The organism is Devosia aurantiaca (genome assembly GCF_011058215.1).
Lineage (GTDB): Bacteria > Pseudomonadota > Alphaproteobacteria > Rhizobiales > Devosiaceae > Devosia > Devosia aurantiaca.
The window spans coordinates 1-56,549 of the sequence record NZ_JAALFG010000003.1 but is presented as its reverse complement, the minus strand read 5'-3'; the positions used below and the strand labels follow the sequence as shown (position 1 = coordinate 56,549).

Below are 56,549 nucleotides of genomic sequence, written 5' to 3'. Positions count from 1 at the left end.
TCGTCTCGTTAGCGAACAACCAGTATCGTCAGGGCTTCAGGTCCATGCAATAGAAGACGAATGGACTTCAGGCCAGGCAGAGCTTTACCGACGTGGCATGTCGACGGACCCGACGGTCAATTTCAGCTTTCTTCAGCCGCCCGACGAGATGGCTGCACAATTCAAGCAAAAGCTCGTTGCAACACTCGATCGTTTCGAACCTGTCTTGCCCGAGATGATTGCGGAAATTCGCGGACTCTTGTCCGAGATCGTCTTGGCGGTTGGCGAGGCCGACGCGGAATATGTATTTGACGGAGGCTCGAGCTACCAGCTTTGGGGTGCGCTGTTCCTAAATCCTGCATTCCACGATACCGAAATCCAGGTCATGGAAGTGGTCGCGCATGAAGCAGCGCATACTCTCCTTTTCGGGCTGACGGTGGAAGAGGCATTAACAGAAAACGACGACGACGAGCTGTATGCGTCACCGCTTCGCGTCGACCCTCGGCCTATGGAAGGAATTTATCACGCGACCTTTGTTTCGGCGCGAATGCACTGGGCGTTGTCGAAATTGCTGGCCTCGGAAGTCCTGACAGAAAAGGAACGTGATTTTGCGTTAGCCGCACAATCCGAGGATGCTGCCAACTTCTTCGCGGGGCTAAGCGTCGTAGAAGAGCATGGACGGCTGACCCCCACCGGGAGCGGAATCATGCAGGCAGCCAAACAATATATGACCAGCGTGATCAACCGTTCTACAGGGGTTTCGACCTAATTAGCCTGCTCCTGGAAGAATACGCGAGGCCTGAACATTCATGCGGGATGCTTGCCCGAACGTCTTATGCGTGGTCGCGAAGTGACTGAAACAATGCCAACGAACTGATGTTATAACTTAAATCGGTTCTATCTTGCCCCATGGCCTAGTAGGACGGTTCTTATAGTCTTAAACAGCACCAACAAATCTAAATCGAGGGAGAGGTGTTTTATATAGTAGAGGTCATAAGATAACTTCTCGATCTCTTCCCTCGTATTTGCCGCATAGCCGGAACTGACTTGTGCCCATCCAGTGATCCCCGGAAGAACAAGCGTACGAAGTGCGTATTTTGGCTCAGCTGCTTCGCTACTTCTGGCGACATATTCGGCCACGGGACGAGGACCAATTAGACTCATGTCGCCGTTAATAATGTTCATTATTTGCGGAAGCTCATCGAAGCGCAGCTTCCGGATTAACTTGCATCCTGGAATAATCCGACTATCGCCAACAGCTGTCGAGCCACCGCCCGTACCCTTGTACATGGTTCGGAACTTATACATGCGGAAACGACGCCCGCCATATCCTCGCCTAATCTGCACGAAGATGACTGGGCCGCCGTCACGCAAAAATATGTACGCGGCAACGGCTAGAGCGATAGGCACAGTCAGCGGAAGCGTAACAAAAGCACCACCAAGGTCGAGGAAACGCTTCATCCGCGCATAGATTAGCTGACTTGGACTATAGGAAAGATGCGTGGTGTCGAAGCTCGTTACATCAAGTCTACCTCGCTTCTCTTCCAAATAGCGCGTCCAAGACATAACCTCGACGCCACCCAAGTAGCAGTCGGCAAGAAGCCTTGACCAAACGTGGCTGTGGTGCTCCAGAGGGTCTATCAGCAGGACCTCTGTGCCTTCTAGCTCAGCTTCCGGCCCCGGCAGAATTGGAACGCCGTGCAGTTCTTGTGATATTTCTTCGGCACGCGTGAACGGCGCCAGCGCGACATTATCATCAACCTGACGGTGACGTCGCACATTAGCGTAAGCTGTCAGAATTATGGCTATCGGTAAGCATAACGCCAGCCCTTGATAGCTCACCGGAACTCTTAGGGCAGATAACGCACTGACCGCCACGCTGAACAAAGCGGTGCAGACCAATGTGGAAATAACGACCGGCGCTTCGTGACGACGGAGAGCCGTCAAAACGGCCGCGGAAATTATTGGAACAAGAGCGATAACTCCCACCGCAAGAGCGAAGTTATTCCAGTCACTTCGACCAGGGCGTGAAAACACCGAGTAGTATACAAGCGCCTGCAGCAGGATTGCGAACAGGACCGGAATGCGAAAGGTCCTGAGTTGCCGGAAAAATTTATATTTTCGGGTTCGTCCGCCTAACTTTGTCACATAGGACAGATTGCGGGCTGGATAATCAGGGGGCGTTCTCCGGGAGCGCTTTGGCGGCATCCACTGCTCCTACGGGGAGATATTTTAAAGCCCCATCACTTCGATCATTCGCGCATTGATCTGGTGCACGTCAAATCGTGACTGCGCGATTAGTCGACTCTGTTGGCCCATGTCAACGATAAGGTCGGTGTTGTCGATAAAGCGCTGCATCGCCGCTGCCAGATCTTCGGGCGCGCGCGGTGGAATAAGAAAGCCATTGATTCCGTTCAAAACAGTTTCTCGACAGCCAGGAGTATCCGCCGTAATTACAGGCCGTCCGCTTGCCAGCGCCTCCTGGATCGATCGTGGAATGCCCTCACGGTAGTAGGATGGCAAGACGAAGACGCTGGACTGTGCAAGCCAAGGTCGAACATCAACGTGCCCCGGCCACTCCACCAATCCCTCCCCAACCCAGCGGTCAACCTCCGACCGGGATATCCCGTCCGGATTGGTGTCGAGGCTCCCTAAAAGCAAAAAATGGACTGTTGGAAATTTCGCCTTCACCAAACGAGCCGCATTGACGTAATCGCGCACACCCTTCTCCGAAAGCAACCGAGCGGCAAGGAGAAAAGTGACACGGTCGGTCCGAGGTGCAAGCATAGGCCAAGCTTCTAGATCAACGCCTGTACCGTCGACCAACACCATCTTGCCTCGAGGCAAAATTCTTAAGCGCACGAAGTCTTCCACATCGTCAGGGTTCTGCATAAATGTGGAACTGACCTGCGCCAGAGCCAATTTGTATAGCGCTTTAGCCGTCTGATGTACGATCCGACGCTTAAGGCCGAAACCTTTTTCGACGCCGAAAGCATAACCCAAGCCGGCAATCAGCGCGTAGCGGTGCGGCACTGCTACCATGCGGGCGGCGAAGGTTCCGTATATCACGGGTTTTATTGCAAAACTCAGGACGGCATCAAGTCTGAGATCAGACAAAATGCGCGCAAGCCTGAGCATATCTCGGATGTCTCGAATGGGGTTTAGGCCGGTTCGCGATATATTTGCTTCTACAGGCTCGGCGCCCAATGCCCGCAATTCAGATTTCATTGCGGGAGTGATATCCGGAGCGAGGGCGAAGACCTTGTGACCACGTGAAGCAATTTCAGCGAGCAGGGGGCCGCGAAAATTGAGCAGTGAGAACGCGTTATTGCTCAGGATCGCGAAGCGACGAGGAATCAAAAGTGTAGCATCCTGGCAGAGTTAGTTAGAAGACCGCTAGCATTATTGGGAACTTTCCCGAGCGACAAGCACAGGTTGCCCCATCGCCGAGTTGTAAGGGATCCATTTGTCGGCATCGCTGCCATAAGTAAGCCATACCCAGTACGAGGCGGCGAAGCAGGAAATGATCGCAATCTGCGCGAACAGAGCAAGCGGACGCCGGAAAAGGCTTGGCAGGGTGGCAAAAGCGTAGAGCTGCAGCGGGAGAAAGAACAGCGCGGTTCTGTCTGCTAAGGTGGACCGGTAAAAGGCAAGGACGAACAGGGCGAGGATGGCGAAGGAGACGATGGACCAGAGCCACAGCTCGGCGGGCTTAAGCCGCGTGCGCCAGGCAATGAGGATGAAAGCAGCCACTGCTACGACCGCCTGCGCAAGCCGCACAATCGCTCCTTCGGAGCGCAAGCCGGCTTCCGCCACGCCTGGCCCAGGGGCATCCCCTGTGGCCAAGATGTACTCTTGGCTTAAGAACGCAGCCTCATAGCCAAGCAAAACCATGGTGAGCACGAGGGCATAAAGGGCGATGCCCATGGCCCGGGCCAGATATGGCCGATCCAGGCGGCCGGCGAACAAGGCCGGCGAAAACACGAACAGGCAGACAGCAGCCTTGTGAAAAAGGGCCGCGACGGTCACCGCGCATAAGAACCAGACTATCCGCTGGCGCTCAACGGCTAGGATTGCCAGCATGCCGAAGCCTACGGCTACGCCCTGACGCGTATACCCCATATAGACCACAGTAATCAGGTACGGTACCGCGACCAACAGTGCGAGTGCGGGATTTTTCCTTGTGGCGCAAAAAATGACTAAAGGAATGACGGAGAGAGTTGCACATACGAGGTTGACGAAATAGATGCCGCCAAGGCCATTGGCGCCCAGCCAGTTGAGCATCGCATAGCCGGGATCGGTGTCTCTGAGGCTATAAGTAAGTCCGTTTGTTCCGGCACGCTCAATCATCGCGATATAGGCGCCCCAATCGGCACCAACCTCGTGGCGCAGGCCTACATAAACGATGAGGACGATGGCAGCAGCCGAAAACCAGGCCCGGTGGAACCGTTGCGGTGCGAACGAAAGTGCCGCAAAGGCAACAAACGGGACCCAGTAAATCCAAGCGCTCACTTATATCCTGCCTTCCGCCATGTTGGTCCTACCGCAGCCGTATGTCGCCAGAATGCACTAACATTCACACCGAGCAATGATGCGCGGCCGCAACCTGCAATCTCTTTGACCAGACGTGCCAACGCTTGTGCCACCGTAGCGAGCGGCATATGAAGGCGCCACCCTCCACAGAAGCCGAGACAGTGTCTTGCTGGATACGTTCCAAAAATTGCGCGCCTTGCTTAAACCGCGCGAACAACGTCAAGCACTGTTGCTGCTAGCCATGATGCTGGTGTTGGGCGTGGTGGAAATGGCCGGGGTTGCGTCAATTTTTCCACTGATTGCGGTGCTATCGGATTCAAGCCTCGTGTACAGTAATACCTGGCTCAATGCTGCCTATAAGACGTTAGGTTTTACCAACCTCAACACGTTCTTTATTTTCCTTTCGCTTGGCGTCTTCGCTGTCATCGTGCTGCGTACGGTATTTACTGCCTTCACCAGCTATGGGCTATTGCGCTATGCCTATTCTCGCAGCCACGGGCTAAGCGTTCGGCTGCTCGGATCGTATCTTAGACGTCCCTATACCTTCTTTCTAAACCGGCACACCGCCGATATGGGCAAGACCGTCTTATCCGAGGTGGAACAGGTCATTAACGGCAGTTTGATCCCGGCCCTGCAATTTGTTTCCAAGGTCATTGTCTCCAGTTTTCTTATCGCAGTTGTAGTGATCGTTGATCCGACCGTAGCGGCAATTGCGTTAGTGGGGATCGTCGGGGCTTATGGATTGGTCTATTTCGCCGTTCGTGGCTATCTCGGCGTCATCGGCACAGAGCGGATCGCCGCTAATCGGGAGCGGTATCGTATCGCTCAGGAAGTGCTCGCGGGAGTCAAAGAGGTCAAAGTCGGAGGATTGGAACGCGGTTATTTGAGGCGCTTCGAGAAAGCGTCATTGCAATCCTCAAAACTTCTCAGCAGGCTCAACCTCGTGCGCGAGGTTCCGCGCCATATGCTGGAGCTCATAGGCATCGGTGGCGTGCTGGCTGTAATCATTGTCTTACTTTTTCGTGCAGAAGGAGATTTCACCAGCCTTACCGACGATGGCCGTTTACGCCTTTGCCGGTCTGCGACTGCTTCCGGCGATCCAGGGGCTGTACCAAGCGATAGTCTCACTGCGCTTTGGGGGACCAGCGCTAGATGCACTCTGTAACGATCTGGTCGATACCCAAAACACCAACGATCTTAAGCCAGTGCCGACTCTCCCCCTCAAGCGAGAGATAACTCTTAAGGGAGTCAGCTTTGCCTATCCTAGCCTCGAACGGCAGGCGCTGACCGACATTTCGCTGAGCATTGCGGCACATTCTACCGTGGGGTTGGTCGGCGCGACAGGCGCGGGTAAATCCACTCTCGTCGACCTAATCTTGGGACTGCTGGAGGCAAAGAGTGGCACGGTAATGGTGGACGGCGTTCCGATAACCCCGGATAATGTCCGCTCGTGGCAGCGCTCGATCGGTTATGTGCCGCAGCAGATTTTCTTGTCAGACGAAACCATTGCTGCAAACATTGCTCTGGGCATAGCGCCCGACAAAATTGACATGGCTGCCGTTGAACATGCCGCCCGCTTGGCGAACCTGCATGAGTTCATCGTCGCGGATCTGCCGCGTAAATACGAGACGGAAGTAGGAGATCGCGGGGTCCGCCTTTCCGGCGGGCAACGTCAGCGGATAGGGATTGCTCGGGCGCTCTACCACGATCCAGACGTGCTCGTGCTTGATGAAGCCACAAGCGCGCTGGATCATTCAACAGAGCGATCTGTCATGGATGCGGTCGCAGGAATTCGGTCGCAAAAAACTGTAATTATGATCGCGCATCGCTTGACCACAGTCATGTCATGCGACCAAATTTTGTTCTCGACAAAGGCCGGATAGCTCGACGCGGGACTTGGGCCGAGCTTGAACAACACATTAACTGAGGCTGCTCCGCTAGTCGCCACAGCACCTCCCACTGCTTGGCTTACGTGGCGAAAGCTAAAGGTCGCTGATGGACCACGTTACATGGGCCAATCGCGCATTTAAGAGCCCGCGCCCTCTGATCATACGCCTTTGCAGCCTGGCCCAGCGCACTTGCTTCGCGACTACGCTAGATGTCTCAAGCTAAGTTGGATCTTTCTTCTGTAGCGCTAGGAGATCCCCCGATTCCCCCACCTAAGAACCCGCTTTTTAGAAAAATTAAAAAGCACAACATCTCCAAAACACTTCAATTTTAGACTATGAATTCATATCAATTCGTCTGAATATTCCATTCCTCTAGATCAATTGGAGCAGTTTTACTTTCTATAATTATTCTGCACTGCATATAGGAACAAAACTTCATCTTATAGAGACTACAAGGATCTCTGGTATACCAATAATAAAAACAATCTGATCACACAGAAATGGCCTATTAAATTATGAATTCTTACTCTTTCAATTGATGAACAATTAATCATGATTGTTACACTGGGAATAACTTCCTATAACTCAGAAAATACTATATTGAGGGCTATAAATAGTGCCCAACATCAAGAGTGGTCTGATCTTGAGATAGTTGTTGTAGACGACCAATCGACCGATGGAAGCTGGGATACCTTGCGTGCGTTGGCGGCTATGGATAGCCGCATTAAACTTGTTCGGCATAGCACCAACAAGGGAGTAGCAGCATCTAGAAACACCATTATCGCAAACGCATCGGGATGCTTTGTCGCTTTCCTCGATGACGACGATGTGGCGATGGTCGACAGAATTCGTGCGCAGGTTGAACGCACGTTACTTTACGAAGCAGCAAGCGGAGCGCGATTGGTGTTTTGCTATTCCGAACGTCTGGTCATAAAAGGCGAGAATTCGCCCGTCCACGTCAAATCAGCAATTGGGAACGCTTCACCAGAGCCTTTTGGGCCGGCCGTTGCTGATCATGTTCTCGGTCTGCCAGACTGCGGAGAACAATTCGTGTTTGGACTCATGGGCAGCGGAACCATGATGGCGCGTCGGACAACATTTGAGGCGGTCGGGCGCTTCGACGAAAAGTTTAGAAGGTTCGAGGAGCAAGATTATGCTATACGCGCCGCTCTAGTCGGGGCTCATTTTATTTCTGTTAACCGCCCATTGATCACTCAATACCTGACGCAGCGCGTCGACAAATCTGGCTCCAAGCCGTTGCATTATGCTTTGCTGCTGCGCGACAAGCACCATGCCTATCTCAAGCAGCGTGGCCTCTACCAAGCGTCGCGAATGTTTGCGAGGTCTGATTTTTGGGGCAGCAAAAGTGCAATTTTAGGCGCGGCTTTTACCGGGCACTGGCTTATGCGCTAGCGCCGCAACTGATGCCGGCCTATTTTAAGCGGCGAGCTGGACGGGCGCCATGACGCCGCTCATCACAATCGGCGCCACCGCCTACCAGGCTGAAAACAGCATTGAACGTGCGGTGAGCAGTGCACTGCGTCAGGATTGGCCTGGCATTGAGATCGTGATCGTGGACGATGGTTCCACGGACGGAACCTGGAACGCCTTACAGCGCCTGGCCGCGTCTCATAAGGAAATTCGTGCCTTTCGGCAGGAGACGAACCAAGGCGTTGGCTCGGCGCGGAGCCGGATTGTGCGAGAAGCGCGGGGCGCGTTCATCTGCTTTTTCGACGATGACGACGAAAGCGCCCCCGATCGCGTGCGCCGGCAGCTGGAGCGCATTCTCAACTACGAGGCGCAGTCTGCCGATGGGGCACCGGTGATCTGCCATACGGCGCGGCGACAGGTCCTGCTTCAGGGGGCACACGGATCGAACCGACCATGGGGCAGCGCGAGGGAGTTTTGGCGCCGCACGGGGTTGCGGTGGCACGGCGGATCTTGGCGGGGAGCCGCTCGAGGACGGGTATGGTGCGGTGGCGACATGCTCGCAGATGGCGCGGACCGAAACCTATCGGGCGCTGGGTGGGTTCGACCCAGACTTCCGGCGCAACGAGGACACGGATCTCGCCGTGCGGCTGGCGCTGATGGGTGGGCATTTCGTCGGGATCGCCGAGCCGCTGGTGACGCAGACGCTGACGCTGACCTCGGACAAATCGCTTGAGGGGGAACTGGTCTATAAGCTAATGCTGATCGACAAGCATCGGGCCGTGTTCGATACTGCGCGACACTATCGGTTTTGCCGAAACTGGGTGATCAGCAAGTACCACTGGCTGGCGCGGCACCGGCTCCGGTTCGCCTTGCGCATGGCGGGAGCGGCGCTGTGCCATCCGCGTCTGACTTGGCAAAGGCTGCGGCTTGCCTTACCGAACCTTGAGGGCAATCGCGCCTTTTCCAAATTTCATACCAGGCCGCCCGACGCCTCCAAGGGATCATGAGCCAGAACCAGAGCGTAACCATTGGCATCACCTGCTTCAATGCGCGGGACACGATCGGCCGCGCCATTGCCAGCGCGCTGGCGCAGGATTGGCCCGAGATCGAAGTGCTCATCGTCGACGATGCCTCGATCGATGATTCAGCGGCGGTGGTGGAGGCTGCGATTGTAGCAGAGCCACGGGCGCGGCTGATCCGTCTTGCCGCAAATGGCGGTCCTTCCGTAGCGCGCAATGCCTTGCTTGCCGGAGCGCGTGGCGACTTCATCGTGTTCTTTGACGATGACGACGAAAGCCTGCCGCAACGGGTGCGCAGACAGATTGAGGCGATCGAGGAGTTCGAGGCGCAGCATGGCGGTTTGCCAGTTGCCTGCTATGCCGGGGGGAGCGTCTTTATCCTAATGGTTATCGCAAGCTCCTGCCGGCGGTTGGCGCGCGAGACATTCGTCCACATGGGCCGGCCATGGCCGATCGGATGCTGTTTCATCATACCGTCGCGGGCTGGGACTATGGCACGGGGACGGGGGCAGGCATGCTGATGGCTCGCACGACACTGTTTGAGCAGGTCGGCGGCTTTGATCCGGCGCTGCGGAGGGTGGAAGACCTCGATTGGGCTATTCGGCTGGCACTAGCGGGAGGTTGGTTTATTGGTACCGAGGAGACGCTCTTCTTGCAGCATGCCACGACGGGAGCCGACAAAAGCTACGAGCGCAATCGCGATGCCGAGATTGCGCTTGCTGAGAAACATACCGACTATCTTCGTTCGATCCGGCGCTATCACCTCGCGCGCAACTGGCCGGTCTTGCGGTACTACCATTTCAAACGGGACTATTTGAGTTTTGCGCTGCAATTTTTGCGCATCTGGTTGGTCAATCCTTTGATGGCAACCAAGCATATTCTGGCCACAGGCCCAAAGCGCCTCGCCCATGAGCGACGCATGAGAGCGCAGAGCTAAGATGCGGATGATGTTTTCGGCTCGCGCCATGCACAATATGGCTGGTGGCGTGGAGCGGCAGATCATTACGATCATGAACGAGATGGTGCGTCGCGGGCACGAAGTTGCGTTGTTCAGCTGGGATCATGAAGACGCCCAGGCATTTTATCCGATGGACGAACGACTAAAGTGGTTCAAGCTGGACATGGGGAATCCTGCCCGGCGCGCTAGCTTGGGCTTGCGGGTGAAACGTGTGAAAAAGGTTCGGCGTCTGGTGGAGGATTTCCGTCCAGACGTGATTGTGGCATTTCAGGGCGGTGCTTTCCGCATGCTCGCGTTCGCAACGCTGGCCACAGGCATTCCTGTAATCGTGGCTGAGCGGACGTCTCCGACAATGTACGAGCACGTCGGCAGCCGGCGCAAGCAGCAGATCGAGCTGTTCTCCTACAGGCTTGCCAAACGTATCACGGTACAATTCGGTCGCTATCGCAACTTCTACCCACCGTATTTGCGGCGCAAGATTGTAGAAACTCCAAACCCGGTTCGCTCGGCCGCTAGGCTGGCATGCCCAGCACAGCCGAATGCAGCGGGGCGCTACACTTTACTTTCCGTTGGCCGCCTGAGCTTTCAGAAGAACTTTTCTGCGCTACTGGAGGCATTTGGCGAACTGGCGGAAGAGTTCAAGTGCTGGGACCTCCGCATTGTTGGCGAAGGCGAGGACCGAGTAGCCCTTGAAACAATGCTCGAGGAGCGGCCTTTGCTGCGAGGTCGTGCGTCGTTACCGGGAGCGCAAAAGACGTCGAGAGCGAATATGCAGCAGCGCACCTCTTCTGTCTCCCAGCGCGCTGGGAGGGCTTTCCGAACGCACTAGCAGAAGCACTAGCGCACGGCTTACCGGCAGTTGGCTTTGAAGGCTGCGCTGGGGTTCCCGACCTAATTGAGACCGGTCGAACTGGGCTGCTGGCACCCGGCAACGAAGATGCGCACAATCTCGCCGCGACACTCAGAGTACTGATGCAAGCGCATGAACGTCGTGCCGAGATGGGACGTGCTGCGGCAAGTTCAATGGAGCGTTATCGTGAGGATTTCTGCTTCGACCGTTGGGAGTTGGTCCTAATTGAAGCAACCGGAACGGTTCTTTGAGTTAAACGTCAATGCAGAAGGTTTGTTAGAAGGCCCCGTGCTAGCTTCGGCCAAAGGAAGGGCTCAAGATCGGGGCGGGAACGCGGCTCTTGAAGTGACTTCGAAAGAGCATCTTTGAGCTGGTCAGGCTTGTCAAAATCAACAAGGTTGCCGCCAACAAGCTCCTGTAGCTCGCGAAAAACTGGAAGATCTTGCGCTATCACCGGCACACCGCGAGCGCGGGCCTCAATGTAAGGAATGCCGAAGCCTTCCAACTCAGAAGGAAAAACAAAAATCCGGCTCGCGTCATACTCTGCTATGAGTTCCTCCTGGGTGAGACCCTCCCGTATGGTCAGATCTATGCCCAGTCGCTGTGCATATTGAACAATGTTGGCGCGTTCTCCGAAGTCCGCACCAACGAACAACACGCGCCAACGAGTGCCAGCGATGGCCTCGAGAAAACGCCGATGACCTTTATGACGAACAAAATTAGAAACGTAGATCAAGTCGTAGGCAAAAGTCTGGCTTTCCGGCAACGGAGTGAGCCAAGATGGAGCTATGCCGTTATATGACACGACTATTTTAGCCGTAGAAATTTTAAGGGCGACCGCAATCCGGTGCCGTTCTGCTCTCGAAACAGTCATCACACGATCAGCCATCCTCGCTGACAGCCAGTGCAGCCAAAAACCAAGTGCCGCCCCCTGCGCCCATGGACTGTAGCAAATTTCGCATCGTGAATGACGTGAATGCTCTTGAACCTACCCAAAGAGATCGGCCAGCGGCGCTTCGGAAATAACGAGATCGGGCCGCATCTTTTGCAGCTTGATATTGAGGACTGGCAACAGCAGCAATCGTCGCATCCAGCCACAATCGAGCGACACGTATCTATGCCTTACTCCCTCGGGTGGTTGCCAAGGCGAGAGGCAGATAACCTCCGTATCTGGCAGATCCGCAAGTGCTTTGCAGATATTTTCGGTGCGAACGCGTAGCCCGGAATGAGCACCATTGTGGTTGTATGGGCTTAAATATACGATGCGCATCCGCCACTCGTATTGTTCATGCTGTGCCCGTGAGGTAACGAGCCCGATACCATTCGATGAAACAGGCGACTCCAGTCTTCAGGCTGGTCTCGGGCACACTGCCAATCAGGTTCCTCAGCAGAGTGGTGTCAGACTCTGTCGCCACTACGTCGCCGGCCTGCATCTCCATAAGATTCAGTTCAGCTTTTTGATCGATAACGGTCTCGATGGCTTTGATGAAATCCATCAATTCGGTCGGCCGTCCACCAGCAATATTGACTGTTCGGAAGGGCGCTATAGCGGACAGGCTATCACCCGAAACCGGCGCACCTCGAACTGGCAATGCTTCACCTAGTCGAAGCATTGCATCGACGAGGTCATCGACATAAGTGAAATCTCGCCGCATCTGGCCGTGGCCGTAAACGTCGATCGGTTTTCCACTTAATATTGCATTGGTGAATTTGAATAGCGCCATGTCTGGCCTGCCCCACGGGCCGTAGACGGTGAAAAATCGGACGCATGTAGATGGAATACTGAAGAGGTGCGAATAGGAATGGATCATTGCCTCGCACGACTTTTTCGTAGCCGCATAAAGCGAGGCTGGCGAATCCGCTCGATCCAACTCTGCGAATGGCATTTTGGTATTGCCTCCGTAGACAGAGCTGGTGGAAGCGAAAATGAAGTGTTTGGGTGGCGTGCGCCGTAGCGCTTCAAGCAAGTTGGCGGTGCCGACGACGTTAGACTTAATGTAGCTTTGCGGATGGTCCAGACTATAACGAACCCCCGCCTGAGCGGCGAGGTGGTACACCGTTTCCGCTGTGGCGGCCCGGATTGCAGCATCCAACGCCGAAGCATCTTCTAGCATGGCTTCGATCTGCTGAAAGCGTGGATACTGCTTGAGGATCTCGACGCGTGAACGCTTCAACGCCGGATCATAGTAGTTCGTAAAGCCATCAAACCCAACGACCTCATGACCCTGCTCCAGCAGCCGACGGGCGAGATGAAAGCCGATAAAACCGGCCGTACCTGTTATAAAAGCCTTCATGCCTCAGCCCTTCACCATAATCGAGCGAATCACTCTTCAGCAGCCGCAGTACGCGCGGCCTCGGTTTCGCTGGAGCGCCCTATGCTGAAATAGGAAAAACCCCTACTTGCGACCTCATGAGGTTCATAGACGTTGCGAAGATCAACAAGGACAGGAACCCTCATTTCGTTTTTGAGTCTATCGAGATCCAGTGACCTGAACTCATTCCATTCGGTTACCAAGACCAGGGCGTCGGCTCCGACCGCAACGTCATAGGCACTGGATCCGAATTGAACATCACTCACCATCCCGGCGGCCGCCTTCATCCCCTGCGGATCGAATGCCGAGATTTTCGCACCGCGGTCCTGAAGCCCACGAATGATGTCAAGTGCCGGGGCCTCTCGCATATCATCTGTGTTTGGCTTGAAGGTGAGGCCGAGAATACCGATGGTCTTGCCGCGCACTTCACCGCCGCAGGCGGCAATAACTTTTCGTGCCATGGCGCGCTTTCGCTGATCGTTGATCGCGACCGTTGTTTCAACCAAACGCATCGGGCGGTCGAAGTCCTGCCCTGTCTTGACCAGCGCTAGCGTATCCTTAGGAAAACAAGATCCACCATAGCCCGGTCCGGCATGAAGAAATTTGCCACCGATACGATTGTCGAGACCCATTCCGCGCGCGACGGCCTGGACATCCGCTCCTGCGACCTCGCAGAGATCGGCCATCTCATTGATGAAGGTAATCTTCAATGCCAGAAAGGCGTTAGCCGCATATTTGGTAAGTTCCGCGGTACGACGAGTGGTGAAAAGCATCGGAGCTTGGTTCAGGTAGAGCGGCCGATAAACTTCCGTCATGACTTCGCGCGCCCGATCATCTTCAACGCCAACAACAATCCTATCTGGGCGTTTGAAGTCATCGATCGCTGCACCTTCCCGCAAGAATTCAGGATTTGAAGCCACGGCGACATCAGCCAGTGGGCTAGCCATTGCAATGATCCGGGCGACTTCATCGCCCGTACCTACCGGGACAGTGGACTTCGTTACAACAACGGTAAACCCTCGGAGAGACCCAGCAATCTCCCGCGCTACATCGTAGACGTACGAAAGGTCAGCGTGGCCGTCGCCACGACGGCTCGGCGTGCCTACGGCGATGAAAATAACTTCTGCCGTCGACACAATCTGTTCAAGTTCAGTTTCGAAAGAAAGCCGCCCAGCTGCAACATTGCTAGCCACGAGCTCGCCCAACCCAGGCTCGTAGATCGGCACTTCCCCCTTTTCAGCAATGATATCTTCGCAGCATCCTTATCGACACAACAAACAGTATGCCCAAAATCAGCTAGACAGGCTCCAGTCACAAGCCCAACATAGCCTGCGCCGATGATGGCAATTTTCATGAAGTTGTCCTTGAGTGGGTTTGATCAACGCAGATACGTCACTTGCCGCGGGCCGTGGATATCTTTCCAGAAAAGTCATAGCAAGCGTATGCTATATACCGTCCGGATTTGTCCCGCCTGATCTATGTTGCCGCCCCAAGCCGGTAGGATCACTGCTGGTGGTGTAGCTGACGTGAGCTTACCGACGCATTCCAGTAACGTCGCCTTGCTACCCTACCCTGCTCCTGAAAGACCATCTTTAGCAGAATCGAAGTTAAAACTGCGCAAGCTGTTGGAAGAGCAGCCGTAGGGGCCGCGATCGAGAACCGCCACTTTATTTTCTGCCGTTAAATTAAGTATGGCCAGTCGCACGATTTAAATTATAAATTCTAGTACACGGCGCCGCATGAATTGGGATGGCAAGGGCGGCGCACAAGCTTAATCAGCTTGCACTTAAGCTTGGTTAGCTTGGTCAAGGTTAATCCCAATAAAATAGGGGCTCACCGAAGTGAGCCCTTCAACAATTCACTGTAAGCTGACAAACCTTACTGTGCTGTAGGTGCAGCCGGCGCTGTGGTGTCACTGGAAGAAGGTGAGGTCGTGTTTGACGTAGACGCAGGGGTACTGTCTGCAGGGGCCTCGGTCGATGAGGTCGCTGGCTCAGAAGTGGTCGCTGGTGCCGGAGTTGTACTGGGCGCCGCAGTCGTGGATGTGCTTGGGGTCGTGGGTGTAGTAGTCGTCTCTGTTGTCGTGGCTTCCGGAGCAGGCGTCGCTTCCGGTGTTTCGGTCGTCGTTGCTGCCGGAGTGGTGGTGGTAACGCTAACGTCGCTATCGCCACGGTTGTTCATGAATAGGACGACGATCAGCACAAGTGCTACGATCGCGACAATGCCGATGATGGTGTTTCTGCTCATTGGAACTCCTTAGAACGGTGCTTCTCCAGCTTGTTGCTGAGCACTCGACTGTGTACCTCACGGCGATCGTATACACCAGTTGCGGCTCTATCCTAAACCAATGCGCTTTCTGAGGACCTAGAAGGCAATGAGGCAAAAGGAAAGAAAATGGCGCACCCGACAAGATTCGAACTTGTGGCCTCTGCCTTCGGAGGGCAGCGCTCTATCCAGCTGAGCTACGGGTGCATCCGTGAGGCGGGGGTTACCCCGGCTGAACAGGGCGCAACCTACTCAAAGCGGTAGCGTGACGCAATATGGAATGCGGACGAGAGGCCAGCACTCGGAGGGCGTCATCGAGCGCCATAGCGACATTTGTGCTAGCACTCAAATGACCAGCAGCGATTTGTGAGGGAAATGGTGCCCAGAGCCGGAATCGAACCAGCGACACGCGGATTTTCAATCCGCTGCTCTACCAACTGAGCTATCTGGGCATCGGGCTTTTGCAGCGCTTGCTGTGAGCCACGGGCCTTATAGGGGAAGGGTTTTTGCCGTGCAAGCAGGAAAAGGTGGTGTGGATAAAGGTGTTGCATGACAACGAGGTGCGCATCGACGAAGCCACGGCTGCCCGGCTGATCCGCGAGCAATTCCCAGACTATAGTGACGACCCGATTCGCGCACTGGAGGAGGGCACGGATAATGCCGTGTTCCAAATAGGGCAGCGCGCATCGGCACGCTTTCCTTTGCGAAACGTGGATGCAGAGGTCTGCCGCGATGCCTTGCGTCGGGAAGCGTCAGCCCTGGATGAACTCTCGCGTTGCTGCCCGTTTCCCACACCGCAGCCGATCGGTGTTGGGCGGCCGGGCCATGGCTATCCTATGCACTGGGCCATGCAATCGTGGGTCGCCGGCAACACAGCCACCCCGCAGGGACTGAGTTCGTCCGGAGGTTTTGCTTCGGACATTGCGCATCTGATTGCCGCCTTGCGTCGGGCCAATATAGACGGACGTGAATTCAGTGGCTCCGGTCGTGGCGGCAAGCTTCGCGACCATGACGGCTGGATGGCGACCTGCCTGCAACAGAGCGAGGCTATACTCGACGTGCTTCCCTTGAGGCGCCTCTGGCAGCAATTTCGGGCGCTGCCGGCGGCGAAAACGCTCGCCATGTGTCACAAGGATCTCATTCCAGCAAATCTGCTTGTCCAAGGAGATCGATTGGTGGGCGTGCTCGATGGCGGAAGTTTTGGTCCCGCCGATCCGGCGCTCGATTTGGTGGCGGCATGGCACCTGTTCGATGCTTCTCGGCGCGAGGTGCTGAGAGCCCAGCTTGGATGTGATGACGCCGAGTGGTGGCGGCGCGGGATGGGCCTTCGAGCAGGCGATGGGTCTCGTGTGGTATTATCGGGACACACATCCAGGCATGGCTGCGCTCGGTCGCAGTACGTTGGGGCGGCTGATTACGGCCGCCGAGTTCGGCGCTGAACGGTAGCCGGCGGCCCTCTCATGATGTTATGCCTCGGACCTCCCTGCCCTGCCCGGATTAACCATGACCGACACCGTTTTGAGCCGCTTCCTCCGCTATGTCGTCATCGATACCCAATCCGATGCCGCTTCACCCTCCCAGCCGTCGACGGAAAAGCAGAAGAATCTCGGTCGCGTCCTGGTCGAGGAATTGCAGTCCATCGGGCTTGCAGACGCCCATCTCGACGAACATGGCTATGTCTATGCCACCGTCCCTGCCAACACGGACAAGGATGTGCCGGTTATCTGCTTTTGTTCGCACATGGATACGGCCCCGGATTTTACCGGCAAGGATGTGCAGCCGAAGCTCCACCGTGATTATCAGGGCGGCGATATCACGCTTGGCAATTCTGGCCGAATCATCCGCACCTCCGACCACCCCGAGCTCGACAACCAGATCGGCAATGACGTCGTCACCACCGATGGCACGACGCTGCTGGGTGCTGACGACAAGGCGGGCATTGCCGAGATCGTCACCGCAGCCGAGATGCTTGTTCGCGACACGTCCATTCCGCATGGCACGATCAAACTGCTCTTTACGCCCGACGAAGAAATCGGCCGCGGGGTGGACAAGGTCGATCTTGCAAAGCTCGGCGCGCGTTTCGCCTATACCATGGACGGCGGCACTGCGGGTTCGGTCGAGGACGAGACCTTTTCCGCCGATCTTCTGACGCTCGAGATCACGGGCGTTGCCATGCATCCCGGCTTTGCCAAGGGCCGCATGGAAAACGCGATCAAGATCGCCGGCCAAATCCTCGCGCGCCTGCCGCATGAGGTATCGCCGGAGGGCACGGATGGCATTGACGGCTTTGTGCATCCCACCGAGGTCACCGGCTCGATGGAGGCTGCGACGGTCAAGCTCATCGTCCGCGATTTCAAGGACGCTGGGCTGACCGAGAAACGCGACATGGTCGATGACATCGCGCGAGCGGTTCTGGCCGATTTTCCGGGCTCCAGCTACCGAATTTCAACCGTCGAACAGTATCGCAACATGAAGCAGGTGCTCGACCGGCACCCCGAGATCATCGACAATGCCGAAGAAGCTATTCGCCGCGCGGGCATGACCCCCAGGCGCGCGCCCGTTCGCGGCGGCACGGACGGTTCTCGGCTTTCCTTCATGGGCCTGCCGACGGCGAACATTTTTGCGGGCGGTCACGCCTTCCACTCGCCGCTCGAATGGATCAGCCACCAGGACATGGACCGCGCGGTCCGGACCATCATCGAGATCGCCAAGATCTGGGAAGAGCGCGCCTAGTTTTTGCGATCGGTTTGAAGGCGAGAGGGGAGCCGTGGCTCCCCTCCTAGGTTCAGTGCGGCAGCTTGCTCCAGGGCGTGACTTCGTTGCCGCCGAAGAGGCCAGCGCGCGGCAGCTTGAAGATGAAGTAGGGGCTCGATAGCGGCAGGGCGGTCGCACTTTCGAGCCGCTGGAGTTGGTCATCCGAAAGGTGCACGTCAAGCGAAGCGATATTCTGCGTGAGCTGGTCCGGCCGGCTGGCCCCAATCAGCACAGACGATACGCCGGGCCGAGCCGCCACCCAGGCGAGGCTGACCTGCGCCATGGACTTTCCGGTCTCGGTCGCGATCTCGCGGACCGCATCGACGATATCGAAATTGCGCTCGGTGAACAGCATGCCGCCAAACGGGTTGTCGCCATTTAGTCGACCGTTGCTGCCAGCGTCGCCCGTATCGCTGGCATTGTCGGGCATGGCTGGAGCCTGATCGGCGCGCGACAGCATTTCGCGTCCATACTTGCCGCTGAGCAACCCGCCACCGAGTGGACTCCAAGGCACGAGACCCAATCCGAATTCGGCACCGGCCGGTCCGATATCGAGTTCGATGCCACGATCGATCAGTGAACAAGAATATTGAAGACCGATCGGCTTTGGCAGGCCATGGGCAGAAGCAAGCGTTGCGATCTTTGCCACGTACCAGGACGGCGTGTTGGAAAATCCGTAGTGAAGGATTTTGCCTGCCCGCACCGCGTCGCTGAGGGTGCCGAGCACTTCCTCGGCCGGCGTGGTGCGATCCCAAACATGCATCCAGTAGAGGTCGATATAGTCCGTCTGGAGGCGGCGCAGCGATCCTTCGATACCAGCGCGAATGTTCTTTTTGCCATTGCCGCCCGCCAGAGCGGTTCCCTGTTCGCGCGAAAAGCCCGATTTGGTAGCGACGACCAGCCGATCGCGCAGACCAGCTTCGGCGACGAAGCGTCCGAGCATGTCTTCGCTCTGACCGCCGGAATAAATATCGGCCGTGTCGACGAAATTGCCGCCCGCAGAGACATAGGTGTCGAAGATGGCGCGGGAAGTGTTTTCATCGGCACCCCAGCGGCCGGCCCCAAATGTCATGGCGCCGAGGGCGAGAGGGCTGACCACAAGGCCCGAAGCGCCAAGGGTGCGATATTGAGTAAGGCTCATCATTCTCTCCTGTTCTGAAGCAAGACGTAAGTCTGCCGAGACAACGTGATTAGCCGTTGCGGGTCGCATGAGCTTGTGAGCAGATTGCAACAATGGACCGCATGCCGCTCAACGATCTCGCCTTGTTCGACGCTATCGTGCGGGAGCGCAGTTTTACGCGGGCGGCATCTGTTCTTGGCATGTCGACCTCCGCACTAAGCCATGCGATGCGCGGCTTGGAAAAGCGTCTGGGCGTCCGACTGCTCTCAAGGACCACCCGCAGCGTGTCCCCGACTCCCGCGGGCGAACACCTGCTCGCCTCTCTCCAACCTGCCCTTTCTTCTATCAGCGAAGGATTGTCGGGCCTCAGCGAATGGCGCGACAGCCCGTCGGGCCTGGTGCGCATCACCACCATCGCCTGGGTATCGCAAACCATCCTCGAACCCAGGCTGCCGGCGTTCCTGCTGGCGCATCCGGATGTGAGGGTCGAAGTCAGTATCGATGACGCGCTGGTCGACATCGTCGCCGAAGGCTTCGATGCCGGGATCCGCTTTGGCGAGACGGTCGAAAAGGACATGGTCGCCGTCCGTGTCGGCCCGGATCTGCGTACCGTGGTGGTGGCGACCCCGACTATTTCAGCCGCAATGCGCCGCCAACTTCACCTCAAGACATCGACCGCCACGCCTGTCTCAACTATCGCCTTGCAACTTCGGGCGGCCTGCTGCCTTGGGAATTTCGCAAGGATGGCAAGGACATCAAGATTAGGCCCTCGGGTCCGTTGATCGTCAATGACGGGGCCCTTGCCCTGGCCGCTGTGAGAGCGGGAGCGGGTCTGGGCTATATCATGGAGCAGGATGTCGCCGAAGACATCGCAGCCGGCCGGCTGATCCAGGTGCTCGACGAATGGTGCCCGACCTTTCCCGGCAGCTTTCTTTATCACTCAAGCCGCCGGCAGAGCCCTCCTGCGCTGAGGGCGTTGATCGATGCGCTTAGATGGCGATGATGGCTGGAGAAAACCTTGGCTAAGGGCTAGTCGTATTTGCGAAGCGACATCGCGGCAAGGAACTCGGGTGAAGCGACACGCCGTGAAAGGGCACGAAGCTCCTGCGCGGCACCTGCGCCGAGCGCTGCATCCAGCCTTGTATTAACCCCTGCCCAGAGTTCGTACATCTGCCGGGTCTGCTTCATGCCCTGTGCGGTCAACACCGCTCGCTTGGTGCGCCTGTCATCAGGATCGACCTGGATTTCGACCACCCCATCCCGGACGAGGGGTTTCAGCGCATGCGTAACGGCGGATATCTGGATTGACAGGCGTCTGGCGAGGGCCTGCAGCGGCGGACCCTTGCCGCCCGGGGCGCCGCCGAGTTCATCGATGCGGGAAACCACCATGGCCTGAGCGGAGGTCAGCCCGCTCGGCGCAATCGTATCATCATATAGATCTGCGTCAGCTGCCTCGATGCCTGCCGCAGCGCCGTATGGGTGCAGTTGAGCTGGTCATAGGGCTCAACACTGTCTGTCTTGTTCGGCGGGTCGAAGGCCATATCGATCTTTACCTCTCGCGCAAGAAATAGTTGAGTACATCACCATTGACAAGGTCAGCCCGCCGATCCTATTAGTTTAGTACTCAACTAATGGGATTGACCATGTCTTACTCCAAAACCGCCCTTATTAGCGGCGCCTCTTCGGGCATTGGCGCCGTCTACGCCGAGCGCCTCGCAGCCCGCGGCTTCAACCTGGTTCTTGTCGCCCGCCGCGCCGACCGATTGTCGACGCTTGCCGAAAAACTTCAGCAGGCTGGATCGACCTCGGTGCGCACGATCGCTGCCGACCTGACGAACGAAGCCGATATCGGACGCATTGAAAATGTCTTGCGCAATGAGGCGATCGACCTCCTCGTCAACAATGCCGGCATGGGGCCCAATGCCTCGACGGCCGTTATGTCTGATGCCGATGCCGCTGCGACGCTGGCACTCAACGTCAATGCCTTGGTGCGCCTGACCCGCGCGGCGCTTCCAAGCATGCGGACACGCAAAACGGGCGCCATCGTCAATGTCGGCTCCGTCCTCGCCTTTCACGCCCTGCCCTCGACCTCGCTCTATAGCGCGACCAAAGCATTCGTGCTGACCTTCAGCCGTGGCGTGCAGCAAGAGGTCAAGGATGATGGCATCGTCGTCCAGGCACTTCTGCCAGCCGGCACGATTACGGAATTTTATGGAACGGCTGGCTTGTCTATCGACGACTTCGACCCGCGCGTCTTCATGACCGCCGAACAGTTGGTGGACGCAGCCCTTGCCGGCCTCGACCGTGGTGAAGAGGTGACGATGCCGTCGGTGCATGACCAGCACCTTTGGGACGATTTTGACGCCGCGCGCCAGAAGCTTTTCGGCGGTACGCAGAACGGCGCTCCAGCCGAACGCTACCTTGTCGCATAAATTATGTGCCGCCTACTGGGCGGCACAATTCTGCTCGGCAATGGAGCGCGATCAGGCTACGCGCTTCACCTTACTCTGATGCGCTCAGCATCTCGACGAGTGAAAACGATGGCTCGCCTTCCGACACGATATTGTCGATCTTCCAGCCATCCTCGTCGACCAAGAAATAGTCGAGTTCAGTGCGGGTGCCGAAGTTATCGAAACTGACATGCGCGGTGGCGGTATCGCCCTGCACGTCGACTTGGTCGATATCGAGATCGCTCAGGTCCCAGTCCTGAGCGACAATGACCGGATCGAAATCGAAGTAGCCGTCGCTCTCCAGTTTGGCTTCGTAGAGCGCGCTCAACTTATTCGACTGCAAGGCGGCAAAACCGTCGGTGATTTCATCGGCAATGTAGGGCGCATACAGGGCCTCGATCACCGCCTGAGGGGTGTCAAAGCTTTGCGCCGCGGCCGGCCCAAGAAGAGCAAGTGTTGCGGCGATGGCAGCGGACAGGACGCGCATGATTTTGAAATCCCCAGTCTTGTGACCGCTTCTATCTTTGCACGGCTCGAACATCTGCGCCATCGGCCCCGCTCCGCGCCTTCGCGCGACCGAACAGGCTTCTATCCACCCAGGACTGGATCAGCGCTCCGGCAATGGCGCCGGGGCGAGGAGTGGCAATGTCGGGATGGGCACCGGCCAGGATAGTTTTCGCTTCTTCCCGGCTGACCCAACGCGCATCTGCCAGTTCCTTGGGATCTGCCGTGATGTCAGTCGTCGTGGCTTCGCCGTGACATCCGATCATCAGGGACATCGGAAAAGGCCAGGGCTGGGAGGCGATATAGGTGACGTCGCCAACCCGTATCGCGCTTTCTTCGAAAACCTCACGGCGCACCGCAGTCTCGATGTCCTCGCCGGGCTCCACGAAACCCGCCAGCACAGAATACATCTTCTCCGGCCAACTGGCGCCGCGACCAAGGAGCAGGTTGTCGCCATGCGTTACGACCATGATGACCACGGGGTCGGTGCGTGGGAAGTGCTGCGTTCCGCAAGACGCACACTTCCTAACCCAGCCGCTTTCCTGGACGGCCGTCGCGCTGCCGCAGTTGGCGCAAAGCCATGGGCGCCGTGCCACGAGATCAAGGCCCGTGCCGTCGCGATGCACTCTCCATCGAGTGGAGTAAGAGCGCTCATGATGCCACGGACTTCTACGAATTTGGCCTCGGGCCAGGCCGGGTGAGGCTGCTCGCTGCGGTCGATGAATTCGCCGATCGTCGTGGCATCCTCGAGCGGCGACCACGAGGCTAGGTCGACGGCGTAGCGCGGCCCGTCATTGGTGAGGCCGATAAACAATGGCGCCTCGCGGACATCTCCAAGCGCAGGATGGTCCATCGGAACCAACATTGTGGCTCCGCTCCCGTCGACCAGTAACTTGCCGCGCCAAAACACCATTGCCCGCGCCATGCTATCCGGTGGCGTAGCGGAAGACCGAAGATGGGCAGCGCGGTCGAGCGCGCCTGAGGCAAAGGCAAAGTTGGACATAGCTATTTACCAGTGGCGGCGTTCTCCTCGAAAGGCAAGTGAAGCCAAAGCATCGAGCCGCTATCCGGGCAAAGGCGCCTCGTACGTCATGAACTCGGACTTTCGCAGACAGCTTATCCTGGGTTAAAGACAAGGTCTCTCTGATGGAACTTCTCATGTTGCCCGAATTTCGACGCCTCTCCCTAAGTCGGATGTCGCGATGCACGTTAAAGCGCTGCGCCAGTCCGGGCTGCTGAATGCGGCTGGCAACCAGCAGTTCGATGCGCAAATCAAGCTGCTGCGAAAAGTGCTCGGCGTTCCTGTCGCGGTTGTATCCCTCCTTGAAGAAGACAAGCAGGTTTTTGCTGCTCACCGGGGTTTGCCGGCGGCTTGGGCCGAGCGTGGAGAAACGCCCCTCACCCACTCCTTCTGCCAATATGTCGTCAAGGAGGAGGAGTATCTCAGGGTAGAAGACGCACGACAGCATCCTGTTCTCAAAGACAACCTCGCCATCGACGACCTTGGCGTCGTTGCTTATCTCGGCGTGCCGCTGCGGCTGCCCGATGGCACGACGGTGGGAGCCCTCGCTGCCATCGATAGCAAACCGCGCGACTGGACCGACGAAGAGCTCGACCTTTTGTCTTCGGTCGCCGAAGTGGTGGTCGACAAGATGGCGACCTTCATCTCGGAACTGAGCTGGCGCTCGATGTTCGAGCAGCTACGCGAGGGCATAAGCGTCGGTAGAGTTGTGCGCGACGATCAGGGCCGGATTATCGACTGGCTCTATGTCGAGGTGAACAACGCCTGGGGTGAGCTGGTCGGTATCGACCCCAAGGCTGTGGTGGGACGAACCGTTCGGGACGTGATCCCGGGTATCGAAGACGCTTGGGTAAACGAGTTCGCTGAGGTCGTGGAAACGGGCAACGACATTCGTTTCACCCGGCAGGTCGGTCCGCTCAATCGTTGGTATGATGGCTATTGTCAGCCCACGGGACCTGACACCTTTATCGTGCTGTTCATGGAGGTCACGGACCGAGTTGCCGCACAAGCTGCGCTCAATGCCGTTCAGTCTTTCACGACCCGGCGCCAAGCCGCCCTCATCGAAATCGGAGATCGTTTGCGGGCTACGACCGACCCCGCGACGATTGTCAGAATCGCGGCTGAAGTGCTGGCGCGGGCACTGGGTGCCAGCCGGGTTGGGTACGGTGTCGTGGACCCGATAGAGGACACGATAGACATCATGGCCGATTGGTGCGCGCCAGGCGTGAAGAGCCTGGCTGGTCTTCACCGATTCAGGGATTACGGTTCCTTCATCGATGACATGAAACGCGGCGAGAGCGTCATAATCACCGATGTTGAAGCGGATGCGAGAACGAGTGCGGCATCCCGCGCTCTGCTCGACATGAGCGTCCGCACTCTTGTCAACGTGCCCCTGATGGAAGACGGACAACTCGCCGGCATGATGGTCGTCCATTACGACCAGTTGAAGCCGTTTGGACGCACGGAAGAAGATTTCGTCAGGGCCGTGGCAGACCGGACCCATGCCGCGCTGGATGAGGCGGAATTCGTGGCGGCTCAGAAGCTTCGTGATGGCGAGATCAGCCATCGCCTCAAGAACTCGATGGCCATGGTTCAGGCGATTGCGCATCAAACACTTAAGGGCGATGACATCGCAGACCGCCGCTCGGCTTTTTCCTCGCGCCTGGCGGCTTTGGCCAATGCGCATGAAATGCTTATTCACCGCACCTGGGACGGCGCGCCTCTCCGGGACACCATTGTCTCGGCTCTGGAGCCTCACGGTGACGCCAACCGCTTTACACTTGATGGTCCGGACGTGGAGCTTACGGCAAAGCAAGCGCTTGCCGTGTCGCTCGCAGTGCACGAGCTTGCGACCAACGCTATCAAGTACGGGGCGCTAAAAGCGTCAGCGGCACCGTGTCGATCAGTTGGCACTTCCTCCAGGGTGACGAGGGCCAGCACCTCTTCGAATGGACCTGGCGAGAGCAAGGCGGTCCTCCGGTCACCCAGCCCACAAGCAAAGGCTTTGGATCCAAGCTCATCACGCGGGCGCTGCCGGCCGATTTCTCGGGACAGGTGAGCATCCTTTACGAACCCAACGGGGTTGTATGTCGTCTCAGCTGTCCCGCTTTGAGCGTCTTAACGGGTCCTGTAGTTGAACCTGCCAAGGAAACGTTGTGATGGGTTTTGCCAAGCAAAGGGTGCTGGTTGTCGAGGACGAGACCCTGGTTCGCATGGCGATCGTCGACCGTCTTGAGGACGAAGGTTTTACCGTCTTCGAGGCTGCCAATGCCGATGAGGCGATCGACATTCTCATCAACAATCTGGACATAAGGGTCATGTTCACCGACATCGACATGCCCGGCGGCATGGACGGGCTAAAGCTCGCTGCCGCGGTTAGGGATCGGTGGCCGCCGGTAAAGATTGTCGTGACGTCGGGCTATCGTTATGTGCGCGATGACGAAATACCGGCAGAAAGTCGGTTCTTCCCCAAGCCCTATGACCCTGATGCCATCGCTAGGGTGGTTCGTTCCATGGCTGCTGCCAAGTAAGGTGCGGGCATAACGATCAAACCTTCGGCTGCCATTCGCTGAGCTCGAGAGACGCCGAGCTCGTTAGCTTGGGGCTTGGACCGTCGTGAACTGCTCGGTAACCCAACCCTCTAGCGTGGGGCTCAGATCAATAAGAAGCCAGCCATCCTTGCGGTCCAGAACTTTCATCGGCGTGCCTCGCGGCAATGCCATGATCAAAGGTCCAGACGCGCTTGGCGTGTGGCGGACGTTGAGTGATGCCACATTTACATATCGCGGCTTGTTGAGCGGCGCCGAGGCGGAATCCGACTTGATCACCCGGGACGGGGCGGTCGATGCTTGCGCCGTGGCGGCTGTCTGGCCAAGCCGATCCAGTATCCCGGACTGATAGGCAACGACGCCTAGAAGTCCGGCAATGATCCAACCCGACACATTGGAGCTCTGCTTTTTTTTTGCCATCGGCGCCTGATTCCTCTACGCGCCATTCTGGGTCGAGCGCCTTAACAGATGGCGAATAAGAGGGCTTTGCTCACTTCCCATCGAGAAGGCGAGGCACGCGGCCTCGCCAGCGCTCTTTAGCGCGACGCCTTATAAAGCTTGGAGGCGATCTCGTAGAATTCCTCCGGCGCATAGTCCGGCGCGAAGGCCGACGGCACGCCCTGGAGCTGCTGCATCTTGCCACCGTCCGGCATGCCTTCGACGACTTCTAGCGGACCTGGCGGGTCAGTCGGCAAGGCGACTTCGTCGTTCGACCAGATGCCGGAGATTTCCTTGTAGTCGTCCTGGCTCCAGGTATAGAGGCGGCGATGGGAGCCTTCATCCAGATACTTCTGGCATTCCGGGATCTTGCTCAGCGGAATGTTGGGCGACGGCAGCATCTTTTCGATCTCCACCCCGGTCAGCTTCTTGAGAGCCAGCGCATAGGAGTGGGCGTGCACGGAGCCGCGCACCAGGAGATAGCCGCATACTTCGCGCCCTGTGGCATCGTCTTCCTTGAGCGTTTCATAGACGCGCAGCTTGTGCAGACGAGCCCCGCATTCGAGGTGGAAGTTGTGCAGCAGGTCGAAGATGACGTTGCCAGTGGTGGTGATGAAGTCGTTGTTCCAGCTCACCCCATTGGCATTGACCGGTGTCGCGCCGCCGCCATTTGACAGGAAGGCAGATGCAAGGCGGATGTCCTGCATGGCCTCGAACGGGGACTTGCTGATGTCGCCACCCGGCTTCTGGTCGCCCTTTGGTTTATCAGGACCATTGTTGAGCATGGCCACGCCATTGCTGACGAGCTCGACATGGGCGAGTTCCTCGGCAGTGATCGAGGCGACGAGGCTGTAGAAGGGGCGCAGCTTGTCCTTGCTGCGAAAGTTGAAGCTCTGGAACATGTAGTTCCCAAGGGTCGACATCTCGCCGTACTTGCCCCCAAGCAGCTCCTGGAGCGCTGCTGCGGCGTTCGGATCCTGTTTGGTGGGCGGCGGAAGCTCCGTAATGAGGCGGTCAACGCGCATGAACATGCTGGGCACTCCTTTGTTGGGCCGCGGGGCCAACGGGTGCCTGGTGTGACCGTTCCATCTTTTGTGGAACCAATAAAGCGCGCAAGAAACGGCGTGGTTCTTGGGCAAACCGTGCGTTCACAACACGCTCGGGCGGACTGGCTGGGCTCGCCGAAAAGCCGGTTCTGCTTGACTCTGAAAAGAGGACAGCTGTAGTCAGGTTATAGCCTGAGGACCTCAGTTGTTTCATCCAAACATGACATCGATGACCCAGGGCTTTTCGATCGTGGAAAGCCCTCGCTCCCGGTCATGGAACGGTGTCTTGGCCGATGTCTGGACAGTGCAGGCGCGGCAGGGCGCTGCTGGAGAATACCTTTCGAGCCATCCCCGCCTCTTCGTTGTTCTCGAAGAAAGTCAGCCTCGATCACTGAGCATTGGTGAGAAACCAATGACGTTCCAAGAAGCGGGGCGGTTAAGCTATATCCCTGCCGGCCATCGGATCTGGTCCCACGTCTCGCATCAGACCGGCCTGATGCATCTGGACCTGCATTTTGATCTGTCTACCCTTGTTGCGCGGCTGCCGGGTAACCTGGACGTTCAACGGCTCAGCACCCCGCGGCTGATGTTCGAGAATAATCGGGTTCTTATGTTGGCACGCATGCTGGCGGCCGAGTGCATCAAGCCATCGCTGCACGATCTTTATGGGGAAGGATTGATGTCGGCTCTGCTTGCAGAATTATTCCAGATCAAAGCAGAGTCCAGCCGGGGCAACGGCGCTCTCAATGCACACCGGCTTCGGCATGTAACGGAGTTTATCGAGGCGAACTGCCTCCGCAGTATCAAGCTGCAGGAGCTCGCAGACCTAGTGGGGCTGTCGCAATCCTATTTCAGTTCCGCTTTCAAGGCCTCCACTGGAATGGCCCCGCACCAATGGCAGATGAAGGCCAGGATCGAACAGGTAAAGCATCATCTGCTGCTGCCGGGGGCTAATCTGGCGCATATTGCAGGTGCCACCGGCTTTGCCGACCAGGCCCATATGACGCGCGTCTTTAAGCATGTGGTCGGCGTCACCCCAGCCGCCTGGCTTCGTGCTCAACCTATCCGGCAGTGACGAAAACGTGGATTTGTTCAATCCACCCAAAGGACCATCAATCCAGCCCTTAAAAGGTGATTTAGGAACTCAGCAATATGGCCGCGATCGATCAGGCGGCATCTGAGGGCTTATCAATGATTACGATGCCGCGACGCGCCATCACCACTCTCCTTTTGGCGACAACCGCGCTGGCTACCACGAGTACGGCTACTTTTGCGCAGTCAGCGCCTCTTGCGCTCGGCGAAATCGTGGTCGAAGCCGATGCCAACGGGAATACCGTCGTTACGACGACGGCAGGCTCGAAGCTTGCTGTGGCAATTTCCGAGGTTCCACAATCGGTCTCCGTAGTTGGCCGTGATCAGCTCGACAGGCTGCCGGGCGCCAAGGCCGATGAAGTGCTTCGCTACACCGCCGGTGTGCAGCCTTCGACCTACGGCACGGACGCCGACTACGACTGGGTTCGGGTTCGCGGCTTCCAGGCCGACCAGACCGGCATCTTCCAGGACAACCTGCCGCTTTATCAGTTTGGCTTCGGCTCATTTCTGATCGAGCCTTTCCTGCTCGAGCGCATCGAGGTGCTGAAGGGCCCCGCCTCGGCGCTTTATGGCGGTGCCAATGTCGGCGGCGTCATCAACTATGTCGGCAAGCGCCCCAATGGCGAACGTTTGCGCTACACCGAAGCTGGCATCAACAATTTCGGCAACGCCTATGTCGGCTTCGACGTGGGCGATGGCACCGAAACCGGCGAGCTGGCCTATCGCCTCACCGGCAAGGTTTCCGGCGGTGGTTGGGAAACTGAAGATGCGTCCGATCTCAAGGGTTCCGTCCTCGGTAGCGTCGCCTGGACGCCCGATGCCGCCACCTCGATCACGGTTTATGGTCAGTATCAGAACGGCATCCTCGACCACACCTCGACCGGCTTCCTGCCCTATGTCGGCACTGCTGTCGACGCAGCCGGCGGGGTGCGCATTCCACGCGACCTCAACTATGGCGATCCAAACTTCGATAGCTATAGCCGGCGTCAGGCAATGATCGGCTATGAAGCTGAGCACGATCTCAACGACAGCTGGACCATTCGCCAGAACGCGCGGCTTGCCGGCGTGGGGCTCGACGAGCAATACCTTTATACCTACGGCAATCTGAGCCCGGCCAATACGCTGGACCGTGCCGCTTTCCAGCACGACACGGACATTCTGACCTTCACGCTGGACAACCAGATTGCCGGCACGATCAATACCGGTGCGGTGGAGCACAAGGTCCTGGCGGGCATCGACTACAAGCATGTCGACTTCGGCTCCGTTCAGGGCTCGGACTCGACCTTCAGCAGCCCGGTCCGCGTTCCGCCAATCAATGTCCTCGATCCGACCTATGGCGTCGCAAACCCGCTGATCGCGACTTACCTCGATCAGGACATCGCGCTCAGCCAGCTGGGCATCTACGCCCAGGACCAGATGCGACTCAACGGCTTCATCGCTACCGTCAACGGACGCTATGATGCCATCGGCATCGACTACGACAACAACTTCGCCGGAACGAGCGTTTCGTCGAATGAAGGGGCGTTTACCGGCCGCATCGGCCTTGGCTACGAGTTCGACAACGGGCTGACCCCCTATGTCAGCTACGCCACTTCGTTCAACCCCACGATTGCCACCACGGTTGGCGGTGAGCTTCTGCCGTCCGAGCGCGGCCGGCAGGTGGAAGTCGGCGTCAAATACGAGCCGACCTTCATCGATGGTCTCATCACGGCATCGCTGTTCAACATTGACCGTCAAAACTTCGCCGTCGCCGATCCGGCTGCGCCTTTCGCCGGCTCACTCGCCATCGGCGAAGTCAACCTGCTCGGCTTCGAAGTCGAGGGCCAGGTCAACTTCGATCAGGTGTCGCTCCATGGCGCGGTGACCGTGCTCGATGCCGAAGTGGTCGAAAGCGGCAACGCAGCCCTGATCGGCAAGTCGCCGGTGCAGATCCCGACACTGACCGCCTCCTTCGGCGTCGAATACGCCTTCGAGGAAGCCTTTGAAGGCCTGGTGCTCGGCGCCGGCGTCCGTGTGCTTGGCGAGTCTTGGGCCGACGATATCAACACGACGGAAGTGCCTGCTGTGGCTTTGATCGATGCCAGCCTGCGTTACGAGCGTGACGACTGGGGCGTCGCCCTTTCGGCGTCCAACCTCTTCGACACCGACTACGTGTCGAGCTGCCAGACGACCACCAATTGTGGCTATGGCGCCGGCCGAACGGTGACGCTCAGCGTCCACAAGAGCTGGTAAGCCCAAATCTTCAACGCCCAAATTCACGGCCGCCCGACGGCCGTGAATGCTTTTCTCGAAGGTGATCCCGATGCCTGCCCGCTCTTCCGTCCTGCGCCGTCTTGGGCTTGCTCTCGCCGTCCTGATTATGCCCGCCCGGGCATTCGCTCAGGAGACGGACATGTCGACCCTCCCCGCCGCGCCGTTGGGAAACATGCCGCACAACCTTTCGCCCTGGGCGATGTTCATGGCGGCTGATTGGGTGGTGAAGTCGGTGATGATCGGGCTTGCCGTGGCATCGCTGGTCACCTGGCTCATCCTTGTCGCCAAGCTTCTCGAACTCACTGGGGCCAAGATCCGGGCTCGTCAGGCTCTTCGGGCGGTGACGAATGCACCAACGCTTGAGGCAGCCCTTAAGGCGCTCGGGAGGCGCCGCGGCGCCGGAGCCATCCTGCTGGCCGCAGCCGAAGAAGAAGTCCGCCTTTCTCTCGATGCCCTGGATCGGGCTGGAGGAGAAGGCCTTAAGGAACGTGTGTCCTCGCGCCTTTCCCGGATCCAGATCGCCGCCGGCCGCCGTCTCGCCCGTGGCACGGGCGTCCTCGCGAGCATCGGATCCACCGCGCCTTTCGTTGGCCTTTTCGGGACCGTGTGGGGCATTATGAACGCCTTTATCGGCATCTCCGAATCCCAGACCACCAATCTTGCAGTCGTTGCGCCGGGCATCGCCGAGGCGCTTCTCGCTACGGCGATCGGGCTGGTTGCCGCCATTCCTGCGGTCGTCATCTATAACGTCTTCGCACGCTCCATCGCCGGCTATCGCCAGGTTCTTGCCGACGCTGCAGCAGGCATTGAGCGCCTGGTGTCGCGCGACCTCGACTATCGCGGCCTAGCGGAGGACCGCAGCTGATGGCTGGGGGCATCCGGGAGGGTGGGGAAAACGACCTGGACGAGCAGCACGAGATCAACGTGACGCCGTTTATCGACGTCATGCTCGTGCTCCTGATCATCTTCATGGTGGCAGCGCCGCTCGCCACGGTCGACGTCAACGTTGATCTTCCCGGCTCGACCGCGGTTGCCCAACCGCGTCCAGATGAGCCGATCTATGTGACGCTTCGCGCCGACCTCAGGATCGACATCGGCAATGATGCCGTTAGCGCGGAAGCGCTGGCCGCGGCGCTCGACCAGGCCACGGAAGGCGACAAGGAGCAGCGCATCTTCTTGCGTGCCGATCAGGCCGTTGCCTATGGCGATCTCATGGATCTGCTCAACACTTTGCGGGCCGCCGGATATCTCAAGATCGCACTGGTGGGCCTTGAGCAACTGACGGGGGCGGCAGCGCCACCGTGATGCAATCGGGCGAAAGCATCGGAACCGAAGAATTTTTGCGCACGACGCCTGTCGACGCGCTCCGATGGCTCGCCTCGGCCTCTGTTGTTGCGGTTGCCGTCGGCGGCTTGGCCTGGGTTCCGGGCGCGCTTGAGCAGCCCGCAGGAGACCAGATTGCGGCAGCGCCACCAGCTATCCTGATCGAACTGGCGCCTGCCCCCGAGCCGGAACCTGAGCCTCAGCCGGTCGAGCCGCAGCCTGAGCCAGACGAAACTCCATCTGAACCCGTTCCCAATCGCCAGCTCGAACCCGAGACGGCGGCTGAACCGACATCAGTGGATGACCTCGAACAACAGGTGAAACCAGAATCAGAACCCGAGCCTGAACCAGAACCTCAGCCGGAGCCTGAGCCCCAGCCTGAGCCTGAGCCTGAGCCTGAACCTGAGCCGGAACCGGTCGTCGAGACGCCTGGCGAGGCCATAGCCATGCCCGTCAGCATGCCGGACGATCTTCGACGGCAGCGGCTCGAGCGACCGGCCACTGTTCGGCCACAGGTCCCCGAGAACGCAAAGCTACACCGGAACGCCCTGCTCCACAGCCGCGGACACCAGCTGCCCAGCCCGCTCCTTCACAACCTGCAGTAGCGGCAGGCCCATCAGCCGAAGAATGGCAGCAACAGGTGCTCCGCCAAATCGACCGCCGGAAGGTCTATCCTCCGGCGGCAAGGCAAGCCGGCCAGGAAGGCGTGGTGGGGATAGCGCTTTCGGTGGATAGCTCAGGAACCGTGCTGTCCGTCAGCGTCAGCCGCTCCTCCGGCATTCCGGCACTCGATCAAGCAGCTTTGGAAACGGCCCGCCGCGCGTCACCCCTGCCGAGGCCGCCTCAGTCGTTAGGCCAAGTCATATCCCTTACTGCCTCGATCCGCTTCACGATCCGCTAGACCGAGACCAAAGCCTTTACCGCTCTAATCGAAAAAGCCCTGATCGTCGGGGCTAAGATAGCGCCGGGCACGTTCCGGGACGATTTCGACGCCCATGCCGGGGCGGTCGGGCACGGTGATCATGCCGTTTTCGACCGGTGGCAGGCCATCAACGATCTCGTTCCACCAATCGGGATCGCCATGGGTATATTCGAAGGCGATGAAGTTTCCGGGTAGGGTCGCCGAAACCTGCACCAGCGCCCCGAGGCCCAGAACGCCATTGGCGGTGCCATGGGGCGCCATGGTGATGCCATGCAGGTCAGCATATTCGGCGATCCATTTGAGTTCGGCGATGCCGCCGACATCAGCCGGGTCTGGACCCACGACATGCACGGCCTGGGTTTCGATCAGTTCCTTGAAATTCTGCCGCAGATAGATCTGCTCGCCGGTATGGATCGGCGTCGTCGAGGTGCGTGTCAGTTCGCGATAAATGCCGGCATTGACCCAGGGCGTGTAGTCGCCGGTCAGCAGGTCCTCGATCCACATGAGGTTGAAGGGCTCCAGCATCTTGGCGAGCCGGATGGCGTCACCCAGCATCCAGCCCGGTCCGCAATCGAGCGCCAGGCCGACGCTGTCGCCTGTCACTTCCTTCATCGCTGCAACGCAATCGACGAAGTGGCGCAGGCCCTTTTCGGTGATCGGGCCGCGGTCGAGCGCGCCGTGGAATGGGCTGGCATTGGGCTCGCCGTAGTAAAAGTTCGGCACTTCGCGCTTCATGGCAGAATGAAAGCCGATCGGCTGCTTGAAGATGGTAAACCCTTGCGGCAGGGCCATCATCTTTTTCATGTCGTCGGCATAATCCTCGGGACGGTAGCCGCTCATCGGAAAACGGACGGAGCCGTTATAAACGCGCACCTTGTCGCGCACCTTGCCGCCGAGCAGCTTGTGCACCGGCAGGCCGGCCGCCTTGCCGGCCAGGTCCCACAGCGCCATTTCGATGACGCTGACCGCAGTGCCCCAAGGCTTGAAGCCACCGCGCTGCCGGATCTTGAGCATGACGCGCTCGACAAGCGTCGGATCCTCTCCGATCAGCGCGTCGCGAAAGGCCAGGATGTGCGGCTTGAGATAAGGCTTCCAGGTCTCTGCCTGCGCATATCCGGAAATGCCTTCATCGGTCACGATCCGCACGATCGGGCTCTTGCCGATAATGGCGCATTTCAAGTCGACGATCTTCAACTGATCCCCCGGGGTCTCTATGCCGGCATTGCCCGGCTTATCTTTTCAGCCGCCTCGATCGCGGCCATGCGAATAACTTCCATGCGACCCGCCTCGGTGCCGGTGAGGAAGGGAACGCTGACGGCGGCCACCATCTTGCCGGTTCGAGTAAAGATCGGCGCGGCAAAGGCCTGGATTGACGGGGCGTTCTCGCCCTTGTCCTGCGCCCAGCCCAGACGCCGGATGCGTGCTAGTTCGCTGCGCAGCCGCTTGGGGTCGGTTACCGTCTTGGCAGTAAAGGCGCTGAGCGGCCGGCTGATCCAGCGCGCCAGTTCTTCCGGCTCGAGATAGGCCAGCAGCAGCTTGCTGGCGGCCCCCGCATGAATGGGCATGCGCTGGCCCGGCGCCACGGTCAGCGCATATTCGCGCCGTCCCTGCGCGGCGGCCAGAACCAGAATGCCCTCATTGTCGATGACACTGAGCTTGACCCCCTCCCCAGCTCGCTCGCCAATTGGTCGAGCAAGGGCTGGGCGATCGCCACGAGGTCGATTTCGCTGGCCCGCGACGCGACATGCGAGGCCAGCGTCAGGAGCCGTGCGCCCAGATGGTAGGCGCCCGCATCGTCGCGCCGCACCACGTCGTGCAGCTGCAGCGTGTTGAGGATGCGATAGACCGAGGTTCGGGGCTGTTTCAGGACGGCGGTCAAATCGCTGATCGTCATCCCCGAGCCGCGCTGTTCGAGCGCCGCCAGCAAATCCATCATTCGGTCGATGACCGGAATGGTGTGCTTGTTGGTCGTGCTCGTGTCGATATCGCTGATCAAGGCATCGTCCGCGGTTGACATTTTATCGTCCTGCACTAGCATGAGAATGTGAACTGTCAAAGTTCATATTTGGATTGATCGAAAAGGGTCGACCACTTCGGCGCAACGTCGCCTTCGAGGAATTTGCAGATAGATCAGATTGCGCTCCGACCGGAATGGCACCGCTTTTCCGTCCAGCTGCCGAGGGCGCGGCGTCAAAGGTTCGTTTCATGCTCACAGTCTCCGCCATTACCCATGTCGCCATCCGCGTGAAGGATATTGGTCGCACGCTCGATTTCTACGTCAACAAGTTGGGCTTTGCCGAAATGATGCGGCTCGATCGCGACGGCAGGCTTTGGCTGGTTTATCTGCGCATTACCGACGACCAGTATCTCGAAGTTTTTCCGGAAGGCGAAGGCGAACGTGCCAGCGAGCGCGAGGCCGTGGGCTATAACCACATGTGCCTCCAGGTGCCCGACATCAGGCAGACCGTCGCCGAGCTCAATGACGCCGGCGTCGAGATGATCCGCCCCATGGTCGAGGGTGCCGACGGCAATTGGCAGACCTGGATCGAAGATCCCGATGGCCACCGCATCGAGCTCATGCAGATGGCCGAAAATTCCATGCAGGCGCAGGCTGTCGCCCGGATCAAGGCACGCTGAGCCATGGCACGCATCACCTATCTCACAGCGATCGATTTCGGCGCGGGCGAGCTGGCAAGCTTGCCTCCAGCGCTGGCGGAGCTCAAGATTTCCCGGCCATTGCTGGTTTCGGACCGGGGCATTGCCGCCTCCGGTCTTCTGGCCAAGGTCGAGGCGCTGCTGCCGAAAGAAAGCGCCACTTTTCTCGAAACACCGCCCAACCCCACCGAGGGCGCGGTCGACGCGGCTTTAGTCGCCTATCGCGACAATGATTGCGACGGCATCGTTGCCTTGGGCGGCGGCTCGCCGATCGATCTCGCCAAGGGCGTGGCGCTGCTCGCCACCCATGAAGGCCGGCTTGAGCAGTATGCCGCCATTTATGGTGGCCTTGAAAAGATCACTGCTGCCGTCGCACCAATGATCGCCATCCCTACCACTGCCGGCACCGGCGCTGAAGTCGGGCGCGCGGCGCTTTTGACGCTCGCCGACGGACGCAAGCTCGGCATCATCAGCCCATATCTTATTCCGCGCCGCGCCATCTGCGACCCAGAGCTGACGCTGGGCCTTCCGCCCTATCTCACCGCAGCTACCGGGCTCGACGCGCTTTCGCATTGCATCGAGACGTTCCTCTCGCCGCGCTTCAACCCTGTCGTCGATGCCATTGCGCTTGATGGCGCGGGCCGGCTGTGGCGCAACCTGCCACGCGCCTTTGCCGACGGCAGCAATGTCGATGCCCGCAGCGAAGTCATGCTTGGAGCGCTGCAAGGTGGGCTTTCCTTCCAGAAGGGTCTCGGCGCCGTCCATTCGCTGAGCCATGCCCTGGGTGGTCTGCAGGATCTAAAACTCCATCACGGCACGCTCAACGCCATCCTGATGCCGCTTGTGCTTCGCTTCAACGCTCCCGCTGTCGGCGAAAAACTAAGCCGCCTCAAGGCAGCGATGGGACTGGCCGAAGGCGGCGATCTTGCCGATGCGCTCGAAGCGTTGAACCGAACCTTCGCGCTGCCAGTGGGACTTGCGCAGATGGGCGTTCGCCGCGACCAGTTCGACTGGATCATCGAACGCGCCCTTGCCGATCACAGCCACCCCACCAATCCGCGCGCGCCCTCGGCCGAGGACTATCGCGCCATTCTGGAAGCGGCCATGGCCGCCACGACCTCACCGGAACAAGCCCAATGAAGATTACCGCCCTCAAGACCTTCGTGGCCAATGTGTCGCGAACCAATTTCGTGTTCGTCAAACTCTATACCGACGAGGGCATAGAGGGCGTGGGGGAAGCGACGTTGGAATGGAAAACCAACACCATCGTCGCCGCCATCGAGGAGCTCGAGCGGGTGCTGATCGGCAAGGACCCCTTTGCCGTCGACGCCCTGGTCGAACAGCTGCACCGCGACAGCTATTGGCGCACCGGCGCCGTCTTTCGTACCGCTCTGGGCGGCATCGAAGCCGCATTGCTCGATATCAAGGGCAAGGCACTGGGCGTGCCGGTTTACGAGCTTTTGGGCGGCAAGTTCCGTGACCGCATCGCCTGCTACGCCAATCACTGGTTCTTCGGCGCGACGACGCCCGAGCAATATGCCGAGAACGCCCGCAAGGCCGTGGCCATGGGCTATAATGCCCTCAAGTGGGACCCGTTCGACGTTGCCGATCTCGAAATGGATCGCAAGCAACGCCGCCAGACCATCGAGATCGTTGAGGCGGTGCGCGACGCGGTGGGCCCCGACGTCAACCTAATGCTGGACGTCCATGGCCGCCTCAATGTCCCCACGGCAATCGCCATGTGCAAGGCGCTGGCGCCCTACGACCTGACCTGGATCGAAGAACCGACGCCGCCCGAAAGCATCGATGCTTTGGCCGATGTGCGCGCAAATAGCCCTGTGCCGATTGCGGCAGGCGAGCGCTTCTACGAGCCCGCGCGGTTTGCCGAAGCGCTTGCCAAAAAAGCGGTCGATATCCTTCAGCCTGACGTTTCCCACGCCGGCGGCATGGGCGAAACCAAACGCATTGCCCACAACGCCCATACCCACCTCATCCCCATCGCGCCGCACAATCCCGTCGGGCCGGTGATGAACGCGATGACGCTTCACATGTCGGTCGCCATTCCCAACTTCTCGGTCTTCGAAACAGTGTCGGTGGACGTGCCGTGGCGCAAGGAACTGGTGCGCGAAACCCTGCAGTTCGAGAACGGCTTCATGCTGGCGCCGACCGCGCCGGGCTTGGGCGTCGAGCTCATCGAAGAAGCCTGCGCGCGCTTCCCCTATGAAGCCACAAATGTTCCGCTGTTCGACGGCTCGATGAACACGACCGGCGTCGCCACCGGCAAGCAGACCTTTGGACACTGAGCCCCAATGGCTGCTGATCCGGGGCGGGCGCATCATCGACCCCGCCTCGGGTATCGACCGATCAGCCGACCTGCTGCTAGCCGGTGAAAAAGTGGCCGCTATCGGTGAAAACCTCGATGTGCCGCCGGGGGCTCGCATCATCGATGCGAGCGATACCCTAGTCGTGCCGGGGCTCGTCGACATGCACACCCACGCCTATTGGGGCGGCACGCTTTTAGGCGTGAATGCAGACAAGCTCGGCCCCAAGAGTGGCGTCACCACCTGGGTCGATTGCGGCAGCAGCGGCGCGGCGACGATCGAGGGGTTTATCCATCACGTCATCCGTCCCAGCCGATTGCGCATCATCCCCCTCGTCAACCTTTCCTATATCGGGCTCACTCACGCTGCGGGTAATCTCAGCATGGATGTGGGCGAGCTGCACGATTGGCGCTTTGCCGACCTGCGCGAGCTGATGCGGGTGCGTGAGCAGTTCGGTGGCGAGGTTGCAGGACTGAAATTGCGCGCCAGCAATAATGCTTGCGGCCAGAATGGCCCCATGCTGCTGCCCTTGGCCCGCGAGGCCGCCGACCTAATGGGCGTACCACTGATGATCCATGTCGGCGCTGCGCCCCCGACGATCGACGAGGTCATGCCCTTTCTCAGGCAAGGCGATATCCTCACCCATATCTATAATCCCGCGCAGGGCGGCTGCGTGCTCGACAGCGTTGGCAGGCTGCGCGCGTCGGTACGCGACGGCATGGAACGCGGGGTACGGATGGATGTCGGGCATGGCGGCAGCAGCTTTTCCTTCCGAATTGCCGAACGCGCCATGGACCAAGGGCTCTTGCCCGATGCGATCAGCACCGACCTTCACGCGCATAACATCGATGGCCCGGTCCTCGACCTGCCGTCGGTGATGGCGAAGTTCCTGGCGCTCGGAATGGATCTGCGCGACGTCCTCGAACGCGTCACCTGCCGCCCCGCATCCATTGTGGGGCGGCCAGAACTCGGCCGGCTGGAGCCCGGCGGCGTTTCCGATGTCGCCTTGTTCAGGCTCATGGACGGCAGCGGACCGCTCGTCGATTCCGAAGCGCACACCCGGGTTGGGCCATTCAGCCTCCAAAATATCCTCACCATCTGCCGCGGACAGATCGTCGAAACCTTCGACGACGGGCGCAGCGAGGGCCGCCACTACCAAGCGTGACCGCGCAGTTTCAGTCTGGTGATTGACAAGCCAAGCCAATCTGCGCCAAAGTGCATAATAGAACTGACAGAATTCAAATATGAACTGGACTGAAAACAAGGTCCGCTGTCGGATGGAGGAGTTCCAGGTTGCTGGCGGCTTTGCCCAATCGGGCGCGCTCGGCGACACGCATCCAGCCCGACGAGTCTTTTTCAGCCGATGGGTCATCGGCACAGCAACCGCGACCGCTTCGGTCGCCATGGGAGGAAGTATGAAGACGCTTTTGATCAAGACCGGGCTCGTGGGTGCCGTTTCGGCCCTCGCCTTGTCCAGCGGCATGGCCTTTGCCGGCGAAGTCGTGTGGTGGACGCCCAATTTCAACGAAGCCCGCGCCCGCGAGCTGGTGACCAAGTTCCAGGAAACCAATCCCGACATCACCGTCAACCTGCAGATCACCACCACCGATGGCCTGCCGCAGCGCGTGTTGACGGCGCTGCAGTCCGGTGCTGCCCCCGACATCATCGACGTCCAGCATGGCTGGGTGAACGGATATGCCCAGAACAATCTCGTCTTGCCGCTCGACGACGTGCTGCAGGATCGCGAGGACTACGTTCCGGCCTCGCTCGACTATGTCACCGTCAACGACCAGCTCTTCGGCATTCCCTACCGCATCGACTCCTGGCCGTGATCTATAACAAGGCCCATTTCACCGAAGCCGGTCTCGACCCCGAAAACCCGCCCCAGACCTGGGATGAGCTGATCGCGGCGGCCGAAGCCCTCACCAAGGACGGCCGCTCCGGCTTTGCCATCACCGGTGGTGGTGAAGTCGGCAACACCATTTTCCGCTCCATGCCCTTCATGTGGATGAATGGCGGCGGCATCCTCTCCGACGATGGCACCGAAGTTCTGGTCAATAGCCCCGAAACCGTCGCTGCGGTCGAGTTCTATACAAATTTCTACAAGAACGGCCTCTCGCCATCCTCGACGCTCGAGAACGACGGCACCGCCAATCGCCGCCTGTTCATTGCCGAAACCGTCTCGATGTATCAGGCCGGCCAGTTCGACGTGAATTCGATCAAGACCGAAAACCCCAACATCGACATCGGCGTGATGACCATTCCGCATCCGGAAGGCAAGGAAACCGCTGCCGTTCTGGGTGGCTGGAGCTTCGTCATCCCGAGCGACGCCAAGAACCCCGATGAAGCCAAGGTTTTGGTCAGCTTCCTCGCCGAGGCCGAAAACCAGGGCTATCTGACCGACACCTTCCCGGCACGCGTCAGCGGCATGGAACTCGAGCGCTTCGACGATCCGATCCTCCAGGTCTACAAGCAGATGCTGCCCTTCGGCCGCCCGGTTCCGGCGAACCCGAACTGGGTGCAGATCACCCAGGCCTATTTCGACGGCGTCCAGCGTATCCTGCTCGGCGACGAAGACGCGCAGACGGCCATGGACGGCGCTGCCGCCGAAATCGAAGCCCTGCTCTAAAGCCTTGCTCCTGGTCTCCGGCTGCCTCGGCAGCCGGAGTGCTTTTCTTCCTGCCCGGTGAATGTGATGCACAGAAAATCGACTGGCTATCTCTTCGTCTTGCCCGCCCTCTTGGTGCTGGGCCTGCTGATCGCCTACCCCATAGCCTATACCGGTCTGCTCAGCGTCACCGATAACCAAGGCAATTATGTCGGCCTCGAAAATTTCCGCACTATCCTCGCCGCCCGCGCCACGCCGACCGCCTTTTTAATACGCTCTGGTGGGTTGCCGGCTCGATCTTTTTCCAGGTGATCCTGGGCGTTTTGACCGCCATCCTGCTCAACCAGAACTTTCGTGGCCGCGCCCTGGTTCGCTCGGTAACGCTGATCCCCTGGGTCGTGCCAGGCATCGTGGCCGCCACCACTTGGGCTTGGATGCTGCATACCGAGTTCGGCATCATCAACTACATGCTGACCGCCCCCGGCCTCATCGCCGAACCGGTCGGCTGGCTCACCAATGGCACCACCGTCATGCCGGTGATGATCGCCATCAACGTCTGGAAGATGTTTCCTTTCGTCGCCATCATGGTGCTCGCTGGACTGCAGTCGATCCCCAACGACCTCTACGAAGCCGCGCGCATCGACGGCGCTAGCTTCTGGGAAGAGGTCTGGTACGTCATGCTGCCCCAGGTGCGGCCGGTGATCATCGCGGTGACGCTGTTGCTGGTTATCTGGGCGCTCAACCATATCACCATTATCTACGCCATAACCCGCGGCGGGCCGGCCAACCGCACTCTGATCACCCCGATCCAGATCTTCCGCACGGCCTTTGAAAGCGTGCAGTTCAACCAGGCCGCGGCGCTGTCCGTGATGTTCTTTGCGGTCGCGATCACCGTGGTCTTTATCTACATCCGCACCACAGCGGCCAATCCCGGAGCTGCCAAATGAGCGACGCCACGGTTAAGCTCAAGCGTACCGGCCTGCCGGTCCCGCTGATCATCATCGGCTCCGCCGTGCTCGTGCTGGTATGCCTCTTTCCGTTCTGGTGGATGGGTCTTTCATCTATCAAGACGCTGCGCGAGCTCTATACCATCCCACCGATCTGGTGGCCCAGCATGCCGACGCTGGACAATTATTATACGGTGCTCTTCGAGAGCAACATTCCACGCTACTTCCTCAATAGCGTCGTGATCTCGCTGGGCTCGACCTTCCTTGCAATGATCCTTGCCATCTTCGCCTCCTACGGCTTTGCCCGCTTCGACTTCAAAGGCAAGCCGCTGCTGCAGTCTTTTGTTCTGGTCGGGCAGTTGCTGCCCACCGCCGCGATCATCGTGCCGCTCTTTGTAACGCTGCGCGTGCTCGGCCTCGTCAACACCTATTGGGGCCTGATCCTGGTCTACATGATCATCACCCTGCCCCTCTCGGTCTGGATGCTGACCAGCTATTTCCGCGCCATTCCGGTCGAGCTCGAAGAGGCCGCCATCATCGATGGCGCGAGCCGCCTCGGCGTTCTCTTCCGCATCACCCTGCCGCTCTCGATCCCCGGGCTGATTTCGGTTCTGGTTTATGCCTTCGTCACCACCTGGAACGAGTTCATCTTCGCGCTGGTCTTTGCCACCGACAGTTCGGTCAAGACCCTGCCGATCGGGCTCGCCGAATTCTCCACCGAGTTCAACACCGACTGGGGCGCCGTCATGGCCGCCTCCGTGGTGATGACGCTCCCGATCGCCATCCTCTTCTTGTCCATGCAGCGTCTGTTTGTCGGCGGCATGACGGCTGGCGCCACCAAGGGCTGAGCCCGCATTCGAAGGACCAGTCATATGGCTTCTCATTCTCCCATCCCCCAGCTTGGCCTCGGCACTTTCGGCCGCACCGGCGATGACGGCATTGCTGCCATCGAAACCGCCCTCGACGTGGGCTATCGCCACCTCGACACGGCGCAGAGCTATGACACCGAGCGCACCCTGGGCGCGGCGTTCCGCAATTCGGGGCTCAACCGCGACGACGTCTTCATCACCACCAAGGTGGCCGATACCAATCTGTCCGCGACCGACTTCATGCCCAGCGTTCGCAAGAGCCTCGAGACGATCGGCGTCGATCAGGTGGACCTCCTGCTGATCCACTGGCCGGTGCCGGAAGAGGTCGTCGCTTTCGAAACCTATATGGAAGCGCTCAAGCGGGCGCAGGACGATGGCCATGCCCGGCTGATCGGCGTCTCCAACTTCACTATTGCCCACCTTGAGCGCGCCGCAAAGCTGCTCGGCCCCGGATCGCTTGCCACCAACCAGGTCGAAATTCACCCCTGGCTGCAGGTGCCGACCCTGCGGGACTATGCACGCTCGGCCGGGCTTCAGCTCACGGCCTACCAACCCCTGGTCAAGGGCCAGGTGGCCGAGGACGAGACACTCAAGGCAATTGCCAGGGAGTTGGATACGACGCCCGGCGCGGTGGCGCTCGCCTTCCTCATGGCAGAGGGACACATCGTCATTCCCGCCTCGAGCAGCCGCAAAATCTCGAGAACAATTTCAGAGCGACCGGTGTGACGCTTTCCGAAGCGCACATGCACGCCATCCGCGGCATCGATCGCGGTTATCGCCACATCAATCCGGCCAAGTCCCCGCGCTGGGACGACTGACGGCATTCGAAAGGAAATTCAGATGGGTTCGGTTTCAATTCGCGATGTCCGCAAGTCTTATGGCGCGGTCGAGATCCTCCATGGCGTCTCGATCGACATAGCCGATGGCGAGTTCGTGGTGCTGGTCGGCCCGTCGGGCTGCGGCAAGTCCACCCTGCTGCGCATGTTGGCAGGCCTCGAGGAGATCAGCGGCGGTGAAGTCGCGATCGACGGCCGCGTCGTCAACGCGCTCCATCCCAAGGAACGCGACATCGCCATGGTGTTCCAAAGCTATGCGCTCTATCCGCACATGACGGTCGCCCAGAACATGGGCTTCTCGCTCAAGCTTGGCCGCGCCCCCAAGGACGAGATCCAGCGCCGCGTGTCCGTCGCTGCCGACATGCTCAGCCTCAAGCCCTATCTCGATCGCTATCCGCGCCAATTGTCGGGCGGCCAGCGCCAGCGCGTCGCCATGGGCCGAGCCATGGTGCGTGACCCAAAGGTCTTCCTTTTCGACGAACCGCTGTCCAATCTCGACGCCAAGCTCCGCGTGCAGATGCGTTCCGAAATCAAGCAGAACCACCAGCGCCTCAAGACCACCACCGTCTATGTGACCCACGACCAGATCGAGGCCATGACCATGGCGGACCGGATCGTGGTCATGCATGACGGCATCGTCGAGCAGATCGGAACGCCGCTAGAACTCTACGACTTCCCGAACAACCTCTTTGTCGCCGCGTTTATCGGCTCACCCTCCATGAATCTCTTGGGCGGCAAGCTTTCGGGCGGAGCTTTCCATGCCGCCGACGGCACTACGATCCCCCTGCCCTTTGCGCCATCCAACATCGAGGGCGAGCTCGTAACGCTGGGCATTCGCCCGGAGCATTTCGTCATCGATCCCAATGGCATCGGCGCTGAAATCATCACTGTCGAACCAACAGGCTCGGAAACCCAGGTGGCGATGCGGCTTGGCGGCCATGACGTCGTCGGCGTCTTCCGCGAGCGCGTCACCGCCCAGCCAGGTGAAATGCTGCATGTGACGCTCGATCCGCAGCGCATTCACCTCTTCGATGGCAAGACCGGCTTGCGCATAAGCCGGACCCAGTAGGAGCGGGGCGCGTGGCCATCTATCCAGATCTGGCAGGCAAAGTGGTGCTGGTCACGGGCGGCGCCAGCGGCATCGGCGAAGCCATCGTGCGCGGCTTCGCCAACCAGGACGCGCGTGTCGGCTTTGTCGATATCGACGACGCGGCCGGTTCGGCCCTCGCCGAGGAGCTGACCGCAGCGGGCAAGACCGTCTATTTCGAGCATCTCGACTTGCGCGACGTCCAGGCGCTGCAGTCCGGCATCGAAACCATCCGCCAAGCGCTTGGGACGATCGGTGTCCTCGTCAACAATGCCGCCCACGACGAGCGCCACCCGGCGCCTGAAGTAACGCCCGACTATTTCGACGACCGCATCGCCGTCAATCTGCGCCACCAGTTCTTTGCCAGCCAGGCCGTGCTGCCCGACATGAAAGCGGCCGGTGGCGGCGCCATCATCTGCATGAGTTCGATCTCGTGGATGGCCGGCTTTGGCGGCATGCCCATCTACACCGCCTCCAAAGCCGCCGTAATCGGCATGGTGCGCTCGCTGGCCCGCGATTTTGGCCCCGACAATATCCGGGTCAATGCCGTCACGCCGGGCTGGATCATCACCAAGCGCCAGCTCGAACTCTGGCTGACACCCGAGGCCGATGCCGAACGCAATGCGCGCCAATCGCTCAAGCGCCGCATCTATCCCGACGACATCGCCAAGCTGACCCTGTTTCTCGCTTCCGAGGATGCGAGCGCCATAACCGCACAGAACTACATCGCCGATGGCGGCTGGGTCTGAGCCCTTTTTCCTCTCTTTTGAAAGGCCCCTCCTCGTGCAATCTCCCTCCGACATCCGCGACATCAGCCGTCCCCCACGCGCCCATTGCGATGCCCTGGCCATCATCGGCACCGCCACCGCCAGCAGCGAACTCAGCCTCATGGGCATTCGCGACGCGCAGATCCATGGGCCGCGTCCGCTCAAGACCGGCCGCTCCGTGGCCGGCCCTGCGCTGACCCTGCAGATGATGCCCAAGCGCGAGGACCTTTACGGCTCCAACGAATATGAAAACCCCGAACGCCAGCTGCATCGCCATGTGCTCTACCCGGCCCAGGCCGGCGACATGGTCGTGGTCGATGCCCGCGGCGACATGGGCAGCGGCATTTTTGGCGAGATGATGCTGACCTATCTGGCCGGGCGTGGTGGCGCCGGCGTCGTCGTCGATGGCTGCATCCGCGACTCCGCCAAGGCGGCCGAGCTTGATCTCGGCATCTGGGTCAAGGGCGTGACGCCCAACTACCATGCCCAGACCAACCTCATCCCCTTTGCCGTCAATGTGCCGGTCGCCTGCGGCGGCGCATTGGTCATGCCGGGCGACATCATCGTCGCCGATGATGATGGCGTCGTCGTCGTTCCCGTCGCCATGGCCGAAGAGCTGATCCGGGAAGCCAGCAAGCATGCCGAATGGGAAGAGTTCGCCCGCTATCGGCTGTCGCAGGGCGCGGACCTTCGCAAATACTATCCGCTGACAGCCGAGGTCGAGGACGAGTACCAGGCCTGGCGCGCGGCCCAGCCGGCACAGGGCTGAGATCGCCATGTACAAGACCATGAACGGGTCGGCCCACCCCCTCGCCCCGCCGGAAATCGCCGTCAAGGCGATCCCCGACGACGAACGGGTGTGGGTGCCGCAGGCGGAAGGCGTGTGGTTTCGGCCACTGATGCTCAACACCCTGGTCGGGCAATGGTGCAATCTCTTGCGCGTGCGCCGCTCCGGCGTCTTGTCGCGGCACCTCCATCCCAATCCCGTTCATGGCTATGTCATCAAGGGCCGCTGGCACTATCGCGAGCACGACTGGGTCGCCGAGACCGGCTCCTACGTGTTCGAGCCGCCTGGCGAAATCCACACCCTGCTCGTGCCCGAAGATGTCGAGGAAATGATTACCTTCTTCAATATCACCGGCTCGATGGTCTATCTCGACGAGAAAAACGCCCATATCGGCTACGAGGACGTCTTTACCAAGATCGACATGTGCCGCGCCCATTACGAGAGCGTGGGGCTGGGAGCCGATTATGTCGACCAGTTCATCCGCTGACGTTATGGACTATGGCTGGTCGCAAAACTGGTTCTTCGGTAAGCGCGTGCTGGTGACCGGCGGCACATCCGGCATCGGCGCAGCAGTGAGCCGCGCCTTTCTCCGAAGTGGCGCGCAAGTGACGGCGACTGGCGTCAGCCAGCGCGAACTCGACGCCCTGGCCGACGACGCAGACTTTGCCACAGCCACGCTGTCTGTGCTCGATGTGCGGGATGGCGCTGCCATTGCGAGCCTCATCTCCGGCTTCGACCGCCTCGACATCCTCGTCAACTGCGCCGGCATGATCCGGCGTGGCGAAGAACTTGACCCTGCCGTTTTCGAGCAGGTGCTTGACGTCAATCTCAACGGCACGATGCGCATGTGCAGCGCCGCGCGTCCCCTGCTCGCCGCAAGCTCGGGCAGCATCGTCAATCTTGCCTCGATGCTGTCCTTCTTCGGCGGCGGTCTCGTCCCGGCCTATTCGGCCAGCAAGGGCGGGGTCGCCCAGTTGACCAAGTCTCTGGCCATCGCCTTTGCTTCCGACGCGATCCGCGTCAATGCCGTGGCTCCCGGCTGGATCGCCACACCCTTGACCCAGCCCTTGCGCGATGACGAGAGCCGCGCCGGGCCGATCCTCGCGCGCACGCCGCTCAAGCGCTGGGGGCAGCCTGAGGAAGTGGCCAATGCCGTGCTTTTCCTTTGCTCTCCCGCCGCGTCCTTCGTGACCGGATCGACCCTTGTGGTCGATGGCGGCTATTCCATCACCTGACCCACCTTGGACCTTGCCCGTGACCACGCCCACACTTGAAGAGCTTCTGGCCCAAGAAGCCACCATCGCGCTCAAAAGCTTCGATTATGCGACAGCATGGCAGATCGGCGCCGCGATCCAGAAGCGCGCGGCTGAAGAGAAGCTGCCGATCGGCATCGAGGTTACCCATGGCGCGACCCCGGTTTTCCTGGCCCTCATGCCAGGCTCGACACCCGACAATCTCGACTGGGTCCGTCGCAAGCGCGAAGTGGCGCTGCGCTTCCACCATAGCTCGCTCTACATGCGCCTCCTGTGCGAGACTCAGGGCGTCGATTTTCACGCCCGCTATCGCCTTCCGCATGAAGATTTCGCCGCCAGCGGCGGCGGCGTGCCGATCTTTATCGAAAATGTCGGCGTCGTCGGCGCCGCCTCAGTCAGCGGCCTGCCCAATGTCGAAGATCATCGCCTGGTCATCGAGGCTCTAAAACCTCTCGTAGCTAAGTAGGCCGACTGTCAGCCGCGCGCACTGACGCGCTGGCAGGTGTCGATGAAGGCGCGCAGCGGCGCCCCGGCGAAGCGGCTTGGATAATAAAGGCGCGGACCATCGAGCGACATCCAGCACGCTTCAAGGATAGGCACCAGCGTACCAGCCTCGAAGTCACGCTCGCACCAGTTCCGAAAGGCGCTGATGATACCCATCCCGGCGCGGGCGTAAGCAAGCCCGGCGATGCCGGCGTCGACATCGAGCACCAGAGATGATCGCGGCTCAACGGTAACGACGTCATCACCCTGCCGCAGCCGCCAGGCGAGCATCGTGCCGGAAGGCAGCCGGTAGCGAATGCCGGCATGGCCTGTGAGATCGTCCGGAGCCTCAGGCATGCCATTCGCTGCAAGATAAGCGGGAGACGCCGCCAGGGCGATCTGCTGGGTGCGCGGCCCGATCAGGATGGAAACCATGTCCTTGTCGAGATGCGCGCCATACCGGATTCCGGCATCGCACCCTGCCGCGATGATGTCGACGCGATCGTTCTCGACGACGATCTCGACATCGACCTCGGGGTGCAACCGACGGTATTCGGCCATCAGCGGCGGCAAAATATCGGGAACCACGGCACCCGGAACATTGATCGAAAGTTTTCCGCGCACGGTCGCCATGGAATTGGCCGCTTCAGAAACGGCCGCCTCGATGCCCTGAAACAAGGGGCGGATCTGGTCGGCCAGGCGTTGGCCCTGCTCCGTGGGCCGCACGCTTCGGGTCGAGCGAAGAAGCAGCGGCACACCCAGGTCTGCCTCGAGCCGCGATATGGTGGTACTGACTCGCGACGGCACCGTGCCGAGCCGATGCGCCGCCGCTCGAAAGCCGCCGCAGTCCAGCACGGCCAAAAAATCTTGAGCTGGTCCGTAGACTGGCTGTTCTTCATGGAGAACAGCCTATTCTCGGGCAGTGGAATTATCAACGCATCCAAGAACAGTAAGGTTATCTCCAACAAGGAGACAGACATGTTCATCATCAGTGGTGCGACGGGCCAACTCGGGCGCAAGATCGTGCAAAACCTCCTGCGGCTCGTCCCGGCCGAGCAGATTGGCGTCAGCGTTCGTGACCCTGCCAAGGCAACCGATCTCGACGGCGCCGGCATACGCGTGCGCCGGGGCGACTATGAGGATGCTGCGAGCCTGCGTCGTGCCTGGGACGGGGCGAAACGGCTTCTGCTCGTGTCGTCCAATGCAGCTGCCAGCGGCGGCGACCCATTGGCGCAACATGCCAGGGCAATCGCCGTGGCGAAGGAACTGGGCGTCGAGCGCATTTTCTACACAAGCCAGATCGCCAGTTCCGCAAGTTCGCATTTCCCGCCGGCCCATACCCACGCCGCCACCGAAGAGATGCTGGCCCAATCCGGTCTCCCATGGACGGCGCTCCGCCATGGCTTTTACGCCGACAGCGCACTCGCCATGAATGCCCGCGGCTTCGCCACTGGGGTCCTCGCTGCCCCTGTGGATGGCAAAGTGTCCTGGACCACACATGACGATCTCGCCGCCGCAGACGCAAGGCTTCTGGCCGGCACAGAACTCTTCGACGGCCCGACCCCGCCCCTTACCGGCGCAGAGGCGCTCGATGTCGCAGATCTTGCGCAGATCGCTCAAACCATCCTCGGCAAGCCCCTAGAGCGCCAAGAACTCGATGATGACGAGATGCTAAAGTCCGCAGAGGCATCGGGTGCCTCGGCCGAACGCACAGCGATCATGATGGGCTATTATCGTGCAGCCAGAGCGGGCGAATTCGCCCCAGTCGATCCAACGCTCGCCAGGCTGATCGGCCGCCGTCCGCAGTCAATGCGCGACTTCATGGCCGAACGGCTGGGGTGAACACACAGACCAGCCGAAAGCCGATAAACTCAAATCTGGGGGAAATCTGGCTGGGGTGCTAGGATTCGAACCTAGGAATGCCGGTACCAAAAACCGGTGCCTTACCACTTGGCGACACCCCAACTGGCGCGGTTCCTACACGGTTTGGTTTGCGTTCGCAACACGACCAAGGCACTCGGCGAAAAGGTTGTCAGAGCCGCTTGAACAGGGGCCGTACCGCGGCTATAAAGCCGCCCATCGCGACAGGCCGCAAGGCCGATCCGTTGTTCGCGGTCCTGACGGAGTATAGCGCAGCCTGGTAGCGCACCTGCTTCGGGAGCAGGGGGTCGAGTGTTCGAATCACTCTACTCCGACCAATCAAGCCGGGCCTCTTTTAGGAGGTCCGGCTTTTTCGTCCCGACACAGACGGTAAAATGCGGGAGGTCACCACCCACAGTCGACCTTGCAATTAACTCCCGCGACGTTTGCGGCTGGCGCAGAGGATCGACATAAAGGACCTCGCGCCACGGTTGGACACGCACCACCTCGGTCGCTTGACCTTGAGCTTGCGTTCGTCATCAGGGTTGGGCAGGTGCATGCCAACGAATTGAAACTCCGAGCGCCGACACTTCGACACGCCGTAAACACCGCATGCATCTTGGTGGTATTGCCGTACACCTGCGCCAGATCGCTCGCGAGAAAGTAGCTAGTGCGGCGCCAGAGATTGCGCCGTACCAAAAACAACCGATTGTCGCCGTCCAGGTCGCCAAGCGTGAGGCTCTCGATCTTATCTCGGCTGTGCGTCATAGCCACGGGCGTCTTCCTCGCAGGTCACAAGGTGCCAACTCCTACACCGTGAACAAAGTGGAACAACACGCTGTTGCTCACGCTTCTGCGCGGCTTTTCAATTGCCGTTTTTTAGCGTTAAGCCATTCCGGCAAAATGACGTGCGGGGCTACAACAAAGGCTTGGAGCACAGCAAGGCGAGACCGCCATTTTGGCCCGACAATGCTGAAGTAATTCATTTTCTCCCTCGCCAGCGCCAGCTGATACATGCCGCGCGACTGGAGGAATGCTCGGTGTTTCTTGCGCAACGCAAGCCCTAAATCATGCACCAGTTTGTCGTTCTTGTCCGGAGTGGGCGTGACATATTGGTCCAGTACGATCTCTGGAGTGCCGATGAAGCCGCCGCCCATAAGCGCAAGACGAATGTTCCAGTCGGTATCCTCGTGGCGGCGCAACAGCGGATCAAAGTCGCCTACCGCTACGAAAGTTGATCGCCGCGCAAAGAGGGTGCAGAAGCCGTATCGACCCATCCGGCCTGCAGGTGGCCGAAGCCCGGTAAGAATAGCAAGGGCGACGGCTTCCCCATGCATCACCTCTCCATCACTCGCGATCGCAGCGCCACGTGGGTTGCGGGTCTTCCCAATGATATGGCGAGACCCATAGCAAGCGATCAATGGAAGGCCCGACTGCTGCTCGGCACGACGCAGGGCGGCAACTTGGTCCCGAAGCCGGGAGTGCCGGCACACGTCGTCGTCGTCAAGAATTGCTATAAACTCTCCACGTGCTTCCCGGATCTGACGTGTGCGCGTTGCGCCGGTACCAAGATTTACATCGTGCGACACGACACGGATGCGGTTGTCCGACGCCGCCATCTGCTGTATGAGCGCCAATGAGCCGTCTGTCGATCCATCATCGACCACCACAAGCTCCAGTTTCGGCCAGTCGAGCGCTTGAGCCGAGCGGATGCTGCGCTCAATGGTGTCCTGTGCATTGAAGCAGGTAATGGCGATCGTGATCAGAGCCGCCTCGTCGTCGTTATTCATATTGCCTGATAATCCTGCATAAGACACGCTTTCATGCGCCTACTTAGAAATGAAAGCAATCGCGCAACGGCTGAACTCGATACTTTAGATAGAGGCCGAATTTTCTAACTTTAGTCGTTAGCGGCCAATGACCGCCATCTCGGCTCAATCATCAGCAATAAGTGCCTGGTCGGTCGCGTCGCTGACGCCGATCTTTAGTAGGCCGCCCGGAAACTTTGCGCTCACGAACTTTAAGACCACGCGGTCCATCTGAAATTAATACTTTGGCTGCAGTGCGGTCGCTCGCATCACTGCTGTTGCTCTCGCAACGATATCGATGCTCGCCAAGATTCCAAGCACAAATGAGAAGCCGATCAGCAGCATGGCATGGTCCATCGCGCGACCGCTCGGTGAGCCGAGATACCGCTCTACCATCCGGGCCGTCTCTGCCGCCTCTGAATTTCAAGCGATTCAAAGTGGCAGACCTAGGTGCGCATTATCGAGTGCGAAACCCAGCGACGCGACAAGATTATCGACTGCGACAAGATTATCGACTGCGACAAGAACAGAGACTCTTCCCGACAATCATTGCAAAACGAGAGTGCTTTACCCGGCTACTTTCATACAGAAGCGTGTTTTGGCCCGAACCTGAACAGCGTCGCCTCAAAGGTCGAAGATCACGAGCAGCGCTGGCAGCACAAACCAGAGGCCGCGGCCCTACCTGGGCAAAACGTGGACACTAAGAACGCATCCGATATTGCCGCACTAAACCGCGGACCGTGTTGCCCAAAGGTGTCGGCAGGGCATCAAGCACCACGCGGCTCAATCTTTTCTTTTTTGGTCTTGGGGTAAATTGACGAGCAAATCTCGCTTCGAGTCCAGGCACCCTGTCCAGAACACCCGCAGCGCGCGCCCGCTGATATGCCTCAACAAAAAGAGCGCCACTTTGGAGTCATCCAGCTTAAGTGTATCAAGGGTGTGTGCATTGAAGCTGGTGTCGACAAAAATCGGTGGTATCGCCCCGGTTTCCACCATGAACATCATCTTAGTACGCACACACTTTTCGCATTGCCCACAATTGTAAGGTGCGACGCTGCGGTCGGGACAAAAGGAGATCGCGTTCAGTGCGATTGGCTCTGTCGCGACCAATGCCACCTTCTCGCTCCGGGTAACGTCTTCTTCTAACGGCCGGAGAACGATATCGTCTGTCTCAAAATACTTGTTCGTGATATGATTTAGGCCAAAAGGAAACGTCAACATATCCTGCGCATGCGTGCAATCTGCCGCGAAGTGCCCCTCTTCAAAAACGCCCGAGAGAATAGACGCTGCGCCCATGAGACGAAGCGCATAGGAGTGTCTGCCGCTGGCAGTTATGGCGGTAGCATTCGTTCTCACTACGACTTGGTCATAGTTAAGGTGCTCGAGGAACGGCTCAATCTTCTTTTTAAGCGAGTTGAACGATTTGCCCGCATCCACCCCGTAGTCCAAACCCTGAACCGTTAGCGCGCACGCTCTTTGTGGACGGCGTCCCAGGCGAAGCAGCATGTGAGAAGAATCGAGACCTCCCGAATACATTGCCAAGTCCCTGCGCCGGCCTGGCGACGCAGGGGGTGCGTTGCGCTGAGCTTCTACCTGCACGCGCTTAAACTGCCCGGGTCTCCATAGCTCCCAAGTCTCGGAAAACTTTTGAGCTGCGCGTCGTGTTCCTGGGTCAACTGGCCCATCAACCTCAATGACCGCGCCACTCGTCATAGCCGCTGGCAGAACGTGCCAAACAGCAAAAGCGTGGTTTGTGAGCTCCGGAAGAACTAGACCCTCTACTTCGTAGTCGATCACCTTGTTCGCCACCGTCACAGTAGCGTTGTTCCCGTTCTGCTGAACCTTGATTGTTAAGGTGGCTGCCACTCTTTTCCCCGTTCTAGCTTACATCGAGGTTGTAAATTGACGCACTACTCCATGTTTTTTAAGTTTATGCACTCCGTACGCCATCGATTTCCGCTGCAGCCGTTTTCTTCCAACGTACTCCTGCCGCTAGGCCAGCGAAAGGGTCAGTGTTGGCCACGACCTGCGCTAAGCTGAAATTCCGGAACACTCGTCCATAAAACGACGATAAGGTTAGCACTAGTAGTTCAAGCCGTCGCCCATCATGAGCGCAAGGTCCATCGTGCTCATTAGGTGCTCCTAGTTGCTGAACCTCGACGGTGCAGTCTAGTACGCTGCGAGTTAACGGCGCTTAGGCTTGAGTCGGGCTACTCGACCACTAATATGCGGCCAACCAACCGATGTGGAGCTTAACATTTGCGCAGAATAAAGATTGCGGCCCTCTGTGCGCTGCCAAAATCGAATCCTGGAATGCTGAGCGTTGATGCAGCACTACCGCAGATGTTGGCCCGCAATGGCATCGACGCGGATGTGACTTACTTCAGCATGATCGGAGGCGAAACCTTAGAGGCGCCCGAGCAAAGCACTTTTTCGACAAGAACGTATCGCGAACTCAATGTCCGCGTATCATATCACGAATACGACGTGGTTCTTATTTGGGGCGACTTCTTGCACTCTAGACACTTCCACACTGACGTGACGCTCAGCGTTAAGCAAAAATACCCTGGGCGCCAAACTGATGAGATAGAGAACACAATCTATAAGTGTCTAATGATGGAAGGTCAGCCTAGTACTGTTTTAGACAGAACAATTTGTTTCGGTGGTTCTCTTTACATCAATGGCCCCTGTGACGATTGGGACCATCGGTATAGATCCGCAGTCGAAAGACTCTACAGCCAAGCTCGGTTGGTCCTAACGCGCGATCCAGTATCTGCCGCCTTTGCGCGGATGTATGGTGCGCGCGGCGCTACGCTCGGTGTAGATGCTTCCTTTCTTCTTGAGCCCTCTGGAAGGCTTCAAGCGAATGCGTCACAGATCGGCTACTCTTTTGGAAGAGGGATAGCTAACTCTCACCTAGCTCGCATTCGAACGGACCGCTTAGTAAGCGCTATCCGAAAAGACGGCAACTTCAGCAAAATCGTAAATCTTCGATGGCTCGAGAAGACTGACATGCCGCCCATGGTCAATTTGCAGCAAAAGCTAGAGCAGATAACCAATTGTGCTTTAGTCGTTACCGATACTTATCATTGCGCCATAAATGCATGGAGGGAAGGTGTTCCCGCGTTTTGCGTGGGCTTGGGCACCGAGTACGCCGAAAACACTTTGAGCGAGAAGAAGAAAGAACTGCTTTATTCAATGTTTAACGCAAGGGACTTCTACGTCTATGCCGAGCGTATTAGCCTCGTGTCACCCCATAAGATGGCTCGAAAGCTACTTTCAGTTTATCGCGATCAAAATATCTCAAAACTCATTTCGAGGAACATCCTGATGGCTACTCAAATGGCTGAGCGAGCTCTAATTCAGGCGATTATGTCGCCTGGTCACAGTTGATGACGCAGGTCGCTCTATACCCAAACGAACAACAGCGGCCAAAGGTCTAAATTACCGCAGCAGTGGTAGATTTAAATACCGGTGCAATCGTGGTTAAGCGTTCTCACGCTCGAGGCGCCAGCAGCTTGTCGGCCCTCTGCATATTGGGAAATACGCAATCTGCCGACAGGGCCATCGCCACGGTCCAATGCAGCACTGCAAGGAGCGGATCATCGCCGACGAATATTCGACGGCGTCGAACATCTAGCGCAGCTTTGCGTTCCCGTGCCCATTCAGCATAGCCTCCAGCTTGGCGACCTCATCAATCCCGGCCTCTGGATCGAACTCCATCCGGCTGATGAAGGTGGAGCGATAGACCTGATATGGCTCCACGATGATCGGCGCATCATCGAGTGTCAGCACCTCGCGCGGCCGGCCATTTTGATCTTCGAGCGACCGCGCCGTCACCAGCTTGCCGGCCGGAATTTTGCTTTGCTCAACCCGATAGAGCCCAAACGCGCGCAGACGCTGCCAGCTGTAGGTGTAGCCGGCATTGCGCGGCAGTTCCTAAGCGCCTTCGCCATTGAGCGGACGCGGCTCGCCCTGCCAGTCGATCCAAGAACCATCGTTTCCCCTGTATGCCAGCATGTTCCAGCATCCTAGCGGATACAATTGCCAGCCATGCCGCTGGCGAGTCTGATGATTTCAGCGGCGGTCAGAACCCGGCTCCAAAGGCTGATGTCATCGAGAAGACCGCTCCAGAACGTGGTGGTATTGCGCGGGTGCGGCTTTCCGGCGGACAGCGCCAGCGCATTGGCATAGCCAGTGCGCTTAACAAACGTAGCGAGGTAATTATCCTTGATAAAGCAACCAGCGCGCTCGACAACTACACAGAAGCGGCGTTGATCGCCGCCCTCGAGGGACTTTCAGATGACGTTACTGTAATTATGGTTGCGCATCGATTGACTACATTACGCAACTGCGAGCACATAATCGAAATAGCGGACGGCCAAGTCAAACGCAGCGGCAGATACGCCGAGCTAATTCGGGCATGATCCCACTATGGGAGAGCGATCAAGGAGCTTTTGATAAAGATCGATATATCCATCCACCATGCGCTCCGCAGTAAAGAGGGCTTCATAACGCCGGCGGGCACCTTTGCCGAGCACAGCCGCAAGTTGGTCATCAGACCAAAGCTTGATCATGGCTCCGCGCAAGCTTGCAGAATCGCTCGGGTTAACAACGAGACCCGTCTCGCCATGGATGTTAACGAAGCTAGTACCGGTTCCAATCTCGCTTGAGATCAGTGGTTTGCTGTGGGCTGCTCCTTCCACAAGTGATACCCCGAACGCTTCTGAGCGCAAGTGGGACGGAAACACCACACCGCAGCAATTGTTAAGCAGAAGAGTTTTTTCATCGCCACTTATTTGGCCGAGAAAGTGCACGTTGCTTAACCCGAGCTTAGTGGCTTGAGCCTTCAGTTCCGCTTCAATTGAGCCTGCCCCAGCGATAGCTACAGAGAATGGAGCGTTCTGAGCGGCTTCTAGCAGTATATTCAAGCCTTTGTAATAGCGAAAGGCTCCTACGAACAGGAAGAATCGCCTAGCGAGCAGACTAGTCCACCGGCAACCTGAAATCACCTGCTGCGAGGGCTCGTTGATGCCGATGGGTATGACGACCACACGATCCTTATACCTCTGGAACTTCGCACCTAAACAGCATGAGCACGATGAGACGGCTTCGTTGCCGCATGGAATGATGGCGACTGACGAACTACTAGTGCTAACCTTATCGTCGTTTATGGACGGAAGTGTTCCGGAATTTCAGCTTGGCGCAGGTCGTGGCCAACGCTGACGCTGTGGCCTAGCGGCAGGAGTACGTTGGAGAAGCGACGCAGCGTCGATGCGTACAGGTGCATAAACTTAAAACATGGAGTAGTGCGTCAATTTACAACCTCGATGTAAGCTAGAACGGGGAAAAGAGTGGCAGCCACCTTAACAATCAAGGATCGGCAAACAGGGAACAACGCTACTGAGCGGTGGCGAACAAGGTGATCGACTACGAAGTAGAGGTCTAGTTCTTCCGGAGCTCACAAGCCACGCTTTTGCTGTTGGCACGTTCTGCCAGCGGCTATGACGAGTGGCGCGGTCATTGAGGTTGATGGGTAGTTGACCCAGGAACACGACGC

Annotated in this window: 56 protein-coding genes, 4 tRNA genes and 6 pseudogenes (1 of these 66 running past the window's edge); 42 read left to right on the top strand and 24 right to left on the bottom strand. The window is 58.8% G+C overall.

Features of this window, described 5'->3' with window-relative positions; all coding sequences use genetic code 11:
* Nucleotides 1–748: the 3' portion of an aKG-HExxH-type peptide beta-hydroxylase gene (locus G5575_RS13665; RefSeq protein WP_164534821.1), read on the top strand. The gene continues 254 nt to the left of window position 1, outside the view; the window shows 748 of its 1,002 coding nt (coding positions 255–1,002); its start codon lies off the left edge, out of view; its stop codon occupies nucleotides 746–748.
* 128 nt (nucleotides 749–876) lie between these two features.
* On the opposite strand, the gene G5575_RS13660 is transcribed toward G5575_RS13665, so the two are convergent.
* The 3 genes from G5575_RS13660 to G5575_RS13650 are packed head-to-tail and all read right to left on the bottom strand — an operon-like array spanning nucleotide 877 to nucleotide 4,491.
* Nucleotides 877–2,187 (bottom strand): sugar transferase, encoded by a 1,311-nt coding sequence (locus G5575_RS13660; RefSeq protein WP_164534820.1) that lies wholly within the window; start codon nucleotides 2,185–2,187, stop codon nucleotides 877–879.
* Nucleotides 2,188–2,211: 24 nt separating this feature from the next.
* Nucleotides 2,212–3,339 (bottom strand): glycosyltransferase family 4 protein, encoded by a 1,128-nt coding sequence (locus G5575_RS13655; protein WP_164534819.1) that lies wholly within the window; start codon nucleotides 3,337–3,339, stop codon nucleotides 2,212–2,214.
* Nucleotides 3,340–3,381: 42 nt separating this feature from the next.
* Nucleotides 3,382–4,491 carry an EpsG family protein gene (locus G5575_RS13650; protein ID WP_164534818.1) on the bottom strand — a complete coding sequence of 370 codons (1,110 nt, stop codon included), beginning with the start codon at nucleotides 4,489–4,491 and terminating at the stop codon, nucleotides 3,382–3,384.
* A 187-nt stretch (nucleotides 4,492–4,678) separates the two neighbouring features.
* Here G5575_RS13650 and G5575_RS19460 point away from each other — a divergent pair, with 187 nt between their 5' ends.
* From G5575_RS19460 to G5575_RS22275, 9 genes and pseudogenes are all read left to right on the top strand, one after another.
* Nucleotides 4,679–5,677, top strand: coding sequence for an ABC transporter transmembrane domain-containing protein (locus tag G5575_RS19460; RefSeq protein ID WP_207633156.1), 999 nt, complete (start codon nucleotides 4,679–4,681; stop codon nucleotides 5,675–5,677).
* A 40-nt stretch (nucleotides 5,678–5,717) separates the two neighbouring features.
* Nucleotides 5,718–6,395: an ABC transporter ATP-binding protein gene (locus G5575_RS19455; protein ID WP_207633155.1), complete on the top strand. Its 678-nt coding sequence runs from the start codon at nucleotides 5,718–5,720 to the stop codon at nucleotides 6,393–6,395.
* A gap of 558 nt (nucleotides 6,396–6,953) precedes the next feature.
* Entirely contained in the window at nucleotides 6,954–7,814 is an 861-nt protein-coding gene (locus tag G5575_RS13640) for a glycosyltransferase family 2 protein (RefSeq protein WP_164534817.1), read from the top strand.
* Between the two features lie 49 nt (nucleotides 7,815–7,863).
* Nucleotides 7,864–8,304, top strand: a pseudogene (locus G5575_RS22280) (glycosyltransferase family 2 protein); the annotation flags it as partial.
* A gap of 91 nt (nucleotides 8,305–8,395) precedes the next feature.
* Entirely contained in the window at nucleotides 8,396–8,839 is a 444-nt protein-coding gene (locus G5575_RS13630) for a glycosyltransferase family 2 protein (RefSeq protein WP_235936018.1), read from the top strand.
* Nucleotides 8,836–9,372 (top strand): glycosyltransferase family 2 protein, encoded by a 537-nt coding sequence (locus G5575_RS13625; RefSeq protein ID WP_164534814.1) that lies wholly within the window; start codon nucleotides 8,836–8,838, stop codon nucleotides 9,370–9,372. Before G5575_RS13630 ends, G5575_RS13625 begins: the two co-directional genes overlap by 4 nt.
* Nucleotides 9,366–9,788, top strand: a complete 423-nt coding sequence (locus G5575_RS13620; RefSeq protein WP_164534813.1) for a glycosyltransferase family 2 protein — start codon at nucleotides 9,366–9,368, stop codon at nucleotides 9,786–9,788. Before G5575_RS13625 ends, G5575_RS13620 begins: the two co-directional genes overlap by 7 nt.
* A gap of 1 nt (nucleotide 9,789) precedes the next feature.
* Nucleotides 9,790–10,638 carry a glycosyltransferase gene (locus tag G5575_RS13615; protein WP_164534812.1) on the top strand — a complete coding sequence of 283 codons (849 nt, stop codon included), beginning with the start codon at nucleotides 9,790–9,792 and terminating at the stop codon, nucleotides 10,636–10,638.
* A pseudogene (locus G5575_RS22275) lies at nucleotides 10,593–10,910 on the top strand (glycosyltransferase); the annotation flags it as partial. The gene G5575_RS13615 and the pseudogene G5575_RS22275, both read left to right, overlap by 46 nt.
* 8 nt (nucleotides 10,911–10,918) lie before the next feature.
* Here G5575_RS22275 and G5575_RS13605 read toward each other — a convergent pair.
* The 5 genes and pseudogenes from G5575_RS13605 to G5575_RS13585 form a co-directional block, all read right to left on the bottom strand.
* Entirely contained in the window at nucleotides 10,919–11,533 is a 615-nt protein-coding gene (locus G5575_RS13605) for a glycosyltransferase (protein ID WP_235936059.1), read from the bottom strand.
* Between the two features lie 412 nt (nucleotides 11,534–11,945).
* Entirely contained in the window at nucleotides 11,946–12,953 is a 1,008-nt protein-coding gene (locus tag G5575_RS13600) for an NAD-dependent epimerase/dehydratase family protein (protein WP_164534810.1), read from the bottom strand.
* A gap of 29 nt (nucleotides 12,954–12,982) precedes the next feature.
* A pseudogene (locus G5575_RS13595) lies at nucleotides 12,983–14,325 on the bottom strand (UDP-glucose dehydrogenase family protein).
* 1,041 nt (nucleotides 14,326–15,366) lie between these two features.
* Nucleotides 15,367–15,443 (bottom strand) — tRNA-Arg (locus tag G5575_RS13590).
* A gap of 169 nt (nucleotides 15,444–15,612) precedes the next feature.
* A tRNA-Phe gene (locus G5575_RS13585) sits at nucleotides 15,613–15,688 on the bottom strand.
* 54 nt (nucleotides 15,689–15,742) lie between these two features.
* Between G5575_RS13585 and G5575_RS13580 the strand changes: the two genes are divergently transcribed.
* Both G5575_RS13580 and pepT read left to right on the top strand, forming a co-directional pair.
* Nucleotides 15,743–16,675 (top strand): aminoglycoside phosphotransferase family protein, encoded by a 933-nt coding sequence (locus tag G5575_RS13580; RefSeq protein ID WP_235936017.1) that lies wholly within the window; start codon nucleotides 15,743–15,745, stop codon nucleotides 16,673–16,675.
* Between the two features lie 64 nt (nucleotides 16,676–16,739).
* Nucleotides 16,740–17,969: a peptidase T gene (pepT, locus tag G5575_RS13575; protein WP_164534809.1), complete on the top strand. Its 1,230-nt coding sequence runs from the start codon at nucleotides 16,740–16,742 to the stop codon at nucleotides 17,967–17,969.
* Nucleotides 17,970–18,021: 52 nt separating this feature from the next.
* On the opposite strand, the gene G5575_RS13570 is transcribed toward pepT, so the two are convergent.
* A complete protein-coding gene (locus G5575_RS13570; protein WP_164534808.1) occupies nucleotides 18,022–19,131 on the bottom strand; it encodes an aldo/keto reductase in 1,110 nt (369 codons plus the stop codon).
* A gap of 92 nt (nucleotides 19,132–19,223) precedes the next feature.
* Between G5575_RS13570 and G5575_RS13565 the strand changes: the two are divergent.
* Nucleotides 19,224–20,113 (top strand): annotated as a pseudogene (locus G5575_RS13565) (LysR family transcriptional regulator).
* Between the two features lie 26 nt (nucleotides 20,114–20,139).
* Here the strand turns inward: G5575_RS13565 and G5575_RS13560 are convergent.
* The gene (locus G5575_RS13560; protein ID WP_407924866.1) at nucleotides 20,140–20,517 is read right to left on the bottom strand and encodes a MarR family transcriptional regulator; all 378 of its coding nucleotides are present in this window, start codon (nucleotides 20,515–20,517) and stop codon (nucleotides 20,140–20,142) included.
* Between the two features lie 236 nt (nucleotides 20,518–20,753).
* Here G5575_RS13560 and G5575_RS13555 point away from each other — a divergent pair, with 236 nt between their 5' ends.
* A complete protein-coding gene (locus G5575_RS13555; protein WP_207633154.1) occupies nucleotides 20,754–21,542 on the top strand; it encodes an SDR family NAD(P)-dependent oxidoreductase in 789 nt (262 codons plus the stop codon).
* A 70-nt stretch (nucleotides 21,543–21,612) separates the two neighbouring features.
* Here G5575_RS13555 and G5575_RS13550 read toward each other — a convergent pair whose 3' ends face one another.
* The 3 genes and pseudogenes from G5575_RS13550 to G5575_RS20540 all read right to left on the bottom strand — a co-directional run.
* Complete coding sequence (locus G5575_RS13550; RefSeq protein ID WP_164534805.1) at nucleotides 21,613–22,110, bottom strand: DUF3828 domain-containing protein; 498 nt, start codon at nucleotides 22,108–22,110, stop codon at nucleotides 21,613–21,615.
* Nucleotides 22,079–22,660, bottom strand: coding sequence for an NAD(+) diphosphatase (nudC, locus tag G5575_RS19450; RefSeq protein ID WP_328766143.1), 582 nt, complete (start codon nucleotides 22,658–22,660; stop codon nucleotides 22,079–22,081). The genes G5575_RS13550 and nudC overlap by 32 nt, the downstream gene beginning before the upstream one ends.
* Before the next feature lie 8 nt (nucleotides 22,661–22,668).
* Nucleotides 22,669–22,977 (bottom strand): annotated as a pseudogene (locus G5575_RS20540) (NUDIX-like domain-containing protein); the annotation flags it as partial.
* Nucleotides 22,978–23,266: 289 nt separating this feature from the next.
* On the opposite strand from G5575_RS20540, the gene G5575_RS13540 reads away from it, so the two are divergent.
* Nucleotides 23,267–25,144, top strand: coding sequence for a GAF domain-containing protein (locus tag G5575_RS13540; RefSeq protein WP_164534804.1), 1,878 nt, complete (start codon nucleotides 23,267–23,269; stop codon nucleotides 25,142–25,144).
* Nucleotides 25,145–25,244: 100 nt separating this feature from the next.
* A complete protein-coding gene (locus G5575_RS13535) occupies nucleotides 25,245–25,616 on the top strand; it encodes a response regulator (RefSeq protein WP_164534803.1) in 372 nt (123 codons plus the stop codon).
* Nucleotides 25,617–25,679: 63 nt separating this feature from the next.
* Here the strand turns inward: G5575_RS13535 and G5575_RS13530 are convergent, their stop codons facing one another.
* Nucleotides 25,680–26,054 (bottom strand): SH3 domain-containing protein, encoded by a 375-nt coding sequence (locus tag G5575_RS13530; RefSeq protein WP_164534802.1) that lies wholly within the window; start codon nucleotides 26,052–26,054, stop codon nucleotides 25,680–25,682.
* A gap of 116 nt (nucleotides 26,055–26,170) precedes the next feature.
* Entirely contained in the window at nucleotides 26,171–27,103 is a 933-nt protein-coding gene (locus tag G5575_RS13525) for a manganese catalase family protein (protein WP_164534801.1), read from the bottom strand.
* 301 nt (nucleotides 27,104–27,404) lie between these two features.
* Here G5575_RS13525 and G5575_RS13520 point away from each other — a divergent pair, with 301 nt between their 5' ends.
* The 6 genes and pseudogenes from G5575_RS13520 to G5575_RS13495 form a co-directional block, all read left to right on the top strand.
* Nucleotides 27,405–28,193, top strand: a complete 789-nt coding sequence (locus G5575_RS13520; protein ID WP_235936016.1) for a helix-turn-helix domain-containing protein — start codon at nucleotides 27,405–27,407, stop codon at nucleotides 28,191–28,193.
* Between the two features lie 125 nt (nucleotides 28,194–28,318).
* Nucleotides 28,319–30,442: a TonB-dependent siderophore receptor gene (locus G5575_RS13515; RefSeq protein ID WP_164534800.1), complete on the top strand. Its 2,124-nt coding sequence runs from the start codon at nucleotides 28,319–28,321 to the stop codon at nucleotides 30,440–30,442.
* 70 nt (nucleotides 30,443–30,512) lie between these two features.
* Nucleotides 30,513–31,328 (top strand): tonB-system energizer ExbB, encoded by an 816-nt coding sequence (exbB, locus tag G5575_RS13510; protein WP_407924862.1) that lies wholly within the window; start codon nucleotides 30,513–30,515, stop codon nucleotides 31,326–31,328.
* Complete coding sequence (gene exbD, locus G5575_RS13505; RefSeq protein WP_164534798.1) at nucleotides 31,328–31,768, top strand: TonB system transport protein ExbD; 441 nt, start codon at nucleotides 31,328–31,330, stop codon at nucleotides 31,766–31,768. Before exbB ends, exbD begins: the two co-directional genes overlap by 1 nt.
* Nucleotides 31,765–32,391: a hypothetical protein gene (locus tag G5575_RS19440; RefSeq protein ID WP_164534797.1), complete on the top strand. Its 627-nt coding sequence runs from the start codon at nucleotides 31,765–31,767 to the stop codon at nucleotides 32,389–32,391. The genes exbD and G5575_RS19440 overlap by 4 nt, the downstream gene beginning before the upstream one ends.
* A gap of 29 nt (nucleotides 32,392–32,420) precedes the next feature.
* A pseudogene (locus G5575_RS13495) lies at nucleotides 32,421–32,687 on the top strand (energy transducer TonB); the annotation flags it as partial.
* Between the two features lie 24 nt (nucleotides 32,688–32,711).
* On the opposite strand, the gene G5575_RS13490 reads toward G5575_RS13495, so the two are convergent.
* The 3 genes from G5575_RS13490 to G5575_RS20530 are packed head-to-tail and all read right to left on the bottom strand — an operon-like array spanning nucleotide 32,712 to nucleotide 34,725.
* The gene (locus tag G5575_RS13490) at nucleotides 32,712–33,902 is read right to left on the bottom strand and encodes a mandelate racemase/muconate lactonizing enzyme family protein (protein ID WP_164534795.1); all 1,191 of its coding nucleotides are present in this window, start codon (nucleotides 33,900–33,902) and stop codon (nucleotides 32,712–32,714) included.
* Between the two features lie 17 nt (nucleotides 33,903–33,919).
* Nucleotides 33,920–34,330, bottom strand: a complete 411-nt coding sequence (locus G5575_RS20535; protein ID WP_456236464.1) for an IclR family transcriptional regulator — start codon at nucleotides 34,328–34,330, stop codon at nucleotides 33,920–33,922.
* Nucleotides 34,294–34,725 (bottom strand): helix-turn-helix domain-containing protein, encoded by a 432-nt coding sequence (locus tag G5575_RS20530; protein ID WP_235936013.1) that lies wholly within the window; start codon nucleotides 34,723–34,725, stop codon nucleotides 34,294–34,296. Before G5575_RS20530 ends, G5575_RS20535 begins: the two co-directional genes overlap by 37 nt.
* A gap of 188 nt (nucleotides 34,726–34,913) precedes the next feature.
* Between G5575_RS20530 and G5575_RS13480 the strand changes: the two genes are divergently transcribed.
* From G5575_RS13480 to G5575_RS13415, 16 genes are all read left to right on the top strand, one after another.
* Entirely contained in the window at nucleotides 34,914–35,345 is a 432-nt protein-coding gene (locus tag G5575_RS13480) for a VOC family protein (protein ID WP_164534794.1), read from the top strand.
* A 3-nt stretch (nucleotides 35,346–35,348) separates the two neighbouring features.
* Nucleotides 35,349–36,503, top strand: coding sequence for an iron-containing alcohol dehydrogenase (locus G5575_RS13475; protein WP_164534793.1), 1,155 nt, complete (start codon nucleotides 35,349–35,351; stop codon nucleotides 36,501–36,503).
* The gene (gene dgoD, locus G5575_RS13470; protein ID WP_164534792.1) at nucleotides 36,500–37,666 is read left to right on the top strand and encodes a galactonate dehydratase; all 1,167 of its coding nucleotides are present in this window, start codon (nucleotides 36,500–36,502) and stop codon (nucleotides 37,664–37,666) included. Before G5575_RS13475 ends, dgoD begins: the two co-directional genes overlap by 4 nt.
* On the top strand, nucleotides 37,656–38,849 hold the full coding sequence (locus G5575_RS13465) for an amidohydrolase/deacetylase family metallohydrolase (RefSeq protein ID WP_164534791.1): 1,194 nt from the start codon (nucleotides 37,656–37,658) through the stop codon (nucleotides 38,847–38,849). Before dgoD ends, G5575_RS13465 begins: the two co-directional genes overlap by 11 nt.
* A 79-nt stretch (nucleotides 38,850–38,928) precedes the next feature.
* Entirely contained in the window at nucleotides 38,929–39,516 is a 588-nt protein-coding gene (locus tag G5575_RS21830) for an ABC transporter substrate-binding protein (RefSeq protein WP_328766135.1), read from the top strand.
* A complete protein-coding gene (locus tag G5575_RS13460) occupies nucleotides 39,513–40,313 on the top strand; it encodes an ABC transporter substrate-binding protein (protein ID WP_328766133.1) in 801 nt (266 codons plus the stop codon). Before G5575_RS21830 ends, G5575_RS13460 begins: the two co-directional genes overlap by 4 nt.
* A 66-nt stretch (nucleotides 40,314–40,379) precedes the next feature.
* Nucleotides 40,380–40,604 (top strand): hypothetical protein, encoded by a 225-nt coding sequence (locus tag G5575_RS20525; RefSeq protein ID WP_235936012.1) that lies wholly within the window; start codon nucleotides 40,380–40,382, stop codon nucleotides 40,602–40,604.
* Nucleotides 40,601–41,239, top strand: a complete 639-nt coding sequence (locus G5575_RS13455) for a carbohydrate ABC transporter permease (protein WP_328766130.1) — start codon at nucleotides 40,601–40,603, stop codon at nucleotides 41,237–41,239. The genes G5575_RS20525 and G5575_RS13455 overlap by 4 nt, the downstream gene beginning before the upstream one ends.
* Nucleotides 41,236–42,087: a carbohydrate ABC transporter permease gene (locus G5575_RS13450; protein ID WP_164534790.1), complete on the top strand. Its 852-nt coding sequence runs from the start codon at nucleotides 41,236–41,238 to the stop codon at nucleotides 42,085–42,087. Before G5575_RS13455 ends, G5575_RS13450 begins: the two co-directional genes overlap by 4 nt.
* Nucleotides 42,088–42,111: 24 nt before the next feature.
* Entirely contained in the window at nucleotides 42,112–42,834 is a 723-nt protein-coding gene (locus G5575_RS13445; protein ID WP_235936011.1) for an aldo/keto reductase, read from the top strand.
* A 114-nt stretch (nucleotides 42,835–42,948) separates the two neighbouring features.
* Complete coding sequence (locus G5575_RS13440) at nucleotides 42,949–44,013, top strand: ABC transporter ATP-binding protein (protein ID WP_164534789.1); 1,065 nt, start codon at nucleotides 42,949–42,951, stop codon at nucleotides 44,011–44,013.
* Between the two features lie 11 nt (nucleotides 44,014–44,024).
* A complete protein-coding gene (locus tag G5575_RS13435) occupies nucleotides 44,025–44,780 on the top strand; it encodes an SDR family NAD(P)-dependent oxidoreductase (RefSeq protein ID WP_164534788.1) in 756 nt (251 codons plus the stop codon).
* Between the two features lie 34 nt (nucleotides 44,781–44,814).
* Nucleotides 44,815–45,567, top strand: a complete 753-nt coding sequence (locus G5575_RS13430) for an RraA family protein (RefSeq protein ID WP_328766126.1) — start codon at nucleotides 44,815–44,817, stop codon at nucleotides 45,565–45,567.
* 7 nt (nucleotides 45,568–45,574) lie between these two features.
* The gene (locus tag G5575_RS13425) at nucleotides 45,575–46,072 is read left to right on the top strand and encodes a 2,4'-dihydroxyacetophenone dioxygenase family protein (protein WP_164534786.1); all 498 of its coding nucleotides are present in this window, start codon (nucleotides 45,575–45,577) and stop codon (nucleotides 46,070–46,072) included.
* Complete coding sequence (locus tag G5575_RS13420; protein ID WP_207633152.1) at nucleotides 46,050–46,820, top strand: SDR family NAD(P)-dependent oxidoreductase; 771 nt, start codon at nucleotides 46,050–46,052, stop codon at nucleotides 46,818–46,820. Before G5575_RS13425 ends, G5575_RS13420 begins: the two co-directional genes overlap by 23 nt.
* A gap of 19 nt (nucleotides 46,821–46,839) precedes the next feature.
* The gene (locus G5575_RS13415; protein ID WP_328766123.1) at nucleotides 46,840–47,304 is read left to right on the top strand and encodes a heme-degrading domain-containing protein; all 465 of its coding nucleotides are present in this window, start codon (nucleotides 46,840–46,842) and stop codon (nucleotides 47,302–47,304) included.
* Nucleotides 47,305–47,312: 8 nt separating this feature from the next.
* Here G5575_RS13415 and G5575_RS13410 read toward each other — a convergent pair whose 3' ends face one another.
* Nucleotides 47,313–48,176, bottom strand: coding sequence for a LysR family transcriptional regulator (locus tag G5575_RS13410; RefSeq protein ID WP_328766121.1), 864 nt, complete (start codon nucleotides 48,174–48,176; stop codon nucleotides 47,313–47,315).
* A gap of 123 nt (nucleotides 48,177–48,299) precedes the next feature.
* On the opposite strand from G5575_RS13410, the gene G5575_RS13405 reads away from it, so the two are divergent.
* Nucleotides 48,300–49,163: an NAD(P)H-binding protein gene (locus tag G5575_RS13405; protein ID WP_164534784.1), complete on the top strand. Its 864-nt coding sequence runs from the start codon at nucleotides 48,300–48,302 to the stop codon at nucleotides 49,161–49,163.
* Between the two features lie 47 nt (nucleotides 49,164–49,210).
* Here G5575_RS13405 and G5575_RS13400 read toward each other — a convergent pair.
* Nucleotides 49,211–49,285: transfer RNA gene (locus G5575_RS13400), tRNA-Gln, on the bottom strand.
* A 157-nt stretch (nucleotides 49,286–49,442) separates the two neighbouring features.
* On the opposite strand from G5575_RS13400, the gene G5575_RS13395 reads away from it, so the two are divergent.
* Nucleotides 49,443–49,519, top strand: a tRNA-Pro gene (locus tag G5575_RS13395).
* Between the two features lie 507 nt (nucleotides 49,520–50,026).
* Here the strand turns inward: G5575_RS13395 and G5575_RS13390 are convergent.
* Complete coding sequence (locus tag G5575_RS13390) at nucleotides 50,027–50,971, bottom strand: glycosyltransferase family 2 protein (RefSeq protein WP_164534783.1); 945 nt, start codon at nucleotides 50,969–50,971, stop codon at nucleotides 50,027–50,029.
* Between the two features lie 801 nt (nucleotides 50,972–51,772).
* On the bottom strand, nucleotides 51,773–52,855 hold the full coding sequence (locus G5575_RS13385; RefSeq protein ID WP_164534782.1) for a hypothetical protein: 1,083 nt from the start codon (nucleotides 52,853–52,855) through the stop codon (nucleotides 51,773–51,775).
* A gap of 447 nt (nucleotides 52,856–53,302) precedes the next feature.
* Between G5575_RS13385 and G5575_RS13380 the strand changes: the two genes are divergently transcribed.
* Complete coding sequence (locus G5575_RS13380) at nucleotides 53,303–54,382, top strand: polysaccharide pyruvyl transferase family protein (protein WP_164534781.1); 1,080 nt, start codon at nucleotides 53,303–53,305, stop codon at nucleotides 54,380–54,382.
* Nucleotides 54,383–54,625: 243 nt separating this feature from the next.
* Here G5575_RS13380 and G5575_RS13375 read toward each other — a convergent pair whose 3' ends face one another.
* Nucleotides 54,626–54,829, bottom strand: coding sequence for a hypothetical protein (locus G5575_RS13375; protein WP_164534780.1), 204 nt, complete (start codon nucleotides 54,827–54,829; stop codon nucleotides 54,626–54,628).
* 170 nt (nucleotides 54,830–54,999) lie between these two features.
* On the opposite strand from G5575_RS13375, the gene G5575_RS13370 reads away from it, so the two are divergent.
* The gene (locus G5575_RS13370) at nucleotides 55,000–55,416 is read left to right on the top strand and encodes an ATP-binding cassette domain-containing protein (RefSeq protein ID WP_164534779.1); all 417 of its coding nucleotides are present in this window, start codon (nucleotides 55,000–55,002) and stop codon (nucleotides 55,414–55,416) included.
* Here the strand turns inward: G5575_RS13370 and G5575_RS13365 are convergent.
* The gene (locus tag G5575_RS13365) at nucleotides 55,402–56,043 is read right to left on the bottom strand and encodes a glycosyltransferase (protein WP_164534778.1); all 642 of its coding nucleotides are present in this window, start codon (nucleotides 56,041–56,043) and stop codon (nucleotides 55,402–55,404) included. The genes G5575_RS13370 and G5575_RS13365 overlap by 15 nt on opposite strands.
* Between the last annotated feature and the right edge of the window lie 506 nt (nucleotides 56,044–56,549).

Coding starts and splice junctions, on each gene's coding strand:
- G5575_RS13660 (WP_164534820.1), bottom strand. CDS start 2,187: ATGCCGCCAAAGCGCTCCCGGAGAACGCCCCCTGATTATCCAGCCCGC.
- G5575_RS13640 (WP_164534817.1), top strand. CDS start 6,954: ATGATTGTTACACTGGGAATAACTTCCTATAACTCAGAAAATACTATA.
- G5575_RS13630 (WP_235936018.1), top strand. CDS start 8,396: ATGGCGCGGACCGAAACCTATCGGGCGCTGGGTGGGTTCGACCCAGAC.
- G5575_RS13625 (WP_164534814.1), top strand. CDS start 8,836: ATGAGCCAGAACCAGAGCGTAACCATTGGCATCACCTGCTTCAATGCG.
- G5575_RS13620 (WP_164534813.1), top strand. CDS start 9,366: ATGCTGATGGCTCGCACGACACTGTTTGAGCAGGTCGGCGGCTTTGAT.
- G5575_RS13615 (WP_164534812.1), top strand. CDS start 9,790: ATGCGGATGATGTTTTCGGCTCGCGCCATGCACAATATGGCTGGTGGC.
- G5575_RS13605 (WP_235936059.1), bottom strand. CDS start 11,533: ATGACTGTTTCGAGAGCAGAACGGCACCGGATTGCGGTCGCCCTTAAA.
- G5575_RS13600 (WP_164534810.1), bottom strand. CDS start 12,953: ATGAAGGCTTTTATAACAGGTACGGCCGGTTTTATCGGCTTTCATCTC.
- pepT (WP_164534809.1), top strand. CDS start 16,740: ATGACCGACACCGTTTTGAGCCGCTTCCTCCGCTATGTCGTCATCGAT.
- G5575_RS13570 (WP_164534808.1), bottom strand. CDS start 19,131: ATGAGCCTTACTCAATATCGCACCCTTGGCGCTTCGGGCCTTGTGGTC.
- G5575_RS13555 (WP_207633154.1), top strand. CDS start 20,754: ATGTCTTACTCCAAAACCGCCCTTATTAGCGGCGCCTCTTCGGGCATT.
- G5575_RS13550 (WP_164534805.1), bottom strand. CDS start 22,110: ATGGCGCAGATGTTCGAGCCGTGCAAAGATAGAAGCGGTCACAAGACT.
- G5575_RS13540 (WP_164534804.1), top strand. CDS start 23,267: ATGCACGTTAAAGCGCTGCGCCAGTCCGGGCTGCTGAATGCGGCTGGC.
- G5575_RS13535 (WP_164534803.1), top strand. CDS start 25,245: ATGGGTTTTGCCAAGCAAAGGGTGCTGGTTGTCGAGGACGAGACCCTG.
- G5575_RS13530 (WP_164534802.1), bottom strand. CDS start 26,054: ATGGCAAAAAAAAAGCAGAGCTCCAATGTGTCGGGTTGGATCATTGCC.
- G5575_RS13525 (WP_164534801.1), bottom strand. CDS start 27,103: ATGTTCATGCGCGTTGACCGCCTCATTACGGAGCTTCCGCCGCCCACC.
- G5575_RS13515 (WP_164534800.1), top strand. CDS start 28,319: ATGCCGCGACGCGCCATCACCACTCTCCTTTTGGCGACAACCGCGCTG.
- exbB (WP_407924862.1), top strand. CDS start 30,513: ATGCCTGCCCGCTCTTCCGTCCTGCGCCGTCTTGGGCTTGCTCTCGCC.
- exbD (WP_164534798.1), top strand. CDS start 31,328: ATGGCTGGGGGCATCCGGGAGGGTGGGGAAAACGACCTGGACGAGCAG.
- G5575_RS20530 (WP_235936013.1), bottom strand. CDS start 34,725: ATGTCAACCGCGGACGATGCCTTGATCAGCGATATCGACACGAGCACG.
- G5575_RS13480 (WP_164534794.1), top strand. CDS start 34,914: ATGCTCACAGTCTCCGCCATTACCCATGTCGCCATCCGCGTGAAGGAT.
- G5575_RS13475 (WP_164534793.1), top strand. CDS start 35,349: ATGGCACGCATCACCTATCTCACAGCGATCGATTTCGGCGCGGGCGAG.
- dgoD (WP_164534792.1), top strand. CDS start 36,500: ATGAAGATTACCGCCCTCAAGACCTTCGTGGCCAATGTGTCGCGAACC.
- G5575_RS21830 (WP_328766135.1), top strand. CDS start 38,929: ATGAACTGGACTGAAAACAAGGTCCGCTGTCGGATGGAGGAGTTCCAG.
- G5575_RS20525 (WP_235936012.1), top strand. CDS start 40,380: ATGCACAGAAAATCGACTGGCTATCTCTTCGTCTTGCCCGCCCTCTTG.
- G5575_RS13450 (WP_164534790.1), top strand. CDS start 41,236: ATGAGCGACGCCACGGTTAAGCTCAAGCGTACCGGCCTGCCGGTCCCG.
- G5575_RS13445 (WP_235936011.1), top strand. CDS start 42,112: ATGGCTTCTCATTCTCCCATCCCCCAGCTTGGCCTCGGCACTTTCGGC.
- G5575_RS13440 (WP_164534789.1), top strand. CDS start 42,949: ATGGGTTCGGTTTCAATTCGCGATGTCCGCAAGTCTTATGGCGCGGTC.
- G5575_RS13425 (WP_164534786.1), top strand. CDS start 45,575: ATGTACAAGACCATGAACGGGTCGGCCCACCCCCTCGCCCCGCCGGAA.
- G5575_RS13420 (WP_207633152.1), top strand. CDS start 46,050: ATGTCGACCAGTTCATCCGCTGACGTTATGGACTATGGCTGGTCGCAA.
- G5575_RS13405 (WP_164534784.1), top strand. CDS start 48,300: ATGTTCATCATCAGTGGTGCGACGGGCCAACTCGGGCGCAAGATCGTG.
- G5575_RS13390 (WP_164534783.1), bottom strand. CDS start 50,971: ATGAATAACGACGACGAGGCGGCTCTGATCACGATCGCCATTACCTGC.
- G5575_RS13380 (WP_164534781.1), top strand. CDS start 53,303: ATGCTGAGCGTTGATGCAGCACTACCGCAGATGTTGGCCCGCAATGGC.
- G5575_RS13370 (WP_164534779.1), top strand. CDS start 55,000: ATGCCAGCATGTTCCAGCATCCTAGCGGATACAATTGCCAGCCATGCC.